35 protein-coding genes, 1 rRNA gene and 1 CRISPR repeat array are annotated in these 41,505 nt (G+C 45.2%); of the genes, 12 read left to right on the forward strand and 24 right to left on the reverse strand.

All coding sequences use genetic code 11. The annotated features are described in order from the left end of the window. The first annotated feature begins 85 nt into the window (after positions 1–85). A 5S ribosomal RNA gene (rrf, locus tag QUB16_RS22430) occupies positions 86–203 on the forward strand. A gap of 272 nt (positions 204–475) precedes the next feature. Next, complete coding sequence (locus QUB16_RS22435; protein ID WP_333319516.1) at positions 476–1,306, forward strand: hypothetical protein; 831 nt, start codon at positions 476–478, stop codon at positions 1,304–1,306. Between the two features lies 1 nt (position 1,307). On the opposite strand, the gene QUB16_RS22440 is transcribed toward QUB16_RS22435, so the two are convergent. From QUB16_RS22440 to acpP, 3 genes are all read right to left on the reverse strand, one after another. Then, positions 1,308–1,748: a hypothetical protein gene (locus QUB16_RS22440; protein ID WP_333319519.1), complete on the reverse strand. Its 441-nt coding sequence runs from the start codon at positions 1,746–1,748 to the stop codon at positions 1,308–1,310. Positions 1,749–1,865: 117 nt separating this feature from the next. Next, positions 1,866–2,342, reverse strand: coding sequence for a hypothetical protein (locus tag QUB16_RS22445; RefSeq protein ID WP_333058558.1), 477 nt, complete (start codon positions 2,340–2,342; stop codon positions 1,866–1,868). Between the two features lie 180 nt (positions 2,343–2,522). Beyond that, positions 2,523–2,753, reverse strand: coding sequence for an acyl carrier protein (gene acpP, locus QUB16_RS22450; RefSeq protein WP_333319570.1), 231 nt, complete (start codon positions 2,751–2,753; stop codon positions 2,523–2,525). A 1,441-nt stretch (positions 2,754–4,194) separates the two neighbouring features. Between acpP and QUB16_RS22455 the strand changes: the two genes are divergently transcribed. Beyond that, a complete protein-coding gene (locus QUB16_RS22455) occupies positions 4,195–6,795 on the forward strand; it encodes a dynamin family protein (RefSeq protein WP_333319521.1) in 2,601 nt (866 codons plus the stop codon). Positions 6,796–7,060: 265 nt separating this feature from the next. Here the strand turns inward: QUB16_RS22455 and aroF are convergent, their stop codons facing one another. From aroF to QUB16_RS22510, 11 genes are all read right to left on the reverse strand, one after another. Next, a complete protein-coding gene (aroF, locus tag QUB16_RS22460) occupies positions 7,061–8,122 on the reverse strand; it encodes a 3-deoxy-7-phosphoheptulonate synthase (RefSeq protein ID WP_333319523.1) in 1,062 nt (353 codons plus the stop codon). A gap of 351 nt (positions 8,123–8,473) precedes the next feature. Next, the gene (locus QUB16_RS22465; RefSeq protein WP_333319525.1) at positions 8,474–8,947 is read right to left on the reverse strand and encodes a PAM68 family protein; all 474 of its coding nucleotides are present in this window, start codon (positions 8,945–8,947) and stop codon (positions 8,474–8,476) included. Between the two features lie 95 nt (positions 8,948–9,042). Continuing rightward, entirely contained in the window at positions 9,043–9,312 is a 270-nt protein-coding gene (gene rpsO / locus QUB16_RS22470; protein ID WP_190661928.1) for a 30S ribosomal protein S15, read from the reverse strand. A gap of 280 nt (positions 9,313–9,592) precedes the next feature. After that, complete coding sequence (locus QUB16_RS22475; protein ID WP_333278373.1) at positions 9,593–9,802, reverse strand: hypothetical protein; 210 nt, start codon at positions 9,800–9,802, stop codon at positions 9,593–9,595. Between the two features lie 66 nt (positions 9,803–9,868). After that, positions 9,869–10,012, reverse strand: coding sequence for a hypothetical protein (locus QUB16_RS22480; RefSeq protein ID WP_333181345.1), 144 nt, complete (start codon positions 10,010–10,012; stop codon positions 9,869–9,871). A gap of 219 nt (positions 10,013–10,231) precedes the next feature. Further along, a CRISPR array of direct repeats spans positions 10,232–12,312; the repeat unit is 36 nt; unit sequence GTTTCAATCCCCTTGCGGGGAAAAGTGAATTGCGGC. A gap of 3 nt (positions 12,313–12,315) precedes the next feature. Then, positions 12,316–12,894, reverse strand: coding sequence for a ubiquitin-conjugating enzyme E2 (locus QUB16_RS22485; protein WP_333319527.1), 579 nt, complete (start codon positions 12,892–12,894; stop codon positions 12,316–12,318). A 752-nt stretch (positions 12,895–13,646) separates the two neighbouring features. Then, a complete protein-coding gene (locus QUB16_RS22490) occupies positions 13,647–13,832 on the reverse strand; it encodes a CRISPR-associated endonuclease Cas2 (protein WP_333319529.1) in 186 nt (61 codons plus the stop codon). A 16-nt stretch (positions 13,833–13,848) separates the two neighbouring features. Next, complete coding sequence (gene ruvA / locus QUB16_RS22495; protein WP_333147818.1) at positions 13,849–14,472, reverse strand: Holliday junction branch migration protein RuvA; 624 nt, start codon at positions 14,470–14,472, stop codon at positions 13,849–13,851. Between the two features lie 18 nt (positions 14,473–14,490). Then, positions 14,491–14,853, reverse strand: coding sequence for a type II toxin-antitoxin system RelE/ParE family toxin (locus QUB16_RS22500; protein ID WP_333319531.1), 363 nt, complete (start codon positions 14,851–14,853; stop codon positions 14,491–14,493). Then, on the reverse strand, positions 14,843–15,097 hold the full coding sequence (locus QUB16_RS22505; RefSeq protein WP_333205661.1) for a type II toxin-antitoxin system RelN family antitoxin: 255 nt from the start codon (positions 15,095–15,097) through the stop codon (positions 14,843–14,845). The genes QUB16_RS22500 and QUB16_RS22505 overlap by 11 nt, the downstream gene beginning before the upstream one ends. Positions 15,098–15,169: 72 nt before the next feature. Further along, positions 15,170–17,806 carry an AAA-like domain-containing protein gene (locus QUB16_RS22510; protein WP_333319533.1) on the reverse strand — a complete coding sequence of 879 codons (2,637 nt, stop codon included), beginning with the start codon at positions 17,804–17,806 and terminating at the stop codon, positions 15,170–15,172. 1,076 nt (positions 17,807–18,882) lie between these two features. Here QUB16_RS22510 and QUB16_RS22515 point away from each other — a divergent pair. The 4 genes from QUB16_RS22515 to QUB16_RS22530 all read left to right on the forward strand — a co-directional run bounded on the left by QUB16_RS22515 (position 18,883) and on the right by QUB16_RS22530 (position 21,812). Beyond that, a complete protein-coding gene (locus QUB16_RS22515; protein ID WP_333147810.1) occupies positions 18,883–19,086 on the forward strand; it encodes a hypothetical protein in 204 nt (67 codons plus the stop codon). Positions 19,087–19,372: 286 nt separating this feature from the next. Next, positions 19,373–19,945 (forward strand): hypothetical protein, encoded by a 573-nt coding sequence (locus QUB16_RS22520; protein WP_333319535.1) that lies wholly within the window; start codon positions 19,373–19,375, stop codon positions 19,943–19,945. Positions 19,946–20,177: 232 nt separating this feature from the next. Continuing rightward, complete coding sequence (locus QUB16_RS22525; RefSeq protein WP_333285844.1) at positions 20,178–20,894, forward strand: GUN4 N-terminal ARM-like repeat domain-containing protein; 717 nt, start codon at positions 20,178–20,180, stop codon at positions 20,892–20,894. Positions 20,895–21,251: 357 nt separating this feature from the next. Then, the gene (locus QUB16_RS22530) at positions 21,252–21,812 is read left to right on the forward strand and encodes a Uma2 family endonuclease (protein ID WP_333319537.1); all 561 of its coding nucleotides are present in this window, start codon (positions 21,252–21,254) and stop codon (positions 21,810–21,812) included. Positions 21,813–21,961: 149 nt separating this feature from the next. Here QUB16_RS22530 and QUB16_RS22535 read toward each other — a convergent pair whose 3' ends face one another. Continuing rightward, positions 21,962–22,297: a hypothetical protein gene (locus QUB16_RS22535; protein WP_333319539.1), complete on the reverse strand. Its 336-nt coding sequence runs from the start codon at positions 22,295–22,297 to the stop codon at positions 21,962–21,964. A gap of 100 nt (positions 22,298–22,397) precedes the next feature. On the opposite strand from QUB16_RS22535, the gene QUB16_RS22540 reads away from it, so the two are divergent. The 4 genes from QUB16_RS22540 to QUB16_RS22555 all read left to right on the forward strand — a co-directional run bounded on the left by QUB16_RS22540 (position 22,398) and on the right by QUB16_RS22555 (position 26,886). After that, the gene (locus tag QUB16_RS22540; protein WP_333319541.1) at positions 22,398–24,104 is read left to right on the forward strand and encodes an NB-ARC domain-containing protein; all 1,707 of its coding nucleotides are present in this window, start codon (positions 22,398–22,400) and stop codon (positions 24,102–24,104) included. After that, positions 24,101–25,978 (forward strand): tetratricopeptide repeat protein, encoded by a 1,878-nt coding sequence (locus tag QUB16_RS22545; protein WP_333319543.1) that lies wholly within the window; start codon positions 24,101–24,103, stop codon positions 25,976–25,978. The genes QUB16_RS22540 and QUB16_RS22545 overlap by 4 nt, the downstream gene beginning before the upstream one ends. A 340-nt stretch (positions 25,979–26,318) precedes the next feature. Continuing rightward, complete coding sequence (locus QUB16_RS22550) at positions 26,319–26,579, forward strand: DUF4160 domain-containing protein (RefSeq protein WP_333319545.1); 261 nt, start codon at positions 26,319–26,321, stop codon at positions 26,577–26,579. Between the two features lie 13 nt (positions 26,580–26,592). Beyond that, complete coding sequence (locus tag QUB16_RS22555; protein WP_333086278.1) at positions 26,593–26,886, forward strand: DUF2442 domain-containing protein; 294 nt, start codon at positions 26,593–26,595, stop codon at positions 26,884–26,886. Positions 26,887–26,994: 108 nt separating this feature from the next. On the opposite strand, the gene QUB16_RS22560 is transcribed toward QUB16_RS22555, so the two are convergent. The 9 genes from QUB16_RS22560 to QUB16_RS22600 all read right to left on the reverse strand — a co-directional run bounded on the left by QUB16_RS22560 (position 26,995) and on the right by QUB16_RS22600 (position 39,775). Continuing rightward, positions 26,995–27,597 (reverse strand): hypothetical protein, encoded by a 603-nt coding sequence (locus QUB16_RS22560; RefSeq protein WP_333319547.1) that lies wholly within the window; start codon positions 27,595–27,597, stop codon positions 26,995–26,997. Positions 27,598–27,639: 42 nt separating this feature from the next. Beyond that, positions 27,640–28,359 carry a DUF2786 domain-containing protein gene (locus QUB16_RS22565; protein ID WP_333319550.1) on the reverse strand — a complete coding sequence of 240 codons (720 nt, stop codon included), beginning with the start codon at positions 28,357–28,359 and terminating at the stop codon, positions 27,640–27,642. Between the two features lie 339 nt (positions 28,360–28,698). After that, positions 28,699–29,913: a DUF790 family protein gene (locus QUB16_RS22570; protein ID WP_333319552.1), complete on the reverse strand. Its 1,215-nt coding sequence runs from the start codon at positions 29,911–29,913 to the stop codon at positions 28,699–28,701. A gap of 15 nt (positions 29,914–29,928) precedes the next feature. Beyond that, complete coding sequence (locus QUB16_RS22575; protein WP_333319555.1) at positions 29,929–30,390, reverse strand: DUF3598 family protein; 462 nt, start codon at positions 30,388–30,390, stop codon at positions 29,929–29,931. A 273-nt stretch (positions 30,391–30,663) separates the two neighbouring features. Next, positions 30,664–33,372 carry a C2 family cysteine protease gene (locus tag QUB16_RS22580; RefSeq protein ID WP_333319557.1) on the reverse strand — a complete coding sequence of 903 codons (2,709 nt, stop codon included), beginning with the start codon at positions 33,370–33,372 and terminating at the stop codon, positions 30,664–30,666. Positions 33,373–34,144: 772 nt separating this feature from the next. Next, positions 34,145–34,321, reverse strand: a complete 177-nt coding sequence (locus tag QUB16_RS22585) for a hypothetical protein (RefSeq protein WP_333319559.1) — start codon at positions 34,319–34,321, stop codon at positions 34,145–34,147. 93 nt (positions 34,322–34,414) lie between these two features. Further along, complete coding sequence (locus QUB16_RS22590) at positions 34,415–35,953, reverse strand: DEAD/DEAH box helicase family protein (protein ID WP_333319561.1); 1,539 nt, start codon at positions 35,951–35,953, stop codon at positions 34,415–34,417. 225 nt (positions 35,954–36,178) lie between these two features. After that, entirely contained in the window at positions 36,179–37,885 is a 1,707-nt protein-coding gene (ltrA, locus tag QUB16_RS22595; protein WP_333319564.1) for a group II intron reverse transcriptase/maturase, read from the reverse strand. Positions 37,886–38,503: 618 nt separating this feature from the next. After that, complete coding sequence (locus tag QUB16_RS22600) at positions 38,504–39,775, reverse strand: transposase (protein ID WP_333319566.1); 1,272 nt, start codon at positions 39,773–39,775, stop codon at positions 38,504–38,506. Positions 39,776–40,244: 469 nt separating this feature from the next. Here QUB16_RS22600 and ald point away from each other — a divergent pair, with 469 nt between their 5' ends. Beyond that, entirely contained in the window at positions 40,245–41,333 is a 1,089-nt protein-coding gene (gene ald / locus QUB16_RS22605; protein WP_333319568.1) for an alanine dehydrogenase, read from the forward strand. Positions 41,334–41,505: the final 172 nt, after the last annotated feature.

Below are 41,505 nucleotides of genomic sequence, written 5' to 3' on the forward strand. Positions count from 1 at the left end.
CGAGGGCTTGACCTCTCTTTCTACATGGTGATGATGATGACTTAATTCTCTGCAGTCTTCAGGGTTTTTTACCCTTACAGTTTTTCTAGGTGTCTATGACGCAGTGGCACCACTCCGATTCCATCCCGAACTCGGTTGTTAAACGCTGCGGTGGCGAAGATATTTGGCGGGTCACTGCCTGAGAAAATAGCTCGATGCCTGGGATTTTATTTCAAATCACTAAAGCCTCTTTCTGCAATACAGATAGGGGCTTTGTTGTTTTTGATGATTGTTTCAGTTGGTGTTTGGTTGTAAATTTAAAAATTTGCCCAAAAAAATGGTTTGATCCGCTATTGGTAGAGGCTTTGTGCGCAGTGTGCACCCTACAGACTCGATCGCACTTTTTAATTCTGACAATCACCCCGATCGAGCTTTGATGGTTTGGATTAAATAATTGTGCTACAAATGAACTATTCAACTTCGCGGCTAACCTAAAATGTTCACTCCGTCAGACAGAGTGCGGCTTATGAAGGAAATGCGGAAATCTCCAGAAGGAGACTTGCTGCCTAAATGGGAGGCGGCTTCGCAGTGGCTGTCTCGGTTTGAAGATAGCGATGATTGGTCGATCGCCCTGATGGACTGCGATCGCACTCCTTGCGTTACAATTGGTTTTGTTTTGGAGTGCGTGTGGCGATCGCACTGGGTGACATTTGATGAAGCAGACGGATATCAGCGCTTGCTGGCAGGATTTAACGAAATTCCCGAACCATTGCCCGCTGTTGGTGCTCCCAAAAGTTACTCGCGGGGGGCGTGGGTTTTTGAAGCTCAACCGCGCCATCAACGCCGCCAAACGCTTGTTGAAAGGCGAGGCGCTAGAAATGAAAAATTTCGACAAAATGCACCTGCACCGCGCGTGGATTTGTCGCTAGCTGTCGGAGAATGTACGCCGCAGCAGTTGATGGAAGCGCTGATGCTGCAAAATGGACGCTGGAATAATTTCGACCCGGAACCGATTTTAACCGATCTATATCAGAACAGAGATTTGTGGCTGAATTTTATGATGCTGCCGCTGATTGCGGAGGATGAAAATAGCGGTAGGCTTTACAGTAATTTGGGTTTATTGCTGCGAGATTTGGACGATCGCTGGCACGCTGATACGCTTTATATTTGGAGTAGGGATGATGATTGCGTTTACCCGCTGGTTGATTTTGGGAAGACTTGGATGGCGGATGATGTGCAAGTGATGGATCGCGATCGGGCATCTGTGTTTATTGGTTATGGGGGTTATGAAAATCCGCCGCCTGTTGTGGTTTACTGGTGGGATTAAATCACTTTTTTTCCCCATTACGACCCAAAAATTTAGCTGTTTTACGATCTAAAAACTTAGCCCCTGCTGATACAATCGTTTGGTCTTGTTCCTGAGAATTGACATCTTCCTGTTTGTTTACTTCTTTCAATTTACGACCCAAAAATTTAGCTCCTCTACGACCGACAAACTTAGCTCCTGCTGATAAAATGCTTTGGTCTTGTTCCTGAGAATTGTTTAGGTTTTGGAGTTCTTGTTTGTCTCTCCCAAACCTAGCAATAAATTCAAAAGCTGGCATCAAGCCTACTAGCAATATTAGCAAAACCAAAAATATCGGCATCACCAATAATCCCAGCAATAGTACAACTCCCTTACCCTTCAGACTAACCAAGATGATGGTGATAATGTTCTCCCACCAAGAACAGCCCCAGCGTCCACAAAATTCTGCCAAAATTAGTTGCATTAGATTTTTACTCCTTAAACTGTATGTCCCTAAGTTTTTTGTTTTTACCGCGCTTTGTGCTTTCCTCAAAAGAAGAGCGATCGCACTTTGGTAGAAATAGCGATCGACCTGGTAAATTTAGCTAAGTATGAATCTATTTGGCAAAGAAGGCGGTGGTGGGGGAGACTGAGAATGTCGGGGCATATAGCTCGGTTTGGGACGACAAGCTTCTATAATTTCGTTACGAAACTGGTTGACTTTATCATTTTTTGTACAAAACAGAATGAGATTACTACTACTCGTGTAAATGGCAATATAACGCTGTTTTACAACAAAAGCCAACACAATGAAGATAATACCAATGAAGAATAAGCCGAGGGTTAGAATTCCGAGTCCGAGCAGCCACCAAGTACAGCCTTCCCCTATTTCAACTGCTTTGACATTTTGAATGGGAATGACAATTTCTTTGATTTCTAACCCAAAAAATGAAGTGAAATTTCCTTGTAAGGTGTCCCCAACAATTTTAAGAGTTCCTGTACCGCTGGTTCGGACGGGAACTGCACCGACTAATTGACCGGGAATTCCGCTGATTTGGGTAACTGATTTAGACTTCATTTTTTTTGATGTTTGTTGTAATAATAATGACATTGCTCGTACAATTTTTGGTAGGGACATGGGCTTTGGCCGTGTCCTTACACCGATCGCTCTGGTGAGTTGGTATTACATGAAAGCTTGAAGTCTTTCTAGTGCTTTCTTCTGTTTAAGGAATTTGAACTTGGTTACTGTCTTTGCTTTTTAAACAGCAACTTTTTGGTAAATGTAATCAACAGCCTGTTGAACTGTTTCTATGTTCTCCGCAGCTTGATCGGGAATTTCAATGTCGAATTCCTCCTCAATGGCCATAATTAGCTCTACTGCATCGAGAGAATCGGCTCCTAAATCCTTGGCAAAATTAGCGTTTATGGTGACTTTACTTGCCTCAAATTCTAGTTGCTTGGCAACAACGGCTTTGAGTTTTTCATAAATTTGCTGCTTAACCTTATCGCTTGGGAAAGATTCTGCAACAACGGTAGCAGTAGCAGTATTATTCGTACTTTCATCAGAATCTAATTCTAATTCCTCTTCGGATTCATCCCGGACTTTGAAGTACCAAAATAGATTAGCCACAGCCAAATCAGAGGCTTTTTCCAAATTCGACGATACTAAACTTGTATGACCCCCTAGTTCCCCTTGTTCAATGATATAATCTTCATACTCTTCACGTCGCTGCCGATCGAGCATCCATTCCAGTTGAGTGCGAAGCGCGTAAAAATGAGACTTCGGCTTCAAATTTTCATAAAATAACTGTTCGTCTGGGATTGCTAAAGCTGTTGCGGCTGAGTTTTTCTCCACCTTAAAAGCAGAGTCAGGTTTACTAAAATCAGCACTTTGCAACTGTTTTAATTCACTTGGCGGTAAAGCTTTCATCCATTCAATCTGATTTTGCCAAGTCTCTAATAAAACTAAATCGCGATCGTGAATGCACGTAATTTCAGGAAAAAGAAAGTCAAGCTCTTCGTCTGAGTCACAACAGTGTATAATACCGAGGCTATCTTGACGGATTTGTTGTTGAAGTTGAGAAATACGATCGCCCGCAGCACCAAATTCATTTTGCACCTGATAAGTCGCAATAATACTTTGTTCGATCGTCCAACTGCACTCTAACCGCCGCAACTGTCCCGCCGCACAGGTTTCTGACAACAACTGCGGATTTCTGTAATCAGCTAAAGCCTCAAACAGCATCCCCCGCGCCGCATCAATTTCAGCATTGCGGCGGTTGATATCTTGCAGTTGCAAAGCCGATCGCATTCGTTGAATTGCTTGATTAAATAACCCGTAAGCCCGCACTAAGACTAGGCGATGGTTCTCAAATTTTATATCTGCAACCACTTCGGAAATTAATTGCTTAATTTCTGCGCCTTGACCTTTCAAAAGTTGTTCTAAATTGATGAAACCATTTTCTACTTTAACTTCCAGCCTTTCTACTGCTTTTTTTAGTTTCAAAGTCTGGTGCAAATTCACCGCCGACAAGGCTACCCCAGCGGCAACTCCCACACCAATGACGGCTGTTGTCGCTTGCAGCACGCCCAAACTGGTTTGGACGGCTTGAAAGCCCATGTGGTTTTGGTACATCTGCAAGCCTCCCATTGCAAGCTGCACGGGAGACACTAACGGCGATAGGGGGCTGTTGTTGACCACCGCGCCAACGGCGTGGGCCGCAAACTCTCCCGTTGCTGCATCTCTCGCCATGCCGATCGGCACTCCAGCCGATGTAAACACTTGTACGTACTTGCCAGCCTCGATCGCAGCCTGTACCGCCGGGGGAAATACAAAGTTCATCATCAATTTCTACCGTGTTACCAATCCACAGAATAACTAATATATTATGCTAGTTTAAATAAAAAAAAATTATCAATAAGCCCTGCAAATGCACACTTCGCTAATTAGTCCTCAAACAGTTGAGCTTGTTTCGCGGCTGACCGGGCAAAACCTCCGAAAAGAGGATATTACTCCGCCTGTGCTTTTCCTGGCGGGGCTGGTGACGATATTGCTGGGAGTCATTCATGCCGACGGTACGGTAAGTGCTGAGGAAACACAGCGATTGCGGACAATTTTTACGGAACTTATTCCCGCTAACAACAGTTTGCGCCAATTCGTAATGCCGATGGTTAAGAGCGTGCGGGAACAGCAAGTTTACAAGAAATTGACGGCGTTGCTGGCGCTCACATCGTGCTTTTCCGAAGAGGAAAAACTGCTGTTAATTAGTTTTGGGTATCAAATGTCGGCGGCAGATGGGACAATAGATGAACGAGAAAAACAGTATTTGACCATCATTGCCGATCGACTCGGAGTTAATGCGCGATTTTTGAGTGTTTTGGAAGCGAGTTTTAGCAATCAAGCCATCAGCGATACAGCAGCTTTAGCAGAAGTCCACTCGTTACTAGATCCAGCGCAATTTCAATCTCTCGATTCTATGTTTGTCCGTGCTGCCAGTCACATTATCGGACATTTACCAGCCAAACCGAAACACAAAACAAATCAAAAACAGTCAGTTTCGTCCTATCAGGAGTTGAAAAAGTTTCAGGAGTATAGACAACAAATGGATGCTGTTTGTGGAAAACTCGGCTTAACTCTGCAAAATGGAAGCGATCGCAACGTGCTATCTCCTACTTTAGCAGAAGAAGTAACGAAAGTATCTCAAAGATTGCAATCTCCATGTTTTCGCGTTGCTGTTGTCGGCGAATTTAGTAAAGGCAAATCAACCTTACTAAATGCTTTACTTGGTGAGGAAATCCAACCAGTGCGCGATATTCCCTGTAGTGGTAATGTGACTATTTTGAAATATGGTTCGCAGCGCCGGGTTATTTGTCGCTACAAAAATGGACGGGAGGAAGAAATTTCACCGGCACAATATCAAGAGAAAGCTTCGATTTCGGAACAAGCGGCTTATGGTTCCTATGCCGATGAAATTGCCAAGTCGGAAATTGCCGAAATCGTTTTTGAACATCCCGAATTAGAGTTGTGCTGCAATGGAGTAGAAATTATTGATTCTCCTGGATTGAACGAACAAGCCGAACGCACATTAATCACCCAACAGGTGCTCAAAACAACTGATGCCGTTATTTTCTTAACTCATGCTCAAAATGCTTTAACCGAGAAAGAGCGAGAACTGCTTTTGTACTTGAAAAAAGAACTAAATTATGGTAATAAGGAAGGCGCGAGTAATATTTTTATGGTAGTTAATTTTTTCGATTTGCTGCGGCGGGAAGAGAGTCGCCAGCAGGTACGAAAAAGGGTGGAAACAATTGTTACAAGTCAAAATTTGATTGGTGGTGAAAACCGGATTCATTTTATTTCTGCTCAATCTGCATTAGAAGCGATTTTAGCAGGCAATGAAAATGATGATTATCTAAAATCTTTTCAGGGTTTTACTGATTCGGTTGAGAAGTTTCTGACAGTTGAACGGGGGGCGATCGCACTTCAGCAATCAGCCGCCGGAATTAAGCAAATTATTAATACTGGCTGCAATGAATTGAGTCAATATAGGGAAATGCTAGAAGGAAATTTGACAGTTTCCCAAGGAGATAAGGCGAAGATTTTTGAACAAATGGCGGAAGTAAGCGGCCGCGAGGTGAAAATCAAACTTTTAGCTAATGAACTGAGGGAGGAATCAGTAGAAGAAGCTATTGAATCTTGGAATGAATGGGTGGAAGGATTGGGAGAACGCCTGATGGAAAAAAGTCATCGCTGGACTTCCGAACACGGACACATCATGAGTCAAGACAAGTTGACTAAAGATTATGCAGATCAATTTGTACGAGACATCACCGAAGAAATTGATGACTGGGGCAATCAAAAAGTACAGTCTATTTTAAAACAAAATATGGGAGTGCTAGACAGCCAAATCGGTGAAGATATTGATGCAATACGGCAAGAATTTCAACAGTTTGACCAGCAACTCAGCACTAGCCTTGTCGCTCAATTCAATAACTTAGCAACAGCAGGTAGCTTAGGCGGAATTGGCAGCAGTGGAAGCGGAATAGCTTCATCCATTGGCGAGATTGAGGATGGTGGATTTTTTGGGGGTTTAGGAATTGGTGCAGCAGTTGGTGCTGCGTTGCTATTTTTTACAGGACTTGGTTTTATAGGAGTTGTTTTGGGTGGCTTAGCCGCTGGTGCTGGTGGCGGTTTGGGCTGGAGTTTTTTAGATGGCGATGCTGTTAAAGCTCAGATTAAGGAAAAAGTTTGCGAGTTAGGGTTTGAGAAATTTGGCGAATCGGCAGAGTCTATTTTTGAGAAGGTACAACAAAGAATTATTGCAGTATTTGACGATCGCGCTGATGCGAATAGCGATGCGATGTCAAAAGCGATCTCGCTGTGGGAAAATTTATTAGAACAGCAGGAAAATCGAGATCGCCAAAATCAAGCAGAATGCGAGTCCCAAAAAGTGTGGCTGGCTGAAAAACGTCGGGAGCTCGAACAAGTACAAAATCAAATTCAAACAATCTTAAATCAAAGCGATCGCTAATTCAATGAATAATATCATGTCCAATCGATCGACCGCGATTTTCGTAGGGGCCCGTTAGCCAACAATACCAGCCAATAATTGACAATCTCAAAAACCCGCCCCGGCCGGGATATTATGGTTAATCGATCGGATTCGATCTAACGGGTAAGTCATACCCAAGGAGAGGGGCGGGTTTCCAGAATCTCGGCTTTGTGTTGCAAATTAGGGCGAACCCGCCCCTACAGGAATTACGGTTAATTGACCGGACATTATATTACTGGTGTTTTTATGCCAAAACTGGCACCGGCTGTGGCCAACGTCCCATGACTTTACCAATCACCGCCAATTCTTCCATCAACTTGTCGAACTGATCCGGTGTTAAAGATTGCGGCCCGTCAGACAAAGCTTTTTTCGGATTCGGGTGCACTTCAATCATCAGCGAATCAGTACCAGAGGCGATCGAAGCAAACGCCATCGAGGGTACAAACTGCGCCCAACCGGTGCCGTGACTGGGGTCAACCATAATCGGTAAGTGAGTCAGAGTCCGCAATACTGGTACTGCCGACAAATCTAGGGTATTGCGTGTATATTGCCTGTCATACCCGCGAATTCCGCGCTCGCACAAAATCACGTTCGGATTGCCAGAAGCCATGATATACTCAGCAGCCATCAACCATTCTTCAATGGTGGCGGAGATACCGCGCTTCAGCAAAACAGGTTTGTCTTGAGCTCCAACTTTCTTCAACAGTGAGAAATTCTGCATATTTCTCGCCCCGACTTGGATTACGTCGGCTACTTCTACGATCGCACTTAAGTCCGCCGCATCCATAACTTCTGTGATAATTCCCAAACCGCTAGCTTCCCGCGCCGCCGCTAGCAATCCCAAAGCACTCTCGCCGTGGCCTTGGAAAGCATAGGGGGAAGTTCTCGGTTTGTACGCGCCACCACGGAGAAAATGAGCTCCAGCAGCTTTGACGCGCATTGCCGTTTCCACAATCATTTCTTCGTTTTCGACCGAGCAAGGGCCTGCTACGATCGCGATCGGGTGGTGCAAGCCGATCATCACAGTTCCTAAAGGAGTAGCAACTTCTACTGTGCTGGCTTCTCCTTGGCGGTACTCCAGAGAAGCGCGTTTGTAGGGTTTTTCTACCCGCAGCACTTCTTCAATCCAGGTGCTCATTTCGCGCAGTTGCATCGGTTCGAGCTCGGCGGTGTCGCCTACCAAACCCATGACAACTTTGTAACGGCCGACGATTTTTTCTGGTATTAAACCCCAGTTAGTGCGGAGCTCTTCGTCTAGTCGATCGATCTCGGCTTCTGGAGTGCCGGCTTTCATTACTATAATCATTTTTTTTTGCCTTTTTAGTTGGGCTAGACACGAATTATGACACGGATGCACTGAGAAAAATAGATGCAATGGCGATCGAATGATATCAGGACACGGCAGTAGCCATTGGTGTCAACTTAAGCTTTTAGTCCGCCAAGTTCTCTCGCTTACCCGCCAAGTCCGCCAGGGGTTAAAACCCCTGTCTCAAAGCTAAAGTCCTCGCTATGAGGACTGAGAAGAAAACTTTTTAAATTCCTTAGTCCTCTTTAGAGGACTTTCGCTTTGAGACAGGGAATTCATTCCCTGTCGGACTATCGGACTATCGGTTTAATGTTAAGTTGTCACCAATAACCAATAACTAATAACTAATGACTAACTTTTTGGCTTGGCGGCGCGCCACGCTTCTCGCATCCGTCCAAAATTGGTATTAAATTCTTCCCACCCCAGAGTGCTTCCTGAAATTTCTTCATCCCAGGAAGCCGAGAGGACTCCGTAGCTCAATCCCAGAACGCCTAGACCAAAACAGCCCATGCTTACCAGCAATACTGCTGTGTTGGGCAGATCAAACAAGCCTTTGCTGACTACCAAATAGCTGACAAAAAATGTGCAAATTCCCAGCATTGTCGGTATGCCGCAGAATACCGCTATGCGGGATATCATGCGTTGGCTGACTACTTCGGGGATGGATTGCGACTGTTTTCCGGTTTTGTTAGCTTTGGGCTGCTTGTCGGCAGAATCCGACTCTAAGGCTAGGCTTGCTTGGGGTTCTGGGGGCTTTTTAGGCGTTTTTTTACGATTTGTTGCCGGTTCAAAGGGCAAGCGCTTGCGGGGTGGTTCGGAGGACATATTTTATCTCTAACCTGAAATCTCGAACATTTTTCAATAAGTCTTGGTGTTTGTCCAAGATTAAAGAATATTGTCGCAAATTTTGGCTTTGGTGTTTAGCCGCGAATGCCTAGACGGGCAATCAATGCTTTGTAGCGATCGACATTTTCCCTTTGGATGTATGCCAGCAGGCGCTTGCGGCGGCTGATCATCATCATCAAACCGCGCCGGGAGGCGAAGTCTTTTTGGTTGATTTTCAGGTGGGCGCTGAGTTTTGTAATGCGATCGGTCAGCATGGCGACTTGGACATCTGCTGAACCGGTATCGGTTTCATGGGTTTGGAAGTCGCCCATGATTTCTTGTTTGCGCTGTTGTGTAAGAGCCATGAATTGATTTTAGTTTTTTTTGTACGATTGTCACAATCTCCAATGATATCACAGTCGATCGACAAGGGTGCAGCGTGCGGGATGAAATTTTTGCTGCAAAAGTTCGCAGACCGAGTTTCAATCCCCTTGCGGGAAAAAGTGAATTGCGACGCCCCTGATTACCCGTGACGCTAGGATTCGGATGGCAAGTGTAAATATTGTGTAGTAATAGCGATCGCATTCTCCTGCGGAAAGGGCGATTCCCTACGGGATAGTCTCCCACACGCGGACTGCACGATCGCTAGTCGAGCTTGGGCTTGCAATCGACAAAGGATAGAGCTTCTTCATCCAGATAGCCGGAGATCGCCATTTCAATTACTGCCCAGACGGGATAGTTCATTGTTTTGGCTCGCATGGACAGTCCGGTACGAATGTGTGCGGGTAATCCTTCCAGAAAGATTTGTGCTAATTCAGGGGAGAGATGTCCGGTGATAGCAGGCTGGGTTTGCATAGAGTTAGTCCCTCGCTGGAATTCTCACGTTATAGGGTGGGTTAATAGCTTGGATGATTAGGCTTTCTAACTCTGATGATAGCTGCGTAGATCCCAGCGCTCATCGGAAGGAGAGCGAAATTCTTTAGAAAGGGCTATGCAATCCTGAAAGGGAATGAATGCAAGGCTATCCACAATGGCTTGAGCTTCTTGCTGGATGGATTCAGGCATAGCAGTGGAAAAATTGGCAGTTTTTCTATCCTACAGGGCGATCGGTCTCCGGCACGCTAGGCGAAAGCATTGTCTTTTCATCGTAGGCGAAGTCTTTTGCAGGTTTTAAGTTTCAATCCCCTTGCGGGGAAAAGAGGAAACGGCAGTGCCGTGTCCCTACAGTCGGGCGTAGGGACACGGCACTGCCGTGTCCCGATCGTTTGGGCACAGCCGGAATTGATATTAATCCCCTTGCGGGGAAAAGTGAATTGCGGCTTAGCTTTAACAAAACCACCAGCTTTACCTAGTCCTTGTTTCAATCCCCTTGCGGGGAAAAGTGAATTGCGGCCGATTTTAAAATTCGCTAGTAGTTAGCATACTTTACTGTTTCAATCCCCTTGCGGGGAAAAGTGAATTGCGGCCCAAAAAAATAATGCCGAAACGCCCTTTGGGGTGTCTGCTGTTTCAATCCCCTTGCGGGGAAAAGTGAATTGCGGCATGAGTAATAATTAACAGCCGAATCTCCTTGTCTTTTCTGATTGTTTCAATCCCCTTGCGGGGAAAAGTGAATTGCGGCGCCCGGCAGCGTCACGCTGGCCCGGTAGCGCTGCCCCGGCCGGGTTTCAATCCCCTTGCGGGGAAAAGTGAATTGCGGCATGTATCTGAACGGTGTAGATAGGTGGCAACACAGAGTTTCAATCCCCTTGCGGGGAAAAGTGAATTGCGGCATTGTAGAGACTGGGGTTAACTCAATTCTCAATATTGGTTTCAATCCCCTTGCGGGGAAAAGTGAATTGCGGCTCAACATCTTCCCGGATCTTTCTATCGCTCAAATTGCAATCGAAGTTTCAATCCCCTTGCGGGGAAAAGTGAATTGCGGCTTCTTAAGGTGCAACTGACTACCTCTGATCTAGGTCAACAAGTTTCAATCCCCTTGCGGGGAAAAGTGAATTGCGGCTTTAATAAAGCAGTAGAAGCTCCTTTTAACGTAGTTGACTCTCCTGTTTCAATCCCCTTGCGGGGAAAAGTGAATTGCGGCACACAGAAAATAAAACGATATGACTACTCAATTTCCTAAGTTTCAATCCCCTTGCGGGGAAAAGTGAATTGCGGCGCAAATATTGGAAACCGGATGGACTCATTCAGGCAAGTTTCAATCCCCTTGCGGGGAAAAGTGAATTGCGGCTTGATAAAAATTAAATATATCACTTCCATTTACATGTTTCAATCCCCTTGCGGGGAAAAGTGAATTGCGGCTTGATCAGACTCTACGATCGGTAGGTTTGACAAAGTTTCAATCCCCTTGCGGGGAAAAGTGAATTGCGGCAACCAGAAATATATGCCAACCGTCTTGAAAAACTCACTTATAGTTTCAATCCCCTTGCGGGGAAAAGTGAATTGCGGCCCGGACCGGGCGTCGAGGTCAGCCGCTAGGGTCGCAGCGTTTCAATCCCCTTGCGGGGAAAAGTGAATTGCGGCACTGGAACACTTGCGGGGGGCTGACTCTGACGGATTCTTGTTTCAATCCCCTTGCGGGGAAAAGTGAATTGCGGCTTAAACATTGAAAAGACTGACCTTTCCAGTATTGAGGTTTCAATCCCCTTGCGGGGGAAAGTGAATTGCGGCATTAAAGCTAGTATCGGCGACAATTCTCGTCGTGAGTATTTGGCTCGTCATTTTGCTTCTAACACTCATGTTTCAATCCCCTTGCGGGGAAAAGTGAATTGCGGCAATATTTTCCAGAACGATCCTTTCTTAACTACAAGTATTGTTTCAATCCCCTTGCGGGGAAAAGTGAATTGCGACTGGTCTTTCTCAAGCTTTAACTGAAGGCACTGATTTTACGGTTTCAATCCCCTTGCGGGGAAAAGTGAATTGCGGCTTCTCTAGTGCAAGACTTGTGCAATATTCAAGCAGGGTTTCAATCCCCTTGCGGGGAAAAGTGAATTGCGGCACTTGTGTTGCCCAACTACTACGAAGACCTTTTTCAGTTTCAATCCCCTTGCGGGGAAAAGTGAATTGCGGCTAAAAATTGTAACTCCTATGACTAATTGATTGTCAGCAATAGTTTCAATCCCCTTGCGGGGAAAAGTGAATTGCGGCCTGACTTCATTACAACTCAACAATGGTTATCAGACATATGAAAGTTTCAATCCCCTTGCGGGGAAAAGTGAATTGCGGCTACAACTTATTGAGGAAGTCGAGAAACAATTTCGTTTCAATCCCCTTGCGGGGAAAAGTGAATTGCGGCAGGTAGAGGTCACCATCGAGACCGACGTTGTTGGGTTTCAATCCCCTTGCGGGGAAAAGTGAATTGCGGCTTTTTATTGCGAGGCGTATCTAAGAGTCCAATGGCGTGCAGTTTCAATGGCGTCGTCCTTGTCCTTCAACCAGTGCTCATGTACCTTTTCATTTTGGATGAGCCGTTTGACACAACTTATGTTTCCACTCAATTCGGGAACTTTAAAATCGTCCTTATGTAGCTTAAACCAGTCCTCATGTAGCCCTGGTACCTCTTCATTTGGGGAGTTGTCAGCGTTAGGATCGGAAAATAATAATAAACATCGGATAGTAAGAAGCACCCCTCTAATATTTTGGGCGGGACTCCACTGGCGCTCATACTTCAAAAAGTCTAAACCGATTTTACCGAGGAAGTCTATATTAGGGTGGTAAATTTTTGTCATGAAGAGGACTTTGGGAGGAACCATAGGGTATTCCTCTGGAAGGTATAGTTGAAGTTTAAATTGGCCCCCTTCATATGGGCTGTCCTTGGGGCCGGCGATCGTCACATGGAAATATCTTGGGTTGTCCTGGTCGGGCTGGGCGTCTATGCCTACGATGGGGTTGGTCGCGAGTTTCTGGGTTTCTTTCAGGATTCTATTACTGATTGGGGTATTGCTCATTTTTTAGATAATTATTTAGTTTCACCGAGACACAGTAAGCTGTTGTGCATTTAAATTGAAGTATTGCTCATTTTTTAGATAATTATTTAGTTTCTATTCAAGTTTCAATCCTTGTGGAAGCAGTTCCCAGTAAAGGCTATGAGGTGTAACACCATCTATGCAAAGAATTTGTTCGACATTTTTTAGATAATTATTTAGTTTCTATTCAAGTTTGACAAGTAGATAAATCACAAACCGACCTAAATAAAGTAACACCATCTATGCAAAGAATTTGTTCGACATTTTTTAGATAATTATTTAGTTTCTATTCAAGTTTTTTTGGTGGATGGTGGCGTTGCCTTTTTTTGCAATTTTTTAGATAATTATTTAGTTTCTATTCAAGTTTCAATCCTTGTGGAAGCAGTGCCCAGTAAAGGCTCCAGAAGCCGTTTGCGACCGCCTCTGATGCTGAGCTCACTTAGAGCCGAAAATTGGCTGCCGAAAATCGCTGAAACCCTTACTGCACAATAGAACGGCCGCCTATACGAGAGAATCGGTGTTTCAGCCATTTAGCGAGGCGATCGCACAGCTAAATGATTGAAGCGCTAAAACACTGCTCTAATCTATTTAATTTTCTAGGTACTGGTGCTGTTTATTTAGATAGTAATTAACACGACAAGTTTGTATTGGCTTGTGTGATTTACAATCACAATTTAGCAATGGCGTAATATTAACCTAGATTTCCCTGGCTGTCAATTGTCAAAAAAAATACTTTAGACAACGATCGAAGTTGGCGCTTGAGTCACCGGCGGGCCAGAACCCCAAGTTTCTACCTGCCCGATCGCCCGCGTTGACAAAGCATAAAAACGGATGTTATCTTCATCCAAATTGACCCGTCCCCGCAGGCGAGTGCGAAACTCTTCAAACTGACGCTGAGACAGGGCACACTCAAAAACCATAGTATTGACCAGAAAACTATCGGCTCAAATAGGCGATCGCCTCACGTATCCAATCATCAGCATCACCTTTGGCGGCCAAAGTGCTGTCTTGACTGAGGGTTTGCAGCGCTTGCAACACTTCAGCCGCAGTGTATCCCATCGCCAGCAGGATCATCTCGACTTCTTCTTGAATAGCTGGGGGGACTCCGGCGGCGACTGAAGTTGTCAAACCTGCTTGCTGTCGCCATTCCGAGAGTTTGCTTTTGAGTTCCAGGGCGAGACGTTCTGCGGTTTTGGTACCCACGCCTGGGGTTTTGGCGAGGATGCGGGTGTTACCGCCGACGATCGCCTGGACTAAATCTTGCAATCCTAAAGTATCGAGAAGTGCGATCGCCAGTTGAGCACCCACACCGCTGACACTCGTCAACTGCCGAAACAAATCGCGTTCTGCCGCGCTGCCAAAACCGTACAATACGATTTGGTCTTCCTTAACTTGCTGGTGGGTAAAAATTTGGGCGACTTCGCCGGATGCTGGCAATTGACCGGTCACGCGGGGCAAAATTTGGATTTCATAGCCGATTTGATTGACTTCGAGAGTCAATATGACGCGGTTGCTGCCTTTGGCGATATCGGCTACTGTGCCTTTGAGATAGCTAATCATAGAGTTTATAATACACCGCTATTCGTTTTCGTCAAACTCGGCGATGATGTTGCGGATTTCGTTGAGGCTGATATCTGTGCGATCTGATTTTGAGTAAATGGTTAACAAAAGTACGCTGACGGGCGATTCAATCTGATAAATCATGCGATATCCTGCACTTTTTCCTTTTTGGATGTTGCTGTTTTTCACCCGGACTTTTAAGATGATATAATCTTCGCCCATTCCGGGAATGCGATCGCCAATAAAATTGCCAGCCTGTAGTTGCTCTATCACTGGCAGAGTATCTAGCCGGATTTGGCGAAATCGTTTGGATAATTCACGCAAATTTCGCTTATACTCAGGCGTTAAATCGATCTGAACGAGCTCGGATTCATTCGACATCGATGCCCTCCCACATTTGAGAAAGAGGTATTCGCTGCCCTGTTTTAGCTTCCTGCAACGCTCTTTTGAGGCTGGCTTTTATTTCTGCAACTGGAGTATCGTCGGGGTCGTCTTCATCTTCATCTGTAGGTTCGGGAAGAAGAACGATGATTCGCACGCGGCCGGGAGTTTCTGCGGTTAAAGGTCGATCGAGAATTAATTGACCTTTTTCGTCGATCGTTCCTGTGACTTCAAAGGCTTTCATTGGTTTCTCCTGGATTTTTTTAAATTAATACTATTATATAACCCTGTTCGAGTTCGATCGATTTTGTTATTCTCAACTCAAAATAAGCTGCTGTTTAACCAAAGACAAATCCGTCTTACCAAAATTCACAACTAAAGCCACATTAAAATTTTCCAAGGATTTGACAAACCACATAATTTCATTAGAAGCTTTACCTTCATAGTGATTAAACAAAATAGAAAATCGCTTTTCCAACTCTGGTTTGACTTTGCCCGAAAGCAGTACAAGTTTCAGCAGTAAACCCATTGTCCTGCTGGCGCCGAGGTTGTACACTAAATCGTAAAAAACGTAGTGGCTGGGATGTTGGGAATTTTCCACTACTAAGAAGTTGAACAACTGGTGGCAAGTACGAACTAACAATGGATTATTGAATTTCACCGAGTCATTTTCTCGCAATGTATTTTTGATTTGTTTGTACAAACGGTCATTAAATTGACGCCCCCCGTATTCTGGTTCGATCGACGATATTAAATATTCATATAAATCCACTTTAAATGAAGCGTAAGATGGAGTTTGTCGGGAATCTCTTAGGAAAAATTGAGCCGCTTCTTTGTAGCTGCGATCGCCTGCTACTTTTCCGGCAAATTCCCTCACCGCTAAGTGCAGTTCTGCATCGTTCAAAAGTGTGGGATTAGCCGCTCGCTGGACAATTCCTATTTCTGTATTTCTCGGCTCAACCATATAATTCAAATATTTAGACAAATGTGTTTCAAATTGTCGCTGTCTTTGAAATGCCAGTTTTTGGATGGTTTGTTGGTCTTCCTCAATGCTGTCCTTGCTCAGTAGAGAATAGCCGTACAAATAAGGATACCGACAGATCAATTCGCCCAAAGGAGAATCTGTATCTTGTTGCTGCTGTTCCGCCTCTTTATCTAAGGCTTTTACTAAGCGCTCTATAGTCTGGAATTCGTCACTTTTCGTAAATAATTTTATTTGTTCTTGTAAGCGCTTGACTATGTAAAATTCCATCCCGAATCGGGGAGAAGTCTGCTTAAATAAAGCTACCAACTTGGCAATCGCAAATTGGTTTTGGGAATGCAATTGCCAGCGGTTGATCGGGATGTAGCAGCAGCGGTGGAGGAGATATTTAAAGTCCTGATCCGATCGCTTGACGGAGACTATACTGTACAAAGTTGCTTCAATTGCTCGATCGGGATAGCCCATGCCGTCGATAAATAGCTTTCGGAACCGCTCGATCACCTGTGCGGGGGATTCTGTTTCCACGCAGGAGACGATGTGATCGTACAATCTCTGTTCGTTGCTGCCAATTGGAACACTGTCTGAGGGCGGGGTGAGGATGCTGCTGCCTGCATCTGTGTCTACGCTGCTGTCTGCAACTTGTGCGACAACAACTGTCGGTTTTTCCCCAAAAGTTCGATCGGGATTCAAGAACCAATAGTGTTCTTGGCTTAATTGTTTGTCCGCAGCCCAATCCAAAGCTGACTGCAAACTTTCCCCTGTCAATAACAGCGATTCATCTTCGCGGTCTGAAGCCAGCCATGCTGCTAGCGCCAAGCGGTACGGAGCCAATTTTCCCAGCTCTTTTTCCACCCAAAATTGATTAAAAACTGACTGATAAATTAGGTTGGCAACTATTAATTTACCGTGAGATTTAACAACCAGTCCTGACAGTTGCAATTCGAGTTTTTCGGGAGAGTAATCTGCTGGTACTCCCTGCGATTCCCCGGATTTTGTGGGCTGGGGCGGTTGCAAAGCTTGCTGGTACAGCGTTAACAGCCGCGTGAGGTCGCAGTGGTTATGGAAAATGCGATCGCGAATTGCTGTCAAATGTTGGGGTTCGTCTTCTTCTTCCCAATTTGTAATAATTCTGTGTTTGACCAGTTTTTCAACCTGCTTAGCTTCGGAATTTCTGCCAATGAAAGGCCCGTATTCAAGTACCAATTGGCAAACTTTTTGAGTTAGAAACGGTTGGCCGCCCGTCCAAGCTAATATTTCTTGGAGCACTTTTTGGGGGCGAAAAGCTTTCAGGGCTAATCCTTTTGCTAGCGGCAAACTTTCATGCAGTTGGAATCGACTTAAATGAATCTGCCGTCCAATATTAAAAGGGTTGCATCTTGGATCTCGGATCAATTCTGAGGGGGCTGCTACTCCCATAACAGCAAAAGTCAGGCGCTCGTATTCCGGTTGCTCTGCCCGCTTAGAGTAACAAGCCCGGATCAAAGCAAAAAAATCGCTGGTACTGAAATTTAGGCTGCTGATGCTGTCAATGTCATCTAGGAAAATTACCAGATTTTGCTGAAGTGACTTGAGCAAAACTTTTTCGATAAATATTTCCAATCGCTGCACCGGGGATAGCAGTTCGCGATCGTTCCACCACTTGATGGCATCAAACCTGTTTGTGATGTGTAAACTGCTTGCCATGCGGTACATGATTCCGCCATACCACTTTTGGGGGGAGATATCTGGGCTGCTGATGCTTCTCAAGTTGATGGCGGCAAAAACTGTACCTTCGGCTTGCAACCTTTTGGCCGTTTGCACTAGCAGGCTGGATTTTCCCATTTGCGGCGCACTCAACACGTAACAGAAGTCTCCGGCTTTGAGTCCTGCGTAGAGTTCGCTGTCGGCCGATCGCCGGACATAGGTGGGCGCACCGGCAGGCAAATATCCTCCGACTTGATATTGGTACGTTGAGTGGACTTCTGCTGTCATCTGGGAATTCATCAAGATTTTACGCCCCTCTGCTGTGCGATCGAAAGGTTCCGAATTGGAGTTATTGCCCGCTTATACGATTTTAGATTTTAGATTTTAGATTTTAGATTGGGCAATGGCTTATTCAATAAGGGTTTGGAGTTTGCCTGTTGCATTTGCATGGTTTTTTTGAATCAGCCTTACTATGGTGGGAAATTTTTGTTCCTCTTTCTCTATTGTCTACTAGCTCAGCTTTCTCCTTATCAATCTTTACCGTATCTTTGCAAGCGTTCCCCCCAAATCCTACGATCGGCCCAATTGTACTCCGCCACTTGATTTTTTACACTCGTTCACATAATTAAATGAATTTTCACTCGATCGAGTGACAAAACGCTAAAACGCCCTTTTTTTCACATTTTTTTACAATAATACTTTAAATTTCACCCGGTGGTATGATGTTGGCAGGGAAACTCATAACCACAGCGCCGTCAACCTTCTGTCTTCAGATCCGCCTGCCGAATGCCGGAGAAAAAGGCGCTCGCAATGGCTGCCAATAAAAAACCCCAGCGTTGGGCTGAGGACTGCTTGAGTGGGAGATATCGTTAATCTGCGTTTTTTTAGTTGACTTAGATTGCATGGAATTCCATGCTGCTGACTTTCCCCGAGCTTTCGCCTTCGGGGATTCCTAAGAACAAACTTTTCAGGATGCATCCACAAAAAGTTTAATTCTTAAAGGCTTTGTCAGTACCAGGCTAACCACTCACTCAACTATAAAAGTTAAGTCGGTGGCTAATTGTAGAAGATGCGCCCTGATGGCTTAACTACCCGATGGATTAGCACCCTGATGGCATAACTCCCTGATGGATCGACGCCCTGATGGCTTTCGCTCCACTACCCAAAAAAATCAGGTTGGTGGATGATCGTGGACGTTAGTAACACGTCACTTCCGGCGTTTCCGATCGCAAGCGGGTGTGCCTGTCTGAATTGATTATGGCAGGCAGATTTATCAGAAGACAAGTGGGTTATTGCATCAACCCATTTCTGATATATCGGGTTAGCCAAGAAGTGCCAATCTACGCAAATCAGGGTCATCGAACATGAAAAACAGCATCTTAGTATTAGGGGTAATTGCCTCGGCTGGCTTCGGCTTTTTCCAGGCAGGCAGCGCCAGCGCTTCGGCGCTCGCTCCACAACCTTCATCAGCCAGGAGTTTGACGGCTTGGGAGAGTCGTCCCGACTTTAACTACACTGGAACGAATGAGGATGGGGAGCAAGAAGAGGTAAAAACCGGTAAAGGCTAGGAAATAATTGGCGCTCTTGTGTGGTTCCCCCGGAGTGCGGTTGTGGTTGTGGTTGTAGTTGTGGTGGTGTTTGTTGTCGCAACGGCCTTTAATCGAGGCGGTTAAAACTAGATCCCAATATCAGTCTACCTAATCCCGTAGGGGGTCAGTTTCAGAGAACGGTGAATGGGAAAATAAACAGGTAAGGCGAGTCTGTCGGTGGAGTTTCCCCGCCTATCAACTTCCTTACCTTCTGATGTTCGGGATTTGGATCTGGCACAATCGTATTTCATCTCGTAAAAACCTAATGGAAAATACTCTCGAAACTACCCGCAGACAGCGCGTATTGACAAGAACCCAGGAACGGCGTCAGGCAACACCCAAAGAAAAACAGTTGATTCACCTGCTAGCCAATATGGCTTGCAGTTTGATTAAATACGACTACAAACACGCAGCGGGCAAGGGTACTCTCCCGCCTTCGGAAAGCAAGCGTTTAGCGGAATGGCACTACCTGCGAGTTCAGCAAATTCGCAGGATCGAACGCTCATTGGAGCCCGTAGCGACCCTTAAGCGCGTGTACTACAAGAGCATCCTCAGTCCGAGGGATCTGAAGTCTTTGAAACTTCTGTGGCTGGAGGAGGACAAAAACCGTGTCAAACGGGTCGATCCTGAGTTAGACGACATCCTCAGCGAAGCTTTGGATCGGGGAGATACTTTAAAACAGCTATTTCACTCGATCGAAGTCAAAGAACGCACCTTTTCTGCAACTCCTCGCCCAGGCGCCGTGCCGCTTTGGGTCAAAGAGTGGGAAGAGTCGGAATATGACATAAACTTTTTTCCGCCTTCCTTCTCTGCATGGGTTTCTATCGTGGACGACTAGGTTCAGGAAAAACTCTTTGACATGGCATCGATCGTAAATTTCAGATGGTAGACTTATTTGCGATTGCTGCCATTGGCGAAAAGTGTGCGGGCGTGAGGCTAAACCAGGCGGCGTTGCGCGCAGGCATCCGAGTACAGAGAAGTGAATCGGAGTCAGTACCATTGTACAATGGGGGAAAACCAGGGCTTCAGCTAATAGCTGATAGCTGATAGCTGATAGCTGATAGTTTCTCATGACTGACTCGATTTCTACTTCTCCTCTAGACTCGGCGGCCGATACAGCCGAACTCCGCTCTCAGTTGAGGTCGGGTTCGGAAAAAGCTCAACTGCAACTGCTACAACAACAAATAGCAGATTCCGGTTGGGATGTATTGATGGAATTTTTATTAGAGCGCAAGTCAGAGGCACCGACTGCGGTAATGGGTAAGGCTTACCAAATTCTTTACACTGCTAATTCTCCGAGAGCGGCGGAGTTTTTGCAAGCGAATTTTCCCACTGGGGTTGTGCCGCTGCGATCGGACTCTAACATTGATTACACTCCGCTGCAACAATTATTGGCGTTACAGGAATTTCAAGAAGCCGATCGCTTGACTTTAGACAAGCTTTGTGAATTGGCTGGTGATACAGCTTCTGTGAGAAAGTGGCTGTATTTTACCCAAGTTGAGAGTTTGCCCGTAACGGATTTGCAAACAATTAATACGCTGTGGAAAGTTCATTCCGAAGGCAAATTTGGCTTTTCGGTGCAGCGGGAAATTTGGCTCGGATCGGGCAAGAATTGGGATAAATTGTGGCCGCTAATTGGCTGGAAAAAGGGGAATAATTGGACGCGGTATCCGCAAGAGTTTATCTGGGATTTGAGCGCGCCGAGAGGGCATTTGCCGCTGTCAAATCAGTTGCGAGGAGTGCAGCCGTTTGCAGCTTTGATGGCTCATCCTGCCTGGTTGAAGTGAATGGTTTTGGGGCTTTTGGAGAATGCGGGGCGGGCTGGATGGCCTGCCCCGCTATTGTTTTTGGGGAATTGGGATTGGGATTTTTGAGGCGCAGAAATTCACAGAGATTCACAGGCGGGACGCCTGTTCCACTTTTGGCATAGAGGCCCAGGGGCGATCGTACTTCTAGAAAAGTTGGGAAATTTTGTATAATTGATATTTGATATAATGTCCGGTCGATTACCCTGATTCCTGTAGGGGCGGGTTCACCAATAATATTTGCCAAAAACGGACAATCTCACAAACCCGCCCCGGCAAATGTATTATGGGTGAGCGATCGGACATGATAGGAGTTAATTAGCGAGAGGGCTGGGAGTCATGGTAGGCATGGGAACCAAACTCACTTTAGCAGAATTTCTAGCTTTGCCCGACCCAGATATATATTGTGAGTTTGTAGATGGTGAAGCAGTTCCTAAAGTGTCTCCAAAATTTTTTCATTCCAGTTTACAGGGAGCTTTGTGTGGCCTGATTCGTGTATGGTGTAAAGGACGCGGGCGAGTGCTTCCAGAATGGGCAATTTTGTTAAAACGTCAGGATAAAGATTGGGCACCTGTTCCCGATTTAACGTACATTTCTTATGAACGTCTGCCGAAAAGTTGGCGGCGAAATGAAGCTTGTCCCGCAATTCCTGAACTGGTGATTGAGATTATATCGCCGGATCAAAGTATGAAGGAATTTGAAGAGAAGGCGAAAGATTATTTGGCGGCGGGAGTTCCGCGAGTTTGGGTGATTGAGCCAGAAGCTATTTTAATAAAAAGCTTTTTCCCCGATGGTTCTAGTCAAGTTTATACGGATAATACACCGATTGTGGATGAGTTGCTGCCGGGTTTGGAGTTGACGACTAGACAGATTTTTGAAGAGGCGGAGTTGATTGATTGATTGAGGGCGATCGTACTCTGTGCAAGATATCAGTCGTAGGGTGCGTGACCACGGGAAAACTTTAACTCGCGGCGGTGGGACTATTGACTGTCACGCACCGCACGCGGGCAAAGCATTGAATAATACACTGTCACCGAAAACGATATCACTTACACTTCTAGACGGATTTTGACTTTTGTCCCAAAAGCTTTGCTGAAGGCTGATTCAACATCGGGAAGTTTTTGAATTGCCATTAGCAAAAGTGGTGTTGACGAGACTTTAATCCGGGCTTCGCCATCATGGATAGCAATCAGTTTTCCGTGCTGTCGCATCAGTTCTTTAGCGCTGCGTGGTGATATGTGAAGCAGCACAGTTTTCCATGTCAGACCTAGCATACTTTGAATTGCTTCTTCCATTTGGCTGAGTGGATCTATTTTCTGAGGCATTAGAGGTAGTTCTAGTTGAATGGGGAAATTCAGTGATTGTCGATTATTGAGACTTGTCATAATGAAAGTTTCCTCTGTGGGTTGACTTTTTAAGCATGACAGCTAGGAATCTCATATATTGGTAGTGAGACAAATCTCATTTTTATGAGAAACGCCTAATATGGATACCAAAAGAATCAGAGAGATTTTCGATACACTACCTTCCAAGCGCCAGCAGGTACTCTTGAGAGTGTTAGCGGGTGAGAGTAAGGCAAAAATTGCCTGTGATATTTGTGATGGGAGCACAGATGCTGTACAGCAGAATTTGAGACAGCTTTATAGGTGCTTTGAGATTCAAGATGAAAGAGAACGTAAACTACCAGGGTTAATTGCTCTGTTTGCCAAGTCAATGCCTGAGTTGATAGGTGTTGGTAATTCTCAAGGGATTAACGAATCGCAGCCATCAGTCTATGATGATGAGACTTGGGTAGGTGGTGAGGAACCGAAAATCGCAAACCCAAGCACCAGTGTCGATCAATCGACCGTGCAGAGGTTGGAAGGCGGGCGGGCAATTCGGCAAGATAACTTTGTTGCACTTTATAAGGGTGTGGGGATAGATGACTCGGAAGTGCAGGTTGACAATAACCTATTGCCACAGACAAAGGCAATTCCAGAGTTTTCACAATATGACTCTTTCTGGGTAGGTGGTGAGGAAGGTCGCGAGAAGCTGGTCAAACAACTGAGCGATCGGCTTCGTGGGTCGTGTCGCTTATTACTCATCCTCGGTTTAACAGGCATAGGTAAAACTGCCCTGGCTGAAAGATTGGCAGTGGAGTTACAAGACTGGTTACAGGAAGATTGGAAGAACAGGTGGCGGATAGCAAATTTTGACAAGGGGAAAGCCACAGACTTTGTTAGTGTCGCCAAGAATTGGCTATACGAGTGGTATGGGGAAGGTTCACCAGAAGATAACAAGCCAGAACGATTGTTTGACAAGTTAGTGAAACACCTGCGCGAGAATCAGGTGCTTGTGCTGATTGATTCTCTGGAGAACCTGTTAAAGGAAAATCAAGAAGGAGGCTGGGGTGATTTCGTCGATGAGTGGTGGGAAAAATTATTTTTGACCGTATTATCAGCAGAATCTTTCCAAAGTCGGTTAATCATCACATCACAGGATCGCCCAGTTAATTTGGTAGATTTCCGTTACAAGAATTTCTGGCATCAACAAATCTTGTACGGGCTGGACGAATCGGAGCAGGTGGCATTATTCAAGACAACAGGGCTAGATATTAGTCCTGAGTTAGCGAATAGACTTCTATTGTTGAGAATTGGCAAAGCTTACAAGGGTCATCCTCTAGTTTTGCGGGTAATTAGCGGGGAAATTAAAAATGAGCCTTTTAATGGGAATGTGCAAGCCTACTGGAATGATATCTGCGACAAGATAAAAGACGTAGAAAAGGCTCTAGCAGAGGCAGAGCAAGGAAAAGTTTTGGGAGAAAAAGACGAGTGGGAGTTACATAAACTCACAAGGGAAGTGCGATATCAAGTGAACAAAAAACGTTTGCAAATTGTATTTGACCGATTGGAAAAGCAGGTCAAGGACGCTTATATATTGCTTTGTGCGGCTTCTGTGTATCGCGCTCCAGTACAAGAGGAGGGGTGGCTGATGCAGTTAGTAAACTTGGTGAAGCGTTTAGAAGCTCAAGAGTGTAGCGAAGTGCGGAAAGACAAAGCTCTAGAGGAATTGTGCAATCGCTACCTACTTGAGGAATCAGTTAATCACAATAATAAGCGGGTTTTAGGGCAACACAATTTAGTTCGCAGTGTGGCGCTAGAACACTATAAAAAGTTAGTGCAAACTTTGAAACATGAGGTTAAGTCACTATGACGATTAATGAATTAAGTTCAGGGCTATTGCTTTTTGCCAAGCTAGGAATCGATATAGATGAAGTTCCGATTGAGCAAATTGCCGGATACACCGCAGTACAATACTACCTCACGGTTGAGGACGATCCACCACCTGATGCTACCAATTTAGACAAAGTGCGGCGCTATCTGGAAGCGTTCTACCATCTCTGCGAAGTGGAAGACTGGGAAAGAGCTAGTGAAATCCTTTTTACTTCTTTAGATACACAAACAAATCAAACTTTACACAATCAACTGGGTAATTGGGGATACTATTTAGAACAAATCGAAGTTTATAACCTGATTTTACATAAGTTGACATCGCCAAGAGTTAATTCGGCTTTTTTAAATGGTCTGGGAAATGCGTATCAAGCTTTAGGAAAATATGAAATAGCGATTGAATACAATCAGCAAGCCTTGAGTATTGCACTGGAAACTCAAGACCGCCATTTAGAAGGGATAGTTTTGGCAAGTCTCGGAAATACTTATTTATCTCAAAGAAAGTTTTCCAAAACAATGAATTGCTATCAGGATAGTTTAGCTATTGCACGGCAAATCCCAGACCGTCGTATGGAAGGCGTGGCACTAACAAATTTGGGCGGTTTTTACCATATCCAGGGTAACTCTACTCAAGCAATAGAGTATTTAAAGCAAGGTTTACTCATTGCACACGAAATTTCAGATCGCCAACTTGAAGGAGCAGCATTAGGAGGTTTAGGAGTGGTTTACCGCTCTCGTAAAGAATATGCTACAGCTATGCAATGCCTACTGGAAAGCATGAATATAATGCAAGACATTCAATACAGTAAAGGTGTGGAAAAGTCTTTTATGAATGTGGGTGCATTTTACCGCCGTCTCAAAGATTATACTAATGCGGTTGAGTGTCACAATCAGCATTTATCAAAAGCAAAAGAAAGACAAGACCCATTGGGTCAGAGACAGGCACTAGCAGATTTGGGATGGATTTATTACCTACAAGGGGATTACGATCGAGCCATTAATTTTTACCAGGCAAGTTTGAGCATTGTGCGACAAATAAAAAGCGACATTGAAGGAGAGTTTTTGGTCTTGTTTGGTCTGGGAACAACTTATGTAGCTTCAAAAGATTATGTCAAAGCAATTGAGTGCTATCAGCAGGCTTTACCAATTGTGCGACAGATGGGCAACCAGGGAGAAATAGCTGTATTATTGGGTATTGCAGAAGCTTATAAGGAACTAAAAAGCTATCCTAAAGCTATAGAGTATTATCAGCTAATATTAATTCTTCTAAGTGAAGTCAATAACAGTGAAGCGGAAATCTTGGCTCTGGTTAGTGTGGGAGGTATTTACTCTGAGCAAAAAGATTACATAAAAGCAAACAATTGTTACGAGCAGATGTTGTCAGTTGCAAAACAGACTGGCGATCGCCAAATGGAAACAGTAGCATTGGCTCGTTTGGGTTCTAATCATAAAAAGCTGCAAGACAAAACCAAAGCTATTGAATTTTATAAGCAAGCTTTACCAATAGCCAAAGAATTAGGAGAACGCGGAAGAGAGATAGCAATATTGATTGATTTAGTATTTATTTATGCCGAGACAGAAAAATATAGTCAACTATGGGATGCTTTATTTCAACTTAGTTTTAAACACTGGTTAGTTATACCTTCGATAATTTTATTATCAATAATACTGATGGTAGGTGGGGCAGTCTCTGCTCTCATATCAATTATTATATTTATGGGAATTACCATCGGCGTTAGCATTATTTTTAGCATTTTACTTTGGCAAATTCTACAAATATGCTTTTCTGCCAAAAAAGCTCTATCGACTAAATCTAATTATGGCAATTATGTAGACAAAAAATCAAAATTTGAGTGAGGTTAATTTTTTTATTCGGGCGATCGCGCCCTCTCCATCGCCACAGAATTAGGCATCCCCCTAGCAAAAGAGTGTCAGGAATTAAAGAAACGATTACTGACGGAACAAACATGACTTATGATGTGTGGCTATCTACATAGAAGATGCAATAGCGATATTCCTCAAAATGACTAAGAGCGATCGCCATTCGCAGACACTTCTCAATCTACGTGCAGCAGCGAAGCGTCTGCTACACGCTACGCTAACGCTATCGCCATAAATCCAAGAGAACCGTAAATCTGATAATATAATAGTTAGGCGATCGTCAATACCACCTTGATAATTGAAAAAGTTAGCTCAAATGCCAGTTATTTCTCAGTTTTACGGTATCCTAATCAGGATGTTTTACAACGACCACGTACCACCTCATTTTCATGCTATCTACGGAGAATATGAATTAATCGTAGGTATTTCTCCTATTACTATTCTTGAAGGTAAAGCACCAAATCGTGTCAGGTCGATGATTTTGGAATGGACAGCACTTCATCAAGAAGAACTATCGGAAAACTGGAACCGTTGCCGTCAAGGTGAACAACCATCGCCAATTGCTCCCTTGGAATAAAGGAAAAATTAATATGCTGTATCAAATCAAAAAAATTACCATAGAAAACGAACATAAATTGCATATTGATTATGCAAATGGTGGTAGTATAGTTGTTGATTTTAACCCGATAATTGAGACAGGTGGTATTTTAGCCAAGCTTGCCGATGCTGAATTTTTTGCCCAAGTTTCTATTGGCGAGAATGGTCGATACATTCAATGGCCTGGAGAAATAGAATTTTGTGCCGATTCTCTCTGGTTTCAATCTCACCCAAGCGAAAATAAATTTCAGGAATTGAAGGGACAATTACTGAGCGAAAAAACATAAGCTGTGACGCATTGGTAATGCTCGTCAATAATTATCTACCATCTTTTTCAAGGGCTGTATGTCCTTGATTCTATCTGTGCTCTGATGGGTTGTCTCCCCGTCAGCCCGCTAACCTTCCCGCACCATCCATACCAAAAACCCCAAAATTTGCTCCACAGGAGGAAGTGGATAATCAATCAAGTCAATTGTCACAGTTTGCCCTTCGAGTTTGAGGAATCGCCACTGAGTGCCATTGCTTACCACACCATAAATTATGGCAATCGGCTTTTTCTTAGCCTCATTAAATTTTTGTGCTGCCACCATTTCAGCAATACATTGCCCGAATCCTGTTCTGAGGTCAGATTTTTTTGCCTCCACAATGATGACGGCCGGTGCTTCGATTTCTAGAATTTCTTCGGAACGGCTAAAGAGAAAATCACACACGCCGTTCAGTCCTATTGATTCGTCTACTGTGAAGTCTTCTCCAGAAAATAAGCTGACTCGCCGCTGTAAAATTCGTCTCGCTTCTAGCAAAACAGGGAAAATAATTCCCTCAGAACGAGCTTTTTCGCTGGCGGATGAGGCAAACGGCAGGCTTTCTTCCAAAAAGGCAGTCAGTGTTTGTGAGGGGGAAATAGGGTCAATGTTAGGCAAAAAACGAACTGCTTCTACAGTGGTTAGATTAAATGATTCCTTGACTTTACCGATTGTGGTGAAAGAACTGTAGGGCATAGGGATTAACAGTATAAATTGAATGGCTAACTATACTTAAACTCACAGAGATTCATTGAGTTGTTTTTGTCCCTCTTCAGGCTGTACTTGCTTGTGCAAACTAATTTTGTCGCCCACTTCATACCCGGAATTAAAACCGGCCTCGCTGCTGACTTGAGAATCTGTTCTCGTTCTAATTTTAACCCCTCGGCCCTCTAGATAATCGGCGATCGCCTGTTGATTTTTCTCAAACATCGATCGCACAACAATCCCTGGAGTCGCCGCCACATCCCCCGAACCCGGAATCCCCGACTCTTCCATCTCCTGTTTTTGTTCCAACAATCTTTGTCTCAACCTTGTCGCGCATCCAACCCGAAAAGCATTCAGATACGCCAACCCCCTGCCGTTTCCTTTGCGGTATTTAGCCCTTTTTTCAATCGCAGAACTCAAATACTCGTACAGATGTTTGCAAACAATCAGGTTTGTATAAGTTCCCACCAAAAACATACTGCCATTATAAGTATTTCGCATGGCAGTGCAACCGTTAGCGTCGGCAATTCCTGAAAGCAGCATCATTTTCCAAGTGACAAATTTCGATGTTGTTTCAACTGAGTCTTCGTCAATCTCTTCTTGGTGATTTGGCCCTAAATCGGCGAGGCTGAGATTGTACTGGGCTAGTAGAAGGGAAGCTTTTTCGGCTGCTGCAGTCGATTCGTTTTCATTTGATGAGGTGGCGAGGGCTAACAGCTTTTTGATTCTTTCGACAATACTTGTGTCTGCCATTTTTCAATCGGTTTTAGGGTGAGAGTAAGCGGTGGCAAGGATTTGGGTGAATTCCTATTTTATACCAATTTAATGTGAAGTTGCACATATCTCGATCCCCCGCTCATCCCCCTGATTGTTGGGGAGTAGGGGTTGACTTTGATCGGAATCTTGTCCCCCCCTTATTAAGGGGGGCTAGGGGGGATCGGATTCTACGGGGCCTCATAAAAAATTGGTATTAGTATAGCTGGGAATGTGCGAGATTTTTTGAGGAGGATTTTTTTGAACCGCAGAGGGCGCAGAGGGCGCAGAGAGAGAGAATGAAAGAAAGAAGTTTGCAACTGATGGGCGGATTGGTTACTATTCGAGGACTTCTAGGACTGATTTGGGCAGCAATTTATCTTTAAACCAGACTACTTTTGCTGGCACGTCATTTACATTCACTCCGGCTTTTTCTAAATTCAGCCGTTCGGAAATAGCTAAAATCAAGTTATCGCATTCAGACTTCTGTACTTGTGCAAATTTCTTTTGCAAATACTCCGGCCGCCAATAGCCAACTATTTCTAATAAAAACACTCGCCCGTCGGGATGCACTAACCGAAAGTCGGGAATCATCACGCTACCTGGAATGGGAATTAAATCAACTTCTCGCTCTAGTTGCCACTCGGTTTTTGTGGAATTCCATCTTTCAGCAAATGCTGCTTCTAACATACTATCATAAGGCTTGCCAGGGGGATAGTGGCTGACTAAACCGCAGTCGGAATTAAGGGTAAATTTACCTGTTTTCAAAACGCCACTAAAAGGATCTTTTGTGTGCAGTGTCGAGTGCATACTCCATTTGGTGACGTGCAGAAGTGCCGGCAGCATTTTCGCCAGGGCTAAGCCGTAGCGGGTGCTGGGTTTGAATAAGCTTGTAGGGCCGTCTATTGTCAGTGTAAAACCGTGGTCTGCATCGCCTTCAATGTAAGTCATTAATTGAAATAGTTTCAGATAGCGAAATAAGAGTTTGTATTCTCCTGGATCGTTGCGGTGGGCGGTTAATTGGACTTGACTTGCTCGGTAAAATATGCCTTGTACTTGAGAAAGATTGTATTTGTGAAGCAAGTTTTCGGGTGTTGGTGCATTAAACTCTGTGAGGATTTTGTTTTCGTTTAAATCGGCGTATAAACCTGTAGTGATTTCGTGAGGCAAAACTTCTCTGTTTAACTCTTGGCTGAGCTCAGTTGCTACTTTTTCCAGGGTTAATTGGGTGGATTGAGGGCTGGGAGTCGATCGCGCCGACAATGCAAAAACCCGCTGTCTCAACTCTGAGGGTTCTAGGGGACTGATGACTTCTAAGGTGCAGAAACCGCTTTTCAGCAGGTGCGCTAATCCCCGTTTCAGCCGATAATCCGGGCTGTCGCCTTCTAATTCTAGCAAGCGTCCGTCGAGCTCGCCTTGGGTTTTGCCGATCGACTCTTGAAAGCAGTCGATCGTTTCGGTAGCTGCTTCTAAGTTTTTAGCATCTATCTTGAGGCGGAGAGGGATGATTGATTCCCCGTTTTGGCGGTGACTTAATAAATCAGTGGGTAACATAAGCAGTGAAAAGTTTTACTCAATTTTTTGTTCAACAATCACCATAACTCCCCTAAGTTTTCCCTCTTCTGTCAAGCTTTGGGTAGTCCGAATTCGGCGATCGGAACTGACGAGATTGATGGTTTCAACAGCCCTCAGAATGCCAGTTGCTTTGTCCCATATTTGAAAAATTATCAAATTCTCTCCAACTTCTGTCGCTAGTGTCTTGTAGTTGGAAAAAACCGAGTCTGGACTTTCAATTTGCACTTGCCCTTCACCGACAACATGACCAACAAAATTTTGGGTTTCACTCTTGCCGTTAGCATAAGTTTGAACGTTAGTTTGCCTCCACTGGTTGTCAACAATTTTCTGGGTTAACACGGCTGTAAAACGCATGGTTTCCTTGCAGTCTGCATCGAGTCTTGTCCAGTCTCCCTCCCAAACTCCTGTATGTTGGGGGAAAACTTTAAAGTTAGTTATTTGTGCAGTTTCGCTCATTTTTAGGCAATGTAAATTAGTTGTTGATGATATTTTATTCCAGCTTCATCTAATTTTACTGTAGCCAAAATCATAGAAGAGGATATTACTCAAAGACCTCTAATTTAGGAGGTGCAGCCTAAAATTGCGTGTCGGTATGAGTAGGAACCTATTTCGTAGGTTGAGTTGACGATCGGAAACCGAACAGCCGTTTACTAGGTTGGGTCTCCTTTCGCGAAACCCAACCTAAATATTTTCCAACTTAACAGTTGGATTGTGAACAAGCGATCGGTACTATGGCTTGGACAGACTCACCAGACCAAAATTCTCCAAAAACCGATCGAAGGTGATGGCCACAAACCCATCCTTAGTGTTAGAACTCGGATCTTCCGATGCCCTGGCGCCCTTTCCATTGTCTGTCCCCCAGGGGTTCCGCAGTAGGAGCATCTTTTGGCCATTAGTCTCATAGGCATTGTGGATACTGTAGGCATGACCACCAACCAACACATTGTCAGATCGCTTCTCGGCATCAGGGACTGTCCCAGCCGCGACATAGCGACCCTGATTCAAGGTATCTTGAATCCGTTGAAAAGTTTGATCGCGCGTAATACTTCCTAATAGATTACCTTCGCCCTCCTCATCTGAAAACTCTATCAAAGAATATTGTGGAGCCGCTTCGGAGGGCTTCAACACAATCTCTTCGGTCCCCTTACCCGTGACCCGTTTGAGGGCAATCCCCGCTAGATCGCCATTCCCTGTCGCATCATAGCCATTGCGACCGGTCTCCTCACCCCGGAACTTGGCGTAAGCACGTTCAAAAATGGGGGCCCAGATGGGTTGCCCCGACGCTTGGCTCGGCTTGACGTCATCCGGGTTCCACTTCACCCCAAACACTAAATCTTTGTTGGTCACCACCTGGTTGTCCACGGTGACCGTCCGCGGTTGGCCTGTTACGTAGTTGTAGAACTGGAGGGTATAGTTGTTACCATCGCTCGTAATGAGATTGTTGAGCACTACACTCTGCTTGGAGGCAGCCTGGCTGGGATCTTCGATCTTGCCGAACGTGGCCGCCAGGGCTGCAAGAAAGGCGCAGTTGCCGAATTGTCCTTGGTTCAGGGCAGGGAGTTGAATCGGCAGGGCTAGACCGCCCGTTAGAGGGGCATAGACTAATTCATGAGCCGTATCTTCTTGGAGACCGGTATCAGCCCGCTGCCCCTTTTCGAGAAAGAGGGGTGGGGGCAACAGAGTGTCAGCACCCGCACTGGGTACCACGTTTGCCACCGAAGTCCCCGTCACCGTCGCATTCAGAGTATAGTCCCCCAAACCCGGAGCATCCACGCTGGAGGCAAACACCACATATTGACCCCCCTGTTCCGTGGTGAAACTCACCTGGGCATTGAAGTCTCCGTCGCTGGTGTTAATGTCATCGTTTTCAACGACCACTTCGCCCGTGAGCAGATCCACCACCGTTAGATAAGCATCGAAATCCTCCGATTCTTGAGTCACAGTCACCGTTGACCCAGCACCCAGTTCCGGCAGGAGATAGGGATCGGCATAGTTTTCCAGATCGTTGGGATCGAAGTCATCGTTTTGAGTCAAGGTGCCGGCTGTGGGGATGCCCGGGAAAAGCGGGTCATAGTGTTCAATGTCCACCCGGCTGCCCGGTTCGGAAATGGCAGCAATTTTGTAGGGCGTTGCCGCCCCTGGGGCGGTGACATTGACGTAATAGGTACCGGGGTTGATGTTATCTTCCTGGATTTCATTCGTCCCCTGGGCAAAAATCTCATCCGCATCCAACTGGTTGTTGCTATTGCGATCGCTCCAGACGGTCAAATTTAGATCCGCCTCCTGGTAATCGGTAAACAGATCCAAATACCCCGCGTTGAGCACTTCCAGGCGATAGGCATCCACTGCATCAGTGCCGCCCACATAATCGTGCAATTCCACTTCACCGTCTGGCGACAGCAGGCGTGCCGTGCTGGGTCGATCGCCCGCCCGATCGGGGGCTACAGTTCCGGCAACACCGGCCAAACTCAGGCTGTAGTTGGTGTTGCCTTCATATGCCTCCACCGATAGGAAATATTTACCCGGATCTAAGGTGACGTTCTCGATGGTTTCATTCGCAGCGCCCGATTTTGCCGAGGAAGAGATGATTTCATCTCCTCCCAATTCCCCATCGTCGTTCAAATCCTGATAGAGTGCCAGATCCGCATCTGCGCTCAAGCCACTCAAGCCAAAGTTAACAATGCTCGTTTCCGTTACCTGGAATTGGAAAAAGTCGGCATAATCTTCATCGCTCACTGCTCCCTGAAGGTTAGCTCCCCCGGGCACTGAACCCAGCGCTGTAGCTCCCGCTTCCGTATCGTCCAGTGTCGCTTTGACGGTACTGAATAAGCCTGTCAGGCGATCGGGGCTGACTCCCAGCGCCCGCGCCAAGATCGCACCAGTTGCTTTCAACCGAATGAAAGTGTCGGCTCCATTGGCTTCCAGCGTTACGTCGGCTTCAGTCAGGGCATCGCCTGCTCCATCCGTCAGAGCAATAACATCGCCCTCTTCATCGCTGAAGTCGGCGATCGTATCGGCGAGAGCCGGATTAGTTATAGCATCAGCGACATCCAAGACAAAAGCATCGGAACCATCGCCACCAATTAGACTATCAACTCCAGCACCCCCGGCTAGGAAATCGTCTCCCTCTTGACCGAGTAATGTGTCGTTGTTTTGACCGCCATAGACAACATCATTACCGCGTTCTCCCAGGAGATAATCATCTCCAGCATTGCCCAATAGCAGATCGGCTCCGCGTCCGCCTTGTAGGCTGTCGTTCCCGATTCCACCGGCGATCGAGTCCGCTCCATCGTTCCCATAAACACAATCCGGGCGATCGGAGCCGACAATGAAATCTGCTCCTGCGAGCGCTCGAATCCCAAAACCGGCCGGAACTTTGGTATCGATCGTAAAAATATCGACACCGCTGGTCAAATCAAACAAGTTATTGGATGACATGAGTATATGAACCCTTAAAGATGAATGTACGAAGACAGGAGAAATCCCACCAGCAATACCTAGGAATTAGTTAGAGCTGTGAATTAGTTATTGAGCCCAAATCCCGCTGAAATACCCCCTCGATCTCGCTTGTCTGTCCTTGACTACGTTCGAGGATAAAGTCCGGCAGACGTTGTAGTTGGCTCTTGTTAGTTTTAGGTGATAATAAAAATAAAACTTCCCGTGCTACAGCCCGGAAAGCCTGCGTGAGCGAGACGCTCACACTACCCTTTCCACCACCAATTCAGAACAGCCAATTTATTCGTCTACTTAGGAGTTGCTGACGACAATATTGATGAGCTATTGCATCTTTATTAACTCTTATTTTACACAAATATCATACCTTAGATAGATGACTAGGCAATCTGTATAATTATTTAAGGCTTGCTGAATCAGTTGGAAAAGTAAACACTGTATGGGTTCACGGGGTGACAGCCCCGTCAAACTCCTAAGCTTCCCAAAAATCAGTGTCGCAAATGGCACACTGGCGATAAACTACCCGTAAGGATTGCCAAAGCCCCGCCTCTCGTGAGTTTTAGGTGATAATAAAAATAAAACTTTCGGTGGTAAAGGCCCGAAAGCCTGCGTGAGCGAGACGCTTACACTACCGTTTCCACTACAAATCGAGAATAGCCGTATAGTTTGAGGTCAAAATTTTTCAAGAGCCTTTTTCATAAAGGGGCTAACGGAGCTGAATTTGGCATTCTAAGGCTATACACTAAGTTGGCAATATTCAATCTTTATTTTCTTCGTCATAATTTTCTCCCCATTTTGCTGGTGATTCGGCTGCTTTTTTAGTCGCCTCCCGATTAACTCCGTAAATGGGTGTCGGTTTGACAGTTTCTAATTTCTGATATTCTGGCTGCGGCGGTTCGATTTTTGTTTTTACTTGGGGTTTGTGAGGCTGCATTCCTCCTCAGCGGCGTTGGGATGTTCTTCGTCGCGAAGAACGCGAAGGGAAGAGAGAGAAAGAAAGAGAGTCTTCAGAAATAGTTTAAGCTTACTACCAGGGAATTTCATCATTGTCTTCTCCCCATTTTGCGGGTGATTCTGCTGCTTTTTTGGTTGTCTCTCGGTTGACTCCGTAAATGGGTGTCGGTTTGACAATTTCTAATTTCTGATATTCTGGCTTTGGCGGTTCTATTTGTGTTTGTGGTTGGGGTTGGTGAGGCTGCATTCCTCCTCGGCGGCGCTGGGATGTTCTTTCTTCGCTGGTGTCTTCGGTGACGACTTCGTAGAGAATTGCTAACTTATTTACATCGCTGCTTTTGCGGAGAACTCGACCCAATCGCTGAATGTATTCGCGTTCGCTGCCGGTACCTGACAATATGATAGCAATTCTAGCGTCGGGAACGTCCACTCCTTCGTTGAGGACATGGGAAGCGACGAGGGTTTTGTATTCGCCGCTGCGAAAACGATCGAGGATTTCGTGGCGTTCTTTGACTGGGGTTTGGTGGGTTATTGTGGGGATGAGAAATTCTTGGGAAATTCGGTAAACTGTGGCGTTATCTCCGGTGAAAATTAGCGTGCGCTGGGGAGAGTGTTCTGCTAGTATTTTGGCTAAAATTCGCAGTTTTCCGTCGGTACAAAGGGCGATTTCTTTGGCTTGGCGGTGGGCTAACATGGCGCGCCGTCCTAGGGGCGATCGCGCGCTTGCCATGATAAACTGTTTCCAACCATCGAGGCTAGATATTTTGATGTTAGACTGTTTTAAGAAGTCGTTGCGAATGTTGATTAATTCGGCGTAGCGAGATGCTTCTTCTTGTGACAGTTTTACCATAATTTGAACTATTTTATGGTCGGCTAAAGCATCGCCTGCCAAATCTTCGGGTCTTTTGCTAAATACTGTCGGGCCGATGAGAAAATGCAAATCACTGTGGCGGCCATCTGTGCGATCGGGTGTAGCTGTCAGTCCCAGTCGAAAAGGCGCGATCGCATATTCGGAAATTACTCGATAAAAGTCCGTTGGCAAATGGTGGCATTCGTCAAAAACCAGCAAACCGTATTTATTGCCCAAGGTTTCTGCATGAATACTTGCACTGTCGTAGGTTGCGACTAAAATTGGCGTTTTGTCCCGCGAACCTCCGCCCAACAATCCGATTTCGATGTCGGGAAAAGCTGCTTTTAAATTAGCATACCACTGGTGCATTAAATCGAGAGTTGGTACTACAATTAATGTACTGCGACCAGTGACTTGCATGGCTAATTGTGCCAGATAAGTTTTGCCGGAAGCGGTAGGGAGCACGACTACTCCTTGGCTTCCTGCTTCCTGCCAAGCTGCGAGGGCCTGTTCTTGATGTGGGTAAGGCTGCATTTCCACGCTGGGTACGAGTTCGAGTAGTTCGTATCCCCTCGCTTCGTCGGTGAAGTGAATGCACTCGGCTTGGAGGCATTCTACCAGCGGGCGGTAGTGAATTGCTCGAATGCGGTATTTTTCCACGCGATCGTCCCATGTCGCAAAGTCCACCCAGTCTCTGCCTTTGGGCGGCGGGTGCAGCAATAGAGTTCCGCGATCGAATGTTAAAGTAGGTAAACGTGGCATTGTTTTTGGAGACCTGAGTCGCTGCTGTTAAATTATAATTGACAATCCCCGCGCTGAAGCTGCGGGGATTCTTAAGACCATAATTTAAGTCTTAAAGGCGCTGAGTTAGAGTCGATTAGGGAGTTACCCCCCTAACCTCTCCTTCAGAACCGTGCGTGAGACTTTCACCTCACACGGCTCCTTGATAATTCCATCCTTGGTACGGATACGATTCAAGACCAACTATCAGGTTTTAACACTTCCTTTAGAGCGTATTGACCCGTCTGTTGCTGTCTTTGTGTCGTGGCAGTGTTTGTGTAGAAGTTGTAAGTTATCGTAGGTATCTTTTCCACCTAACGAGATTGGTTTAATATGGTCAACTTCTACAATGTCTATACTGGTAAGGTATAAACCACAGTGAGGACAAATACCCTTTTGACGCTTGATTAATGATGCAACCCTGTTGGGTGTTTCTGGGTATTCACCTCTACGCTTGCTCCAATAAATCCAGTTTCCATCAAATGGACTGGCTTCACCTTTGACTTTTGTATGCCTTACGATTGGCGTACTTGCATGGGTGAGTAATTCCACTCCGTTTTCTGTACTGAAACACCAATTACGGTCGCTTACTGTTCTCCAGTATTTCTCCTTGTTGATGTTCCCTTTTCCCCTACTTCTTGCCCAAGCTCTTATCTTTCCCCAGGTTAGGTTATCAACTTTTGAAAATATTTCTTTGCTGACAACTGTCGAGTAATAGTTTGACCATCCCCTAATTATTGGATTCAGCTTGCTTATTAAAGCAGCTTGCGGGGCAGTTTTATGGGTGTCTATTACTTCGGTAATCTTGGTTAGATGTAATTTAACCTTGGTTTTGGAGGGGGTAATTAGTGTTTTAAAACCTAGCGGATTTCCTTTTGATGTTTTAGCACTTCGATAGTTTCCTACTTTGTGTTGCTGTATATGGAATCCTAAAAACTCAAACCCAACATTTCCTTCTATTTCATTAAGGGTGTGAGTTAATTTTGTTTTACTTGGTTTCAGTTCCAATCCCATATCACTTAACCAATCTGCGATTATCTCCTGACATTTCTTGACCACGCTTAAATCCTCATGGATTATCACGAAGTCATCAGCGTAACGGATTAGGCTAAGGGCGTAACGGTTATCCCGTTTGCATCCTTTTAGTGTTTCCGCGTACTGTTTTATTCTTTCTTCCATACCATGTAAGGCAATGTTGGCAAGTAAGGGAGAGATTACCCCGCCTTGTGGAGTACCATCATTAGTAGGGAATAATTCATGTCCTACACAGTACCCTGCTTTGAGCCATGTCTTTAATTGGCGGTTTAAGGTGGGGTATGTGTGTATTTTGGAGAGTAACGCTTTATGGTCTATACGGTCAAAGCATTTGGCAATATCAGCATCTAGTACATATTTGGCTTTTTTACTAATACTGTCGAATATTGCTTCAATCGCATCGTGACAGGAACGTCCTGGTCGAAAACCATAACTGTTTGGCTCAAACTTAGCCTCCCATTCTGGTTCTAACGCTAGTTTAACTAACGCTTGCAATGCGCGGTCGTTTATCGTTGGGATGCCTAACGGTCTAGTTTCAGTAGTTCCAGGTTTAGGAATATTAACCCTACGAGTGGGTTTTGCTTTACCTGTTAACTTTAACTTGCCTACCAGGTTGATTCGTTGCTTTTGGGTTAACGATTTAACGCCATCCACTCCTGCCGTATTCTTTCCTTTGTTGTCTTGAGTTACCCTACGAACCGCAATACACTTTGCAGACCAAGACCTAATCAAGGTCTTTTGAAGTTTACGAACTGCTTTAACATCACCACGTTTACTCGCTTGATAGATTCGTTTTTGCAACTTGAAAGTAACCCTTTCTAACTTTCGCCAGTTGAGGTCTTTCCATTCCACCGTCAGATTGTTCTGCGTATTAGACATATATATTGCTACTAGGACTCTATCTTTGAAATTACCGTGTATCTGTCAGCATATCCTCAACATTACAAAGAGGCTTTTGCTTTTGATACAATCCCGCCCCTAACTATCATTCGTTAGCTACTTACTGGTTATCGACCTTTCCAGAGATAATTAGTTTGGTTACTTCGTTCCGATTGCACATTGGTTGAATCTTTAGCGTGATGCTTTCCACCGGGTTTTGTAGGCTTGTGCTTATAAGTCGGGACTTGATCCGCTTATGCCCTATCCTTGCCTTTTGGCGGGCGTGTTAATCAGGTCTTACTGTGTTTTTCAACAGGTTTATCCTTGATTTAGCCATTACACCATTTAGGGTGACGATGGTTCGGACACATCTTTGCTTGCGCTACGCATGGATTCTTGCTCGACAGTTACCGAGTTTGGCTCTCAGTAGTTCTGCCTTTTATCCCCGCTTTAACCTGACTGTTGCTACCAGTCAAACTAGGGGATATGCTTTCACCTCTGCACTTGAGGGATAGGACTTGACTCACAGAGTCTCACCTATATATGCAATCAGTTGTCACTAACCGAGTTAATCGGCTAGGCTAACCGTCCCATAAGGGTTTAAGCCCTTATTTTGGGTTAAACGAGTCGCACCAAAGCACCCCTACCGATTCCGCTTAGATCGAGTCCAAGCATTATCGCTACTTTTCTACCAATGTTCCCACAACCATTGCAATCTGCATTAATCAACCAACCTTGAGCTGTTCTGTACAAACCACGCTTAACTCGTTTGCCAGTTGGAAGCCACCCTTCGGGTTTTTCGCCGAATGTAGGTAGCGAATCATTATCAACAAACGACGCTTTGGATGAATAAGATTCTTCCGTTTCCACAAATTTCAATCCGTACTGCTCACAAAGTTGAGCAATTCTATCTTTTAATCGGCCCGTAGGGATTTGCACAAACTTTTGATTAGTTGTGTTTCCCATATTGGCAGATTTTTTTTGTCCCTTATTCCAGCCGAATACAATCGTTCCTATCCGATTTTTTAAGCTGTGGTTTATTACCTTCCTTGCTGCCTTGTTGACGGCATCTCGCATTTGGCGGTTACGTTTCTCTGTTAAGCAGGCAAGTCTTTTAGACCAGAATTCATTGGCTTTTCCCTTCATCAGAAATGCCACCCGTTTGTTGTATCCCTGATTGAGCGATTTTAAATGCCTGCCATCAACAATAAAACTTGTACCGACATTGCTCACGCAAGTTAGCCAGTTATCTACGCCGTGGTCAATCATTAAGCACTTAGTCGGGTCTATATCTGCCTGTATTTGGTTTACTTTGTAGACCAATTCTAGGTAGAAACAGCCGTTACGAGGAAGAATGCGATACTCTCGAATCGACTTAAAATCAAGATTAGAGGGTATCGGTAAAAAGAACGCATCTAAGCCGAACCACGCTTTAACCTTGCTTCCAAGGGGGAATCTCAACATTCCATCTTTGAGTTTTACCGACCTACCTGTAAATGTCACAAGTGCCCTTCCGCCTTGACGATATTTTGGTAGTTTCGGGCGTTCCGTAATTACCCCACTTTTAAAAGCTCTTAGTAATCCCATAAATGACTTAAAAGACTCTGCTACGCCCGTCAATATTTGTTGGGCAGTATCAGAGTAGAACGCTTGATAGTGTCGGTTCCGATTTTCAGTCCCCAAAACTTTGTGCAACTGAGCACGGCTTGGGATTTTACCAGTTTTAAAGTATAGCTGGCGGCCATAGTAAGTTCCGCAATTAGAAAGCTTGGCAGCTTCGGAACACAGGTATTCAAGAATAGCTTGAACATCTGAATCAGCCAGAATTACATTTTGTTGACAGCCAAACATGAGTAGTCCTCTTTGTTGTAATATAATACAGCAAAACACCGGAAAATTTTATGAAAAAATGTTGAAACTTTTTAGATTCAGGAATCTAAATTTGCAATTGTTGAAGCTCACTGCAAATCTGTAGGTAGAACTAAAACTGATGTATTTAGAGTCAATCAGGAGCCTCAAGAGTAAGGAAAAGCCGTCCTGAACGGACGGGGCTTCAGCCCTCCGCTACGCTCCGCCCAGTTTTTTGGTGACTGATAAGATGAGTATTTTGACTGCATATATATCGACTTATGGAAAATGATAAATTGGGAAAATTGCGATCGCAGTAGCTGAAAAACAAAAAATTGTTCGCCTAGCACAGCATGATTTCCCAATCTAGTATCTCCCGAGCCCCGAATTCTTGAAGAAGTCGGGGATTTAAACCGGGATTTCAAAATCTAATATCTCAAATGGTATTATGCCGATGGAATAATTGCTAGGCTAGATTCGATCGACGTATGGCTGAAATTTGAGGTTATAGATGGAAATAGGCGTCCCCAAGGAAATCAAGGATTTAGAGTTTCGAGTCGGGCTCAGTCCCACAAGTGTCCGGGCTTGTTCGGACAAAGGTCACGCAGTTTTTGTCGAAACGAATGCTGGTGCTGGGGCCGGTTTCGCCGACGAGGACTACGTTCAAGCAGGGGCTAAGATTGTCTTAAAGGCTTCCGATGTCTGGAAGCGCGAACTAATTGTTAAAGTTAAGGAACCGCTGCCTGCTGAGTATCCGCTGATTCAAAAAGAGCAGTTGCTGTTTACATATTTGCACTTGGCTGCCGAGCGCACATTAACTGAGCATTTAATTAGCAGCGGAGTCCAGGCCATCGCCTACGAAACCGTCGAACTCCCGGACAGAAAATTGCCACTGCTGACGCCGATGAGCATTATTGCAGGGCGTTTGGCCGTGCAGTTCGGAGCTCGGTTTCTGGAACGACAGCAAGGCGGCAGGGGCATACTTTTGGGTGGTGTACCGGGGGTAAGACCGGGTAAAGTTGTGATTTTGGGCGGCGGCATTGTCGGCACAGAAGCAGCCAGAATTGCTGTAGGAATGGGCGCGAGAGTGCAAATTTTAGACGTAAATGTCGATCGCTTAGCCTACTTGGAAACTCTGTTCGGTTCCAGAGTAGAATACCTCTACAGCAGTCCTTTGCAAATTGAAGCAGTTGTTCCCGATGCTGATTTGTTAATCGGTGCGGTTTTGGTCTTAGGTAAAAGAGCTCCAGTGCTGGTTTCTCGCGAATTTGTTGCGAAGATGCACCCCGGTTCTGTGATAGTTGACGTAGCCGTTGACCAAGGTGGCTGCGTGGAAACTTTGCGGGTAACTTCACACACAAATCCCACTTATGTTGAGGAAGGAGTTGTGCATTACGGCGTGCCAAATATGCCCGGTGCCGTTCCTTGGACTGCGACTCAAGCTTTGAATAACAGCACTTTGCCTTATGTTTTGCAGTTGGCAAATAACGGGATTAAAGCTTTGGAAATGAATCCGAGTTTGGCGAAGGGATTGAACGTGCAGAATCACCGATTGGTGCATCCGGCCGTGCGCGAGGTTTTCCCCGATTTGGCTGATTAGATTCCCCTTGTTTCAGCAAATCTTGTACGGTGCGTCAGATCAAAGCTTGTGGATTATTAATAACCGGACGCGATCTGACGCACCCTACTCAACTACACGGGAGCATCTCAGTTTTGCATTTACAGTGCGAGCGTCCCCGCTCGCGTATTGTACAATACGCGAGCGGGGACGC

The organism is Microcoleus sp. D3_18a_C4 (assembly GCF_036702415.1).
Lineage (GTDB): Bacteria > Cyanobacteriota > Cyanobacteriia > Cyanobacteriales > Microcoleaceae > Microcoleus.

Coding starts and splice junctions, on each gene's coding strand:
- QUB16_RS22435 (WP_333319516.1), top strand. CDS start 476: ATGTTCACTCCGTCAGACAGAGTGCGGCTTATGAAGGAAATGCGGAAA.
- QUB16_RS22440 (WP_333319519.1), bottom strand. CDS start 1,748: ATGCAACTAATTTTGGCAGAATTTTGTGGACGCTGGGGCTGTTCTTGG.
- QUB16_RS22445 (WP_333058558.1), bottom strand. CDS start 2,342: ATGAAGTCTAAATCAGTTACCCAAATCAGCGGAATTCCCGGTCAATTA.
- QUB16_RS22455 (WP_333319521.1), top strand. CDS start 4,195: ATGCACACTTCGCTAATTAGTCCTCAAACAGTTGAGCTTGTTTCGCGG.
- aroF (WP_333319523.1), bottom strand. CDS start 8,122: ATGATTATAGTAATGAAAGCCGGCACTCCAGAAGCCGAGATCGATCGA.
- QUB16_RS22465 (WP_333319525.1), bottom strand. CDS start 8,947: ATGTCCTCCGAACCACCCCGCAAGCGCTTGCCCTTTGAACCGGCAACA.
- rpsO (WP_190661928.1), bottom strand. CDS start 9,312: ATGGCTCTTACACAACAGCGCAAACAAGAAATCATGGGCGACTTCCAA.
- QUB16_RS22475 (WP_333278373.1), bottom strand. CDS start 9,802: ATGCAAACCCAGCCTGCTATCACCGGACATCTCTCCCCTGAATTAGCA.
- QUB16_RS22480 (WP_333181345.1), bottom strand. CDS start 10,012: ATGCCTGAATCCATCCAGCAAGAAGCTCAAGCCATTGTGGATAGCCTT.
- QUB16_RS22485 (WP_333319527.1), bottom strand. CDS start 12,894: ATGAGCAATACCCCAATCAGTAATAGAATCCTGAAAGAAACCCAGAAA.
- QUB16_RS22490 (WP_333319529.1), bottom strand. CDS start 13,832: ATGGTTTTTGAGTGTGCCCTGTCTCAGCGTCAGTTTGAAGAGTTTCGC.
- ruvA (WP_333147818.1), bottom strand. CDS start 14,472: ATGATTAGCTATCTCAAAGGCACAGTAGCCGATATCGCCAAAGGCAGC.
- QUB16_RS22500 (WP_333319531.1), bottom strand. CDS start 14,853: ATGTCGAATGAATCCGAGCTCGTTCAGATCGATTTAACGCCTGAGTAT.
- QUB16_RS22505 (WP_333205661.1), bottom strand. CDS start 15,097: ATGAAAGCCTTTGAAGTCACAGGAACGATCGACGAAAAAGGTCAATTA.
- QUB16_RS22510 (WP_333319533.1), bottom strand. CDS start 17,806: ATGACAGCAGAAGTCCACTCAACGTACCAATATCAAGTCGGAGGATAT.
- QUB16_RS22515 (WP_333147810.1), top strand. CDS start 18,883: ATGAAAAACAGCATCTTAGTATTAGGGGTAATTGCCTCGGCTGGCTTC.
- QUB16_RS22520 (WP_333319535.1), top strand. CDS start 19,373: ATGGAAAATACTCTCGAAACTACCCGCAGACAGCGCGTATTGACAAGA.
- QUB16_RS22525 (WP_333285844.1), top strand. CDS start 20,178: ATGACTGACTCGATTTCTACTTCTCCTCTAGACTCGGCGGCCGATACA.
- QUB16_RS22530 (WP_333319537.1), top strand. CDS start 21,252: ATGGTAGGCATGGGAACCAAACTCACTTTAGCAGAATTTCTAGCTTTG.
- QUB16_RS22535 (WP_333319539.1), bottom strand. CDS start 22,297: ATGACAAGTCTCAATAATCGACAATCACTGAATTTCCCCATTCAACTA.
- QUB16_RS22540 (WP_333319541.1), top strand. CDS start 22,398: ATGGATACCAAAAGAATCAGAGAGATTTTCGATACACTACCTTCCAAG.
- QUB16_RS22545 (WP_333319543.1), top strand. CDS start 24,101: ATGACGATTAATGAATTAAGTTCAGGGCTATTGCTTTTTGCCAAGCTA.
- QUB16_RS22550 (WP_333319545.1), top strand. CDS start 26,319: ATGCCAGTTATTTCTCAGTTTTACGGTATCCTAATCAGGATGTTTTAC.
- QUB16_RS22555 (WP_333086278.1), top strand. CDS start 26,593: ATGCTGTATCAAATCAAAAAAATTACCATAGAAAACGAACATAAATTG.
- QUB16_RS22560 (WP_333319547.1), bottom strand. CDS start 27,597: ATGCCCTACAGTTCTTTCACCACAATCGGTAAAGTCAAGGAATCATTT.
- QUB16_RS22565 (WP_333319550.1), bottom strand. CDS start 28,359: ATGGCAGACACAAGTATTGTCGAAAGAATCAAAAAGCTGTTAGCCCTC.
- QUB16_RS22570 (WP_333319552.1), bottom strand. CDS start 29,913: ATGTTACCCACTGATTTATTAAGTCACCGCCAAAACGGGGAATCAATC.
- QUB16_RS22575 (WP_333319555.1), bottom strand. CDS start 30,390: ATGAGCGAAACTGCACAAATAACTAACTTTAAAGTTTTCCCCCAACAT.
- QUB16_RS22580 (WP_333319557.1), bottom strand. CDS start 33,372: ATGTCATCCAATAACTTGTTTGATTTGACCAGCGGTGTCGATATTTTT.
- QUB16_RS22585 (WP_333319559.1), bottom strand. CDS start 34,321: ATGCAGCCTCACAAACCCCAAGTAAAAACAAAAATCGAACCGCCGCAG.
- QUB16_RS22590 (WP_333319561.1), bottom strand. CDS start 35,953: ATGCCACGTTTACCTACTTTAACATTCGATCGCGGAACTCTATTGCTG.
- ltrA (WP_333319564.1), bottom strand. CDS start 37,885: ATGTCTAATACGCAGAACAATCTGACGGTGGAATGGAAAGACCTCAAC.
- ald (WP_333319568.1), top strand. CDS start 40,245: ATGGAAATAGGCGTCCCCAAGGAAATCAAGGATTTAGAGTTTCGAGTC.